The sequence below is a fragment of the Mesorhizobium sp. WSM4822 genome, assembly GCF_055811155.1.
The window spans coordinates 172,089-229,300 of the sequence record NZ_JBVVQM010000013.1; the positions used below are offsets into that span (position 1 = coordinate 172,089).

General features: G+C 63.3%; 52 protein-coding genes and 1 riboswitch (1 of these 53 only partly in view). Of the genes, 34 read left to right on the forward strand and 18 right to left on the reverse strand.

Annotated features, from left to right (window positions below; genetic code table 11):
* Positions 1–842: the 3' portion of an LLM class flavin-dependent oxidoreductase gene (locus tag AC0L3E_RS26955; protein ID WP_473606015.1), read on the forward strand. Its footprint begins 424 nt before the window's first position; the window shows 842 of its 1,266 coding nt (coding positions 425–1,266); the start codon falls outside the window, past its left edge; the stop codon is at positions 840–842.
* Between the two features lie 12 nt (positions 843–854).
* Here AC0L3E_RS26955 and xdhC read toward each other — a convergent pair whose 3' ends face one another.
* From xdhC to uraH, 4 genes are all read right to left on the reverse strand, one after another.
* Positions 855–1,865, reverse strand: coding sequence for a xanthine dehydrogenase accessory protein XdhC (gene xdhC, locus AC0L3E_RS26960; protein ID WP_473606041.1), 1,011 nt, complete (start codon positions 1,863–1,865; stop codon positions 855–857).
* 73 nt (positions 1,866–1,938) lie between these two features.
* Entirely contained in the window at positions 1,939–4,299 is a 2,361-nt protein-coding gene (gene xdhB, locus AC0L3E_RS26965; protein WP_473606042.1) for a xanthine dehydrogenase molybdopterin binding subunit, read from the reverse strand.
* 208 nt (positions 4,300–4,507) lie between these two features.
* Entirely contained in the window at positions 4,508–5,989 is a 1,482-nt protein-coding gene (xdhA, locus tag AC0L3E_RS26970) for a xanthine dehydrogenase small subunit (protein ID WP_473606016.1), read from the reverse strand.
* Positions 5,990–5,992: 3 nt separating this feature from the next.
* Positions 5,993–6,367 carry a hydroxyisourate hydrolase gene (gene uraH / locus AC0L3E_RS26975; protein ID WP_127321370.1) on the reverse strand — a complete coding sequence of 125 codons (375 nt, stop codon included), beginning with the start codon at positions 6,365–6,367 and terminating at the stop codon, positions 5,993–5,995.
* A 203-nt stretch (positions 6,368–6,570) separates the two neighbouring features.
* Between uraH and puuE the strand changes: the two genes are divergently transcribed.
* The 14 genes from puuE (at position 6,571) to AC0L3E_RS27045 (ending at position 22,809) form a co-directional block, all read left to right on the forward strand.
* On the forward strand, positions 6,571–7,989 hold the full coding sequence (gene puuE / locus AC0L3E_RS26980; protein ID WP_473606017.1) for an allantoinase PuuE: 1,419 nt from the start codon (positions 6,571–6,573) through the stop codon (positions 7,987–7,989).
* A 10-nt stretch (positions 7,990–7,999) separates the two neighbouring features.
* A complete protein-coding gene (locus AC0L3E_RS26985) occupies positions 8,000–8,863 on the forward strand; it encodes a bifunctional allantoicase/(S)-ureidoglycine aminohydrolase (RefSeq protein WP_473606018.1) in 864 nt (287 codons plus the stop codon).
* The gene (locus tag AC0L3E_RS26990; protein ID WP_473606019.1) at positions 8,860–9,351 is read left to right on the forward strand and encodes an ureidoglycolate lyase; all 492 of its coding nucleotides are present in this window, start codon (positions 8,860–8,862) and stop codon (positions 9,349–9,351) included. Before AC0L3E_RS26985 ends, AC0L3E_RS26990 begins: the two co-directional genes overlap by 4 nt.
* 67 nt (positions 9,352–9,418) lie before the next feature.
* The gene (locus AC0L3E_RS26995) at positions 9,419–10,012 is read left to right on the forward strand and encodes a nucleoside deaminase (RefSeq protein WP_473606020.1); all 594 of its coding nucleotides are present in this window, start codon (positions 9,419–9,421) and stop codon (positions 10,010–10,012) included.
* Positions 10,013–10,094: 82 nt separating this feature from the next.
* Positions 10,095–12,080 carry a CocE/NonD family hydrolase gene (locus tag AC0L3E_RS27000; protein WP_473606022.1) on the forward strand — a complete coding sequence of 662 codons (1,986 nt, stop codon included), beginning with the start codon at positions 10,095–10,097 and terminating at the stop codon, positions 12,078–12,080.
* Positions 12,081–12,234: 154 nt separating this feature from the next.
* Positions 12,235–13,821: an ABC transporter substrate-binding protein gene (locus AC0L3E_RS27005; protein ID WP_128307293.1), complete on the forward strand. Its 1,587-nt coding sequence runs from the start codon at positions 12,235–12,237 to the stop codon at positions 13,819–13,821.
* Positions 13,822–13,837: 16 nt separating this feature from the next.
* Complete coding sequence (locus AC0L3E_RS27010) at positions 13,838–14,797, forward strand: ABC transporter permease (protein WP_127289704.1); 960 nt, start codon at positions 13,838–13,840, stop codon at positions 14,795–14,797.
* A 9-nt stretch (positions 14,798–14,806) separates the two neighbouring features.
* Entirely contained in the window at positions 14,807–15,631 is an 825-nt protein-coding gene (locus tag AC0L3E_RS27015) for an ABC transporter permease (protein WP_127268157.1), read from the forward strand.
* Positions 15,631–17,286 carry an ABC transporter ATP-binding protein gene (locus AC0L3E_RS27020; protein WP_127268158.1) on the forward strand — a complete coding sequence of 552 codons (1,656 nt, stop codon included), beginning with the start codon at positions 15,631–15,633 and terminating at the stop codon, positions 17,284–17,286. The genes AC0L3E_RS27015 and AC0L3E_RS27020 overlap by 1 nt, the downstream gene beginning before the upstream one ends.
* A gap of 181 nt (positions 17,287–17,467) precedes the next feature.
* The gene (locus AC0L3E_RS27025) at positions 17,468–19,057 is read left to right on the forward strand and encodes an ABC transporter substrate-binding protein (protein ID WP_128307294.1); all 1,590 of its coding nucleotides are present in this window, start codon (positions 17,468–17,470) and stop codon (positions 19,055–19,057) included.
* An 86-nt stretch (positions 19,058–19,143) separates the two neighbouring features.
* Complete coding sequence (locus AC0L3E_RS27030) at positions 19,144–19,995, forward strand: alkaline phosphatase family protein (RefSeq protein WP_164898478.1); 852 nt, start codon at positions 19,144–19,146, stop codon at positions 19,993–19,995.
* A gap of 159 nt (positions 19,996–20,154) precedes the next feature.
* A complete protein-coding gene (locus AC0L3E_RS27035) occupies positions 20,155–20,721 on the forward strand; it encodes a sigma-70 family RNA polymerase sigma factor (RefSeq protein ID WP_128307295.1) in 567 nt (188 codons plus the stop codon).
* Complete coding sequence (locus tag AC0L3E_RS27040; protein WP_127302105.1) at positions 20,718–21,386, forward strand: anti-sigma factor; 669 nt, start codon at positions 20,718–20,720, stop codon at positions 21,384–21,386. Before AC0L3E_RS27035 ends, AC0L3E_RS27040 begins: the two co-directional genes overlap by 4 nt.
* A complete protein-coding gene (locus AC0L3E_RS27045; RefSeq protein WP_473606024.1) occupies positions 21,376–22,809 on the forward strand; it encodes a S8 family serine peptidase in 1,434 nt (477 codons plus the stop codon). The genes AC0L3E_RS27040 and AC0L3E_RS27045 overlap by 11 nt, the downstream gene beginning before the upstream one ends.
* Before the next feature lie 11 nt (positions 22,810–22,820).
* On the opposite strand, the gene AC0L3E_RS27050 is transcribed toward AC0L3E_RS27045, so the two are convergent.
* Positions 22,821–23,315 (reverse strand): hypothetical protein, encoded by a 495-nt coding sequence (locus tag AC0L3E_RS27050; RefSeq protein ID WP_127271222.1) that lies wholly within the window; start codon positions 23,313–23,315, stop codon positions 22,821–22,823.
* Between the two features lie 134 nt (positions 23,316–23,449).
* Here AC0L3E_RS27050 and AC0L3E_RS27055 point away from each other — a divergent pair, with 134 nt between their 5' ends.
* Positions 23,450–24,358: a LysR family transcriptional regulator gene (locus AC0L3E_RS27055; RefSeq protein WP_127328572.1), complete on the forward strand. Its 909-nt coding sequence runs from the start codon at positions 23,450–23,452 to the stop codon at positions 24,356–24,358.
* A gap of 165 nt (positions 24,359–24,523) precedes the next feature.
* Positions 24,524–25,768 (forward strand): flavin-containing monooxygenase, encoded by a 1,245-nt coding sequence (locus AC0L3E_RS27060; protein ID WP_473606025.1) that lies wholly within the window; start codon positions 24,524–24,526, stop codon positions 25,766–25,768.
* 86 nt (positions 25,769–25,854) lie between these two features.
* On the opposite strand, the gene AC0L3E_RS27065 is transcribed toward AC0L3E_RS27060, so the two are convergent.
* Positions 25,855–26,877 (reverse strand): LacI family DNA-binding transcriptional regulator, encoded by a 1,023-nt coding sequence (locus AC0L3E_RS27065; RefSeq protein ID WP_473606026.1) that lies wholly within the window; start codon positions 26,875–26,877, stop codon positions 25,855–25,857.
* A 363-nt stretch (positions 26,878–27,240) separates the two neighbouring features.
* Here AC0L3E_RS27065 and AC0L3E_RS27070 point away from each other — a divergent pair, with 363 nt between their 5' ends.
* The 5 genes from AC0L3E_RS27070 to AC0L3E_RS27090 all read left to right on the forward strand — a co-directional run bounded on the left by AC0L3E_RS27070 (position 27,241) and on the right by AC0L3E_RS27090 (position 33,800).
* The gene (locus tag AC0L3E_RS27070) at positions 27,241–28,596 is read left to right on the forward strand and encodes an ABC transporter substrate-binding protein (protein WP_473606027.1); all 1,356 of its coding nucleotides are present in this window, start codon (positions 27,241–27,243) and stop codon (positions 28,594–28,596) included.
* 228 nt (positions 28,597–28,824) lie between these two features.
* Complete coding sequence (locus AC0L3E_RS27075; RefSeq protein ID WP_128307299.1) at positions 28,825–29,838, forward strand: carbohydrate ABC transporter permease; 1,014 nt, start codon at positions 28,825–28,827, stop codon at positions 29,836–29,838.
* Between the two features lies 1 nt (position 29,839).
* Positions 29,840–30,994 carry a carbohydrate ABC transporter permease gene (locus AC0L3E_RS27080; RefSeq protein WP_473606028.1) on the forward strand — a complete coding sequence of 385 codons (1,155 nt, stop codon included), beginning with the start codon at positions 29,840–29,842 and terminating at the stop codon, positions 30,992–30,994.
* A gap of 4 nt (positions 30,995–30,998) precedes the next feature.
* A complete protein-coding gene (gene bglA, locus AC0L3E_RS27085; RefSeq protein ID WP_473606029.1) occupies positions 30,999–32,663 on the forward strand; it encodes a beta-galactosidase BglA in 1,665 nt (554 codons plus the stop codon).
* Between the two features lie 24 nt (positions 32,664–32,687).
* Positions 32,688–33,800 (forward strand): ABC transporter ATP-binding protein, encoded by a 1,113-nt coding sequence (locus tag AC0L3E_RS27090; RefSeq protein ID WP_127267787.1) that lies wholly within the window; start codon positions 32,688–32,690, stop codon positions 33,798–33,800.
* A gap of 76 nt (positions 33,801–33,876) precedes the next feature.
* Here AC0L3E_RS27090 and AC0L3E_RS27095 read toward each other — a convergent pair whose 3' ends face one another.
* The 3 genes from AC0L3E_RS27095 to AC0L3E_RS27105 form a co-directional block, all read right to left on the reverse strand.
* Entirely contained in the window at positions 33,877–34,113 is a 237-nt protein-coding gene (locus AC0L3E_RS27095) for a DUF680 domain-containing protein (RefSeq protein ID WP_128307301.1), read from the reverse strand.
* A 67-nt stretch (positions 34,114–34,180) separates the two neighbouring features.
* Positions 34,181–34,381 carry a DUF680 domain-containing protein gene (locus AC0L3E_RS27100; protein ID WP_128307302.1) on the reverse strand — a complete coding sequence of 67 codons (201 nt, stop codon included), beginning with the start codon at positions 34,379–34,381 and terminating at the stop codon, positions 34,181–34,183.
* Positions 34,382–34,467: 86 nt separating this feature from the next.
* Complete coding sequence (locus AC0L3E_RS27105; protein ID WP_013528268.1) at positions 34,468–34,665, reverse strand: DUF680 domain-containing protein; 198 nt, start codon at positions 34,663–34,665, stop codon at positions 34,468–34,470.
* Between the two features lie 508 nt (positions 34,666–35,173).
* A riboswitch (cobalamin riboswitch) is annotated at positions 35,174–35,375 on the forward strand.
* A 115-nt stretch (positions 35,376–35,490) separates the two neighbouring features.
* Between AC0L3E_RS27105 and AC0L3E_RS27110 the strand changes: the two genes are divergently transcribed.
* The 8 genes from AC0L3E_RS27110 (at position 35,491) to AC0L3E_RS27145 (ending at position 43,230) form a co-directional block, all read left to right on the forward strand.
* Complete coding sequence (locus AC0L3E_RS27110) at positions 35,491–36,738, forward strand: aromatic ring-hydroxylating oxygenase subunit alpha (RefSeq protein ID WP_128307303.1); 1,248 nt, start codon at positions 35,491–35,493, stop codon at positions 36,736–36,738.
* 25 nt (positions 36,739–36,763) lie between these two features.
* Positions 36,764–37,864: an FAD-binding oxidoreductase gene (locus AC0L3E_RS27115; protein WP_127808237.1), complete on the forward strand. Its 1,101-nt coding sequence runs from the start codon at positions 36,764–36,766 to the stop codon at positions 37,862–37,864.
* 129 nt (positions 37,865–37,993) lie between these two features.
* On the forward strand, positions 37,994–38,425 hold the full coding sequence (locus AC0L3E_RS27120; RefSeq protein ID WP_128307304.1) for a PqqD family protein: 432 nt from the start codon (positions 37,994–37,996) through the stop codon (positions 38,423–38,425).
* Positions 38,426–38,474: 49 nt separating this feature from the next.
* A complete protein-coding gene (locus AC0L3E_RS27125) occupies positions 38,475–39,524 on the forward strand; it encodes a serine kinase (protein WP_473606030.1) in 1,050 nt (349 codons plus the stop codon).
* A gap of 14 nt (positions 39,525–39,538) precedes the next feature.
* Positions 39,539–40,273, forward strand: coding sequence for a glycosyltransferase family 2 protein (locus tag AC0L3E_RS27130; protein WP_128307309.1), 735 nt, complete (start codon positions 39,539–39,541; stop codon positions 40,271–40,273).
* 55 nt (positions 40,274–40,328) lie between these two features.
* On the forward strand, positions 40,329–41,081 hold the full coding sequence (locus tag AC0L3E_RS27135; protein ID WP_128307305.1) for a glycosyltransferase family 2 protein: 753 nt from the start codon (positions 40,329–40,331) through the stop codon (positions 41,079–41,081).
* Positions 41,081–41,758 carry a glycosyltransferase family 2 protein gene (locus AC0L3E_RS27140; RefSeq protein ID WP_128307306.1) on the forward strand — a complete coding sequence of 226 codons (678 nt, stop codon included), beginning with the start codon at positions 41,081–41,083 and terminating at the stop codon, positions 41,756–41,758. Before AC0L3E_RS27135 ends, AC0L3E_RS27140 begins: the two co-directional genes overlap by 1 nt.
* On the forward strand, positions 41,755–43,230 hold the full coding sequence (locus tag AC0L3E_RS27145; RefSeq protein WP_473606031.1) for a nucleotidyltransferase family protein: 1,476 nt from the start codon (positions 41,755–41,757) through the stop codon (positions 43,228–43,230). Before AC0L3E_RS27140 ends, AC0L3E_RS27145 begins: the two co-directional genes overlap by 4 nt.
* 22 nt (positions 43,231–43,252) lie before the next feature.
* On the opposite strand, the gene AC0L3E_RS27150 is transcribed toward AC0L3E_RS27145, so the two are convergent.
* From AC0L3E_RS27150 to AC0L3E_RS27185, 8 genes are all read right to left on the reverse strand, one after another.
* A complete protein-coding gene (locus AC0L3E_RS27150; RefSeq protein WP_473606033.1) occupies positions 43,253–43,657 on the reverse strand; it encodes a type II toxin-antitoxin system VapC family toxin in 405 nt (134 codons plus the stop codon).
* The gene (locus AC0L3E_RS27155; protein WP_473606034.1) at positions 43,654–43,887 is read right to left on the reverse strand and encodes an AbrB/MazE/SpoVT family DNA-binding domain-containing protein; all 234 of its coding nucleotides are present in this window, start codon (positions 43,885–43,887) and stop codon (positions 43,654–43,656) included. Before AC0L3E_RS27155 ends, AC0L3E_RS27150 begins: the two co-directional genes overlap by 4 nt.
* Positions 43,888–43,987: 100 nt before the next feature.
* Positions 43,988–44,734, reverse strand: a complete 747-nt coding sequence (locus AC0L3E_RS27160; RefSeq protein ID WP_127320468.1) for an FAD-binding oxidoreductase — start codon at positions 44,732–44,734, stop codon at positions 43,988–43,990.
* Entirely contained in the window at positions 44,731–45,342 is a 612-nt protein-coding gene (locus AC0L3E_RS27165; protein WP_128308447.1) for a sulfite oxidase-like oxidoreductase, read from the reverse strand. Before AC0L3E_RS27165 ends, AC0L3E_RS27160 begins: the two co-directional genes overlap by 4 nt.
* A 150-nt stretch (positions 45,343–45,492) precedes the next feature.
* A complete protein-coding gene (locus AC0L3E_RS27170) occupies positions 45,493–47,013 on the reverse strand; it encodes a DegQ family serine endoprotease (RefSeq protein WP_128308446.1) in 1,521 nt (506 codons plus the stop codon).
* Between the two features lie 248 nt (positions 47,014–47,261).
* A complete protein-coding gene (locus AC0L3E_RS27175) occupies positions 47,262–47,981 on the reverse strand; it encodes an MBL fold metallo-hydrolase (RefSeq protein ID WP_473606035.1) in 720 nt (239 codons plus the stop codon).
* A gap of 52 nt (positions 47,982–48,033) precedes the next feature.
* The gene (locus AC0L3E_RS27180) at positions 48,034–49,200 is read right to left on the reverse strand and encodes a diphosphate--fructose-6-phosphate 1-phosphotransferase (protein ID WP_256746624.1); all 1,167 of its coding nucleotides are present in this window, start codon (positions 49,198–49,200) and stop codon (positions 48,034–48,036) included.
* A 100-nt stretch (positions 49,201–49,300) separates the two neighbouring features.
* Positions 49,301–50,068 (reverse strand): L,D-transpeptidase, encoded by a 768-nt coding sequence (locus AC0L3E_RS27185; RefSeq protein WP_127322091.1) that lies wholly within the window; start codon positions 50,066–50,068, stop codon positions 49,301–49,303.
* 238 nt (positions 50,069–50,306) lie between these two features.
* Here AC0L3E_RS27185 and AC0L3E_RS27190 point away from each other — a divergent pair, with 238 nt between their 5' ends.
* Positions 50,307–50,429, forward strand: coding sequence for a hypothetical protein (locus tag AC0L3E_RS27190; protein WP_127270199.1), 123 nt, complete (start codon positions 50,307–50,309; stop codon positions 50,427–50,429).
* A gap of 96 nt (positions 50,430–50,525) precedes the next feature.
* Complete coding sequence (locus tag AC0L3E_RS27195; RefSeq protein ID WP_023813669.1) at positions 50,526–51,149, forward strand: LysE family translocator; 624 nt, start codon at positions 50,526–50,528, stop codon at positions 51,147–51,149.
* Positions 51,150–51,201: 52 nt separating this feature from the next.
* On the opposite strand, the gene AC0L3E_RS27200 is transcribed toward AC0L3E_RS27195, so the two are convergent.
* Positions 51,202–53,991, reverse strand: coding sequence for an autotransporter family protein (locus tag AC0L3E_RS27200; protein WP_473606036.1), 2,790 nt, complete (start codon positions 53,989–53,991; stop codon positions 51,202–51,204).
* A gap of 226 nt (positions 53,992–54,217) precedes the next feature.
* Here AC0L3E_RS27200 and AC0L3E_RS27205 point away from each other — a divergent pair, with 226 nt between their 5' ends.
* On the forward strand, positions 54,218–55,540 hold the full coding sequence (locus AC0L3E_RS27205; protein ID WP_473606037.1) for a tetratricopeptide repeat protein: 1,323 nt from the start codon (positions 54,218–54,220) through the stop codon (positions 55,538–55,540).
* Positions 55,541–55,622: 82 nt separating this feature from the next.
* The gene (gene xylB, locus AC0L3E_RS27210) at positions 55,623–57,077 is read left to right on the forward strand and encodes a xylulokinase (protein WP_128308442.1); all 1,455 of its coding nucleotides are present in this window, start codon (positions 55,623–55,625) and stop codon (positions 57,075–57,077) included.
* Positions 57,078–57,212 lie beyond the last annotated feature (135 nt).

Consider the following 57,212-nt stretch of genomic DNA (forward strand, 5'->3'; position numbering starts at 1 on the left):
GCTCGACCGGCCTCAAGCCCCATGCCGATCGCTATGAGCGCGCGCGCGAGTTCGCCGAGGTGGTCACCGGGCTCTGGAACGGCAAGCTCGATGGCGCTTCTGGATCCGGACATGACGGCCAGAGCTTTTCGGTTCGCGACCCGCTCGATCTGCCGCGTTCGCCGCAGGGCGCGCCGGTGATGGTCCAGGCCGGCGCCTCGGATGTCGGCCGCGACCTTGCCGCCCGCACCGCCGATGTGGTGTTCACCGCGGCGCAGACCTTCGAGGAAGCGAAGGCCTTCTACGACGATCTCAAGGGGCGTCTGGCGGCCTACGGGCGCGAGCCTGACGACATCAAGATCATGCCGGGCGTCGCGCCAGTGGTGGCGGAGACCGAAGCGGAGGCCCGTGAAAAATATGAGGAATTACAGGCGCTGATCCCCGACGACGTCGGCGTTGCGCTTCTGTCCAGCTATCTCAGCATCTCCGATCTGTGGCGCTATCCGATCGACGGGCCGCTGCCGGACCTGCCGGAAAGCGAGGGGATGAAAAGTCGGCAGGCGCTCGTCATCGAGCAATCGCGCCGCGACAACCTTTCCATTCGCCAGCTTGCCCGCCATTTCGCCGGCGCGCGTGGACATTGGCGCATCGTCGGTACGGCGGCCCAGGTCGCCGACGAGTTGCAGGCGCGGTTCGAGGGCGGTGCGGCTGACGGCTTCAACGTCATGCCCTCATATTTCCCTGGTGAGCTGGATGCCTTTGCCACGCTCGTCGTGCCGGAACTGCAGCGGCGCGGCCTGTTCCGCACGGAGTACGAGGGCCGCACATTGCGCGACCATCTGGGGCTGAAGCGGCCGGTTTAGCTGTGGCGCAGCTTAGCCTGCCATCACCCTGCCATGCGGAACTTGATGGTCGGCACTTGAGGTTGCGTTGTGACTGACCAGCGCCGTCATGATCTCGGCTGCCGCCAGCGCCGCGATGACCTGCGGGCGCTTGTCCTTGACCGTATCGCCGCCGATCGGCGAGACGAGGCGGGCAAACTCGGCCTCGCTGCCTGCCGCTGATTTCAGGAACCAGTTCCTGAACGTCGCTTTCTTGGTCTTCGAGCCGATCATGCCGACATAGGCGGTGTCGCCGCGCTTCAGCGCCTCGGCGACGATCAGGAAATCCAGCGCATGATCGTGGGTGAGGATGGCAAAGGCGGCGCCGGCAGGGGCATTTCGCACCATCGCTTCCGGCATAGCTGTCAGCCTGGTCTCGACGGTTTCCGGCATGCCTTCCAGTGCCTCGGCCCGCGTCTCGATGACGACGCAATGCACGGGGAGAAGTGCTATCGTCGACGCCAACGCCTGGCCGACATGGCCGCCGCCGAAGACGTAGACACGCGGCAAGTGAGCCTCCTCAGCTTCCGCAACCGCAACCAGTTCGGCGGCAAGCGCGGCATCGACGAGCCGGATCAGCACTTCGACGCGCCCGCCGCAGCATTGGCCGATTTCCGGGCCTAGCGGGACGTCCAGGGTAGCGCAGACTTTGTCAACCTCGATGCGGGTTCCCCTCCCCCTCGAGGGGAGGGTGGCGGCGAAGCTGCCGGGTGGGGTCGGATCGACCGGGCTCAACGCCCTGGCGGTGCCTTCTGATAGGACCCCCTCTGTCGGCTTCGCCGACATCTCCCCCTCAAGGGGGGAGAAGAGCATCTGCCTGGCCTTGTCGATTGCCATGTATTCGAGCTGACCGCCGCCGATCGTGCCAAAGATCGCCGCCCGCGAGACGAGCATAAATGCGCCCTTCTCGCGTGGCGTCGAACCTTTTGTGCCAGCCACTTCGACCAGGGCAATCCGGTCGGCGCTGGCAAGGAAGTCTCTCAGGCTTTGCACTTTCGAATTCATCATTCGCATTCCCGTGCGGGAAATATAGGTTTTTTCGGCCCGGATTGCACGCATTGCCGACCTTGCGCCAGACTCAGGCGACGGCCTCTTTCTTCAGCCTCTCGATCGCCATCAGCACGCGCTCCGGTGTGGCGGGGGCATCGAGGCGCGGGCAAATCTTGTTGTCGGCGACACTGGCCACCGCATCCGACAGCGCATGCAGCACCGACATGCCGAGCGGGAACGGCGGCTCGCCGACCGCCTTGGAGCGGTGGATGGTCGGCTCGCCCGCTTCCGGCCAGTCGGCCAAGGTGACGTTGAAGATCTTCGGCCGATCGGAGGCGAGCGGGATCTTGTAGGTCGACGGCGCATGCGTGCGCAGCCGGCCCTTGGCGTCCCACCACAGTTCTTCCGTCGTCAGCCAGCCCATGCCCTGGATGAAGCCGCCCTCGATCTGGCCGATGTCTATAGCTCGGTTCAGCGAGCGCCCGCAGTCATGGAGAATATCGGTGCGCTCGACCATGTATTCTCCGGTCAGCGTGTCGACCGAGACTTCCGAACACGAGGCGCCATAAGCGAAATAATAGAAGGGGCGGCCCTCGCCCTTGTCGCGGTTCCAGTGGATTTTCGGCGTCTTGTAGAAACCCGCCGCCGACAGCTGGACACGGGCCATATAGGCCTGCTTGACGAGGTCGGCGAAGGCGATTTCCTGGTTGCCGATGCGCACCCGGTTGGGCAGGAACAGCACCTGATCGCGCGGCACCTGGTATTTTTCGGCGGCGAAATCGATCAGCCTATCCTTGATCTGACGAGCGCCATTCTGCGCCGCCATGCCGTTGAGATCGGTGCCAGACGATGCTGCCGTGGCCGAGGTGTTCGGCACCTTGCCGGTCGTGGTCGCGGTGATCTTGACCTGGTCGAGGTCGATCTGGAATTCTTCCGCCACCACTTGTGCAACCTTGACATAGAGGCCCTGCCCCATCTCGGTGCCACCATGGTTCAGATGCACCGAACCGTCGGTGTAGACATGCACCAGCGCGCCGGCCTGGTTGTAGTGGGTGGCGGTGAACGAGATGCCGAACTTGACCGGTGTCAGCGCCAGGCCGCGCTTGATGAAACGGCTGTTGGCGTTGAAGGCCGATATCTCACGCCGCCGCCGCGCATAGCTGGCGCTTTCCTCCAACTCGGCGACGATGCGCTGGATGATGTTGTCCTCGACCGTCTGGTGGTAGGGCGTGATGTTGCGGCCCCCCTCGCTATCACCACTGGTGCCGTAGAAATTCTTTTTGCGGATTTCGAGTGGATCCTTGCCGACGGCAAAGGCCACCTCGTCGATGACGCGCTCGGCGCCAACCATGCCTTGCGGGCCACCGAAACCCCGAAACGCGGTGTTCGACACGGTGTTGGTGTAGAGCGGCGCCGACTGGGCATGCACCGCTGGCCAGAAATAGCTGTTGTCGCAGTGGAACAGCGCGCGATCGGTCACCGGGCCGGAAAGGTCCGACGAAAAACCGCAGCGCGCCGCGAACATGAAATCGACGCCGAGGATATTGCCCTCGTCATCGAAGCCGACCTCGTAGTCGACGAGGAAATCATGACGCTTGCCGGTGGCGATCATGTCGTCGTCGCGGTCGGGCCGGATTTTCACGGCGCGATGGTGTTTCTTCGCGGCGATCGCGGCCAATGCGGCAAACTGGTTGCCCTGCGTCTCCTTGCCGCCGAAGCCGCCGCCCATGCGGCGGATTTCCACCGTGATGGCGTTGCTCGGCACGCCGAGCGCGTGGCTGACCATATGCTGGACTTCGCTCGGATGCTGGGTCGAGGAATAGATGGTGACGTCCTGGTCCTCGCCGGGCACTGCCATGGCGATATGGCCTTCAAGGTAGAAGTGTTCCTGGCCGCCGATGCGCATTTTTCCCTTCAACCGGCGCGGCGCCTGACGGATCGCTGTAGCGGCATCGCCGCGCTTCAGCGTCAGTGGCGGCGTGACGAGCTTGTCCTTCCTAGGATCGAGCGCACCAATGTCGGTGACGAAGGGCAATTCCTTGTATTCGACCTTGGCCAACCTGGTGGCGCGGCGCGCCTGCTCGCGGGTCTGCGCAATGACGCAGAAGATTGGCTGGCCGTAGAATTGCACCTTGCCGTCGGCCAGCACCGGCTCGTCGTGACGGCCAGTCGGCGAAATATCGTTCTCGCCCGGCACGTCCTTGGCCGTCAGCACGTCGACAACGCCGGGCGCTGTGCGCACCGCAGAAAGATCCATGCTGGTAATCGTGGCATGCGTGGCGGTGGAAAGCCCGAGGCAGCCATGCAGCGTGCCGGCCGGTTCCGGCATGTCGTCGATATAGACGGCGGTGCCACTGACATGCTTGTGGGCGGAGTCATGCCGTTGATCGGTGGCAACGCCGCCGGCGATCTTTTCAGCCTTGAGGTTAGGGGCAGCGTGCTTGTTCATCATGCGCGCCCTTTCCCTTCTCCCCGTTCACGGGGAGAAGGTGGCCCGAAGGGTCGGATGAGGGGCAGCGCCGACGTCGACAGCCTTGCAGACAAAGATCGACGACGGCGCCGCCCCTCATCTGCCTGCCGGCATCTTCTCCCCGTGAACGGGGAGAAGGACGCTACTCGCGACCGTTCGGCTGTTTGTTCACTGGCATTGGTGCTCATCATGCCGCCTCGTTGCGTGACACTTGGAATGGTCCCCGGGTATCCGTGGTCTCGGCGAAGAAGCGCAGCAACAGGTTCTTTGCCGCTAGCGCCCGGTATTCGGCCGAGGCTCGCATGTCGGTCAGAGGGGTGAAATCCCTTGCATATTCGCCCATCGCCGCTTCAACCGTCTGTTCGGTCCACGGCTTGCCGAGCAGCGCTTTTTCGACAGAAGACGCCCGCTTCGGCGTCGCCGCCATGCCGCCATAGGCAATGCGCACCTCCGCGACCGTGCCATCGCTGGCCAGCGTCAAGAAGAAGGCGCCGAGGGCCGCGGTAATGTCCTCATCGCGGCGCTTGGTGATTTTGTGGACCGCGAATTTTGTGCCCTTGGCGGGAACAGGAACGTGCACCGCCTCCACGAATTCGCCCGGCTGCCGGTCCTGCTTGCCATAGGCGATGAAGAAATCCTCCAGCGCGATCGTGCGCTGCTTCTTGCCACGGCGCAGCGTCAGTTGCGCGCCGAGCGCTATCAAGGGCGGCGGCGTGTCGCCGATCGGCGAGCCGTTGGCGATGTTGCCGCCGATGGTGCCCATGTTGCGCACCTGTTCGCCGCCGATACGATCGAACAACGGCCCCAGCGCCGGGATACGCTTCGCCAATGTCGCGAAGGCGTCAGTGTAGGTGACGCCGGCGCCGATCGAAATGACGCCCTTGTCTTCCGAGATGGTGCAAAGTCCGTCGAGATTGCCTATGAAAATGGCCGGCGAAATATCGCGCATATGCTTGGTCACCCATAGGCCGACATCAGTCGAGCCGGCAACGATGGTGGCGCCGGGTTCCTTGTCCAGCACGGCGGCGAAATCATCGACGTTGGCCGGCACGACCAGCCGCGCCTTGGCCGAACCGATCTCGACCCGGGCGCCGTCATGCAGGGCCTCGAGCCTCTCGGTGATCGCCTTGCGCTCCGCGGCCAGCGGATCCTCCGCCGCCTTACCGTAGCTGGAAATGGCATGCGCGGCGCGGATGATCGCCTCGTAGCCGGTGCAGCGGCAGAGATTGCCTTGCAAGGCCTTTTCGATATCCGCGTTCGACGGATTCGATGACTTCATCCACAGGCCATAGAGCGACATGACGAAGCCCGGCGTGCAGAAGCCGCATTGCGAGCCGTGGAAATCGACCATCGCCTGCTGCACCGGATGCAGTTGGCCTGATACGCCGCGCAGATGCTCGACGGTCACGACGTGTGTGGCGTCCAACGAGCCGAGGAAGCGGATGCAGGCATTGACGCTTTCATAGACCAGCCCGTCCGCCGAGAGCTTGCCGACCAACACGGTGCAGGCGCCGCAATCGCCCTCGGCGCAGCCTTCCTTGGTGCCGCGCAGCGAACGGTCGAGCCGCAGCCAGTCGAGCAGGGTCGCGTCTGACGCCACCGACGAAAGCGCGACGTCCCTGCCGTTGAGGATGAAGCGGATTTCTTTGCGGATGCTGATTTTGGCCATGCCTCAGCTCCCCCTGTATGTCGAGTAGCCGTAGGGCGAGACCAGCAGTGGCACATGATAGTGCACGGGCTCGGCCATGCCGAAGCGGATCGGTATTACATCGAGAAAGGCCGGTTTCGGCAGGCTCAACCCCTGCTGGCGCAAATAGTCGCCGGCGGCGAAGACCAGTTCGTATTCGCCGGTGCGGAACTCCGCGCCGGCGAGCAGCGGCTTGTCGCAACGGCCGTCGGCATTGGTGACAACGGTCTTCAAATGTGTCCGTGCCTTGCCGTCGAGGTGATAAAGCGCGATCGACAGTCCCGCCGCCGGCTTGCCGGTCGCCGTGTCGAGGACATGGGTCGTCAGACGCCCGCCATCGGCATTCGACGTTTCTGCCATTGGCCGCCTCCCATTTCCGGTACGAGCGAATTGGCCCGGTACGATCAAGTATCAACAGTGAATTGTGCGCCAATTAAAGGCGATGCATAAGTCCCGGTCGAGCGGAGTGCGACAAAAACACTTTCAAAAATTTTCGGGGGAATGCGAGAAGCACCCTTTCGATATTCTGATCATACTTCGGGCCGTGCCCGGCGGGAGGGACGATGCGTTACTGCAGAGACATGCGCGGCTATGGAGCCAATCCGCCGGACCCGAAATGGCCTGGCGGCGCACATGTCGCCGTGCAGTTCGTCGTCAACTACGAGGAAGGCGGCGAGAACTGCGTGCTGCATGGCGACAAGGCGTCCGAAGCCTTCCTGTCGGAAATCGTCGGCGCGGCGCCGTGGGTGGGCCAGCGTCACTGGAACATGGAATCCATCTACGAATACGGTGCCCGCGCCGGCTTTTGGCGGCTGCTGCGGCTGTTCACCGAGTCGCAAGTGCCGATCACCTGCTACGGCGTCGCCACCGCACTCGCCCGTTCGCCGGATCAGGTGGCGGCCATGCAGGAAGCCGGCTGGGAGATCGCCTCGCACGGACTGAGATGGATCGACTACCGCGACCACAGCGCCGAAGATGAGCGCCGCGACCTCGAGGCGGCGATCAAGCTGCACTACGAAGTGACCGGCGCGCGCCCGACCGGCTGGTATACGGGTCGCACATCGATCAACACAGTGCGGATTGTGGCGGAAGAAGGTGGTTTCGACTATGTGTCGGACACCTATGACGACGAGCTGCCCTACTGGTTCGAGCATGAGGGCGGCGCGCAGCTCATCATTCCCTATACGCTCGACGCCAACGACATGCGCTTCGCCACGCCGCAGGGCTTCAACTCGGGCGACCAGTTCTTTGCTTATTTGAAGGACAGCTTCGACACGCTCTATGCCGAGGGCAAGGCCGGCCGGCCACGCATGATGAACATCGGCCTGCATTGCCGCCTCGTCGGGCGGCCGGGCCGGGTGGCGGCGCTGAAGCGCTTCGTCGACTATGTGAAGTCGCACGACAAGGTCTGGCTGGCGAGGCGCATCGACATCGCCAAACACTGGCAGGAGGTCAATCCTTATCAGCCGGCGGCACTCAGACCATCGAAGATGGAATTCGAGACCTTCGTCCACACTTTCGGCGGCGTGTTCGAGCATTCGCCCTGGATCGCCGAACGCGCCTACGAACTGGAACTGGGGCCGGCGCATGACACTTCAGGCGGCCTGCACAATGCGCTTTGCCGTATCTTCCGCTCCGCCAGCGAAACCGAGCGGCTTTCGGTGCTCAACGCCCATCCCGACCTTGCCGGCAAGCTGGCCAAGGCCAAACGGCTGACGGCGGAATCGACCAGGGAACAGGCCTCGGCCGGCCTCGACGCGCTGACCGACAAAGAGCGCGAACTGTTTTCCAAGCTCAACGCCGCCTACGTCACCACCTTCGGCTTCCCCTTCATCATCGCGGTGAAGGGCAAGACGAAGGAGGAAATCCTGGCGGAGTTCGAGGCGCGCATCGGCAACAGCCGCGGCGTCGAATTCGAGACCGCCTGCAAACAGGTCGAGCGCATCGCACTGCTCCGCCTCAAGGACATGCTTCCGCAATAGGTTTGAACCCATGGATACGATCAGGATGCCCGAGCGAACCTATTACGCACCACATGGCGGCCTCCCCGGCCAGAGCGAGCTTCTGACCGGCCGCGCCGTCTTCACCGAGGCCTATGCCGTCATTCCTCGGGGTGTGATGCAGGATATCGTCACCAGTGCCTTGCCGTTCTGGGACGAGACCCGCGTCTGGATATTGTCGCGACCGCTGTCGGGTTTTGCCGAGACGTTCTCGCAATACATAGTCGAGGTTGCGCCAGGCGGGGGCAGCGACCGGCCGGAACCCGATGCCGGTGCCGAAGGCGCGCTGTTCGTGGTCGAAGGCGAGCTGACGGTTCTGCTTGAGGGCAAAAAGCATAGTTTAAGACCCGGCGGCTTTGCCTTCCTGCCGCCGGCCAGCGGCTGGAAGGTTCGCAACGAAGGCAAAGCCGATGTTCGCTTCCACTGGATTCGCAAGGCTTACGAGGCGGTCGACGGTCTCGATGTGCCGGAGGCCTTCTTCGCCAACGAACAGGAGATCGCGCCGACGCCGATGCCCGGCACCGAGGGCCGCTGGGCGACGACGCGTTTCGTCGATCCAGCCGATTTGCGCCACGACATGCACATGACCATCGTCACGCTTGAACCGGGTGCGGTCATTCCCTTCGCCGAGACCCATGTCATGGAGCACGGGCTCTATGTGCTGGAAGGCAAGGCGGTCTATCGCCTCAACCAGGACTGGGTCGAGGTCGAGGCCGGCGACTATATGTGGCTGCGCGCCTTCTGCCCGCAGGCCTGCTATGCGGGCGGCCCGGGCAAATTCCGCTATCTGCTCTACAAGGACGTCAACCGGCACGCCAAGCTCGGCGGCGCCGGTTTCCCTGGGCGGACGCCGTGACGCGGATCATTGCGCGGCCACTGACCCGCGAGAGCTTTGCTCCGTTCGGCGACGTCATCGATATGGGCGGCGACAACCACTACCCGATCAATGGCGGCAGGGCCGAACGCTATCACGATCTGGCTGCCGCTGAGGCGACCGGACTGAACGCCCGCGTGCTGATCTCGATGGTGCGCGGCACGCCTTACGAACTGCCGTTGAAGCTGAGCATGGTCGAGCGCCACCCGTTTGGCAGCCAGGCCTTCATTCCGCTGTCGCCGCGTCCATTCCTGGTCGTCGTCTGCCATGATGGCGAGCAAGGGCCTGATGAGCCGCAGGCCTTCATCACCGCACCCGGCCAAGGCATCAATTACCGGCGCAATCTCTGGCATGGCGTGCTGACGCCGCTCGGCGAGCCTCAGGATTTCCTGATCGTCGACCGTGGCGGCGACGGCTCCAATCTCGAAGAGTTCCATTTCTCGCACGCCTACGAGATCCATCTCCCTTAATTTTTTGTGCGTGTCGTTACCCCAAACCCGGGGGCACTTTGGGCGACATGCGGCAGGAGACCCCCTGATGACGGATATTTCGCTGATCGACCGCCTGCTCGACGTTATCGAGCACGACATCGTGCCGAAGACGGCCTACGGCGTCACCCATGGCAACAAGCTGTTCGGCGCCGCGATCCTGCGCAAGGACGACCGGTCGCTGGTGCTGGCCGAAACCAACAACGAGATGGAAAACCCGCTCTGGCACGGCGAGGTGCACTGCCTGAAGCGCTTCTACGAAATGCCCAGGGCTGAACGCGTCGATACGAAAGACGCCATCTTCATCGCCACGCACGAACCCTGCTCGCTCTGCCTGTCGGCGATCACCTGGACCGGCTTCGACAATTTCTACTATCTGTTCAGCCACGAGGATTCGCGCGACAGCTTTGCCATCCCGCACGACCTGAAAATCCTGAAAGAGGTCTTCACCCTCGATCCCGGCGGCTACAATGCCGAGAATGCCTACTGGAAGAGCTTTTCCATACGTCGGTTGGTGCGAACTTTGCCCGAAGCCGAGCGGCAACGGCTGCAAACACGTATCGGCGCGATTTCGGCGCGCTACGATGAGTTGTCCGGCGTCTATCAGGCGAATAAGGACGATAACGACATTCCGCTGAATTGACGCGGATTGACCAGCCGAATTCGTTGGCTGGCCCACGACGCGATCCCACCGGCTCCATCATCTGGCGATCCTGGAGCATGCCATGAAAACAGTCACCGAATTTTCCCGCAAGGTCGTCGAATTCCCGGACATGGGGATCGTCATGCCGGACGGCTGCCGGCTCTCGGCGCGGGTGTGGATGCCGGAAGATGCCGGCGATGATCCGGTGCCAGCGATCCTGGAGCATCTGCCTTACCGCAAGCGCGACGGCACCATCTTTCGCGATCAGCTGACGCATCCCTATTTCGCCGGCCACGGCTATGCCTCGATCCGCGTCGACATGCGCGGCAATGGCGATTCCGAAGGGCTGATGGACGACGAGTATTCCGAGCAGGAATTGCAGGACGCCTGCGACGTCATCGCCTGGGCGGGAAGCCAGCCCTGGTGCAACGGCAATGTCGGCATGATGGGCATTTCCTGGGGCGGCTTCAACTGCCTGCAGGTGGCGGCCAAGCAGCCGCCGGCGCTGAAAGCCGTGATCAGCCTATGCTCGACCGTCGACCGCTATGCCGACGACATCCACTACAAGGGCGGCTGCCTGCTGATCGAGAACTTCGGCTGGGCCTCGACCATGCTGTCCTACTCGTCGCGGCCACCGGACCCGCTGCTGGCCGGCGACAACAGATGGCGCGATCTGTGGCTGACCCGGCTGGAGAACCAATCCTTCCTGGCGCCGCTGTGGCTGAAACACCAGCACCGTGATGCCTACTGGAAGCGCGGCTCGATCTGCGAGGATTTCTCCGCCGTCAAAGCCGCGGTGCTGTCGATCGGCGGCTGGCATGACGGCTACCGCAACACGGTCTCGCATCTGGCCAGCAACATCGAAGCCCCGGTCAAGGGCATTATCGGGCCATGGATCCACAAATACCCGCACTACGCAGGACCAAAACCCGCCATCGGCTTCCTGCAGGAGGCTCTGCGCTGGTGGGACCGCTGGCTGAAGGGTGTCGACACCGGTGTCGAGTCCGACCCGGCCTACCGCGCCTATGTCATGGACAGCGTGCGCCCAGCGCGCTGGCACCCCGAGCGGCCTGGCCGCTGGGTGGCGGAGCAGGAATGGCCATCGTCCAACATCAAGACGCAGACGGTCGATCTGATCCCCGCAACGGAAAAACCCGCCATCGTGGCCTCGCCGCAAAGCTGCGGCCTGGCCGGCGGCGAGTATTTTCCTTTCACCTTCGGCCCCGAACTGCCTGGCGATCAGCGCCCCGACGATGCCCTGTCGGCGTGTTTCGACCAGCCGGAACTCAGCGAGCCGATCGACATCGTCGGCGCCCCGGAGGTCGAGCTGCAGCTATCCTCTGATCGTCCGCAGGCCAACATCGCGGTCCGGCTTTGCGATGTGCATCCCGACGGCGCCTCGGAGTTGATCTCCTATGGCGTACTCAATCTGACGCACCGCAATTCGCACGAATTTCCGGAGGCGCTGGTGCCGGGTGAAACCGTGTCTGCGCGCGTAGTGCTCGATCAATGCGCCTACCGCGTGCCTGCCGGCCACCACCTGCGCGTTGCCGTTTCGAACGCCTATTGGCCTGCCATCTGGCCGTCGCCGGAGCCGGTCCGGCTGACCTTGTCGGCGGCGACGCTCCGCTTGCCGCTGCGGCCGCTGGCGACAGACGACGAAGCGGCGTTCGCCGAGCCGGAAGGTGCCACTCCCTGGGCAACGGAGACGATCCGCGCCAGCAATTCCGAGCGCCATATCGATCGTGACGAAAAGACGGGAATCGTGACGCTTTCCATCGTTGATGATTTCGGCGAGGTGCGCGATCTCGCTCATGGCCTGGCCAATGGCAGCACCGCCCGCGAGACCTGGACGATCCACCCCGATGATCCGCTGTCGGCCTCGGGGAAGACGCACTGGACGCAGACCCTGTCGCGAAACGGATGGTCGGTACGCACCGAAACGACAGCCGAAATGCGGTCGGACGCGCAAAACTTCATCGTCAGCGCCAGAATCGAGGCCTATGAGGACGAAACGCTCGTCTTCGAGCGCAATTTCGAGGAGAAGGTGCCGCGCGCGCTTCTTTGAGCACCGAGTTCATTGGTCCAATTGCGACGTACGATTTACGCCACGGCATGTCGCATTCGGTCTTGCTTACCGCTTTCCCTTGCGGTCATTATTCTCCTCACAAGAAACAAGAAAAACGACCGCAGAGTCGAACCAACAGAGTGAGGAACTCAAAATGTCGAACGAACTGGAATTTCTTAGCCGGCGTGTCGCGTCGGGCAAACTGAGCCGTCGTGATTTTCTCGGCCGGGCGGCGGCGCTCGGTATCTCCGCACCCTTCGCCAACTCGCTGCTTTCAAGCGCTGCACGCGCGGCAGGTCCGGTCAAGGGCGGTACACTGAAGGCCGGACTTGTCGGCGGCGAGTCCACCAACAGCCTTGATCCGGCACTGTTCATGACTCAGGTGCCGTTCGCCTTCGGCAAGATGTGGGGCGAATTGATCGTCGAGCTTTCGCCGGAAGGCAAGCTCGAGAACCGCATCGCCGAGGAGATCGGCTCGTCGGACGACGCCAAGGTGTGGACGCTGAAGATCCGAGACGGCGTCGAATTCCACAACGGCAAGACGGTGACCGCCGAGGATGTGGCCGCCACACTTGAGCGCCATTCCGACGAGAAGTCGAAATCCGGCGCGCTCGGCTACATGAAGGGCATCGAGACCATCAAGGCCAGCGGCAAGGAAGTCGTGCTGACCCTGAAGGAAGCCAATGCCGATCTGCCCTATTTGCTCAGCGACTATCACCTGATCGTCCAACCGAATGGCGGCAAGGACAAGGCCGACGCAGGCATCTCGGCCGGTCCTTACAAGATCACGACCAATGAGCCCGGCGTGCGCCATGGCGGCGAGCGTTTCGCCAATTACTGGCAGGGCGACAAGATGGGCCACGCCGACCAGATCGAGATCATCGTCATCAACGATGCGACGGCGCGCACGGCCGCCCTGCAGGGCGGCCAGGTCAATATGATCAACCGCGTCGAGCCAAAGATCGTCGATCTGATCAAGCGCCTGCCGGGCGTCACCATCCGCAACCACGCGGGTCCCGGCCACTACGTGTTCATCATGCATTGCAACACGGCGCCGTTCGACAACGCCGATTTGCGCATGGCACTGAAGCTGGCCATCGACCGCGAGGAAATGCTGGACAAGATCCTGCGCGGCTACGGCTCGCTCGGCAACGACTTCCCGATCAATGCGTCCTATCCGCTGTTTACCGAGATCGAGCAGCGCAAGTACGATCCCGACAAGGCCAAGTTCCACTTCAAGAAGTCGGGCTATGATGGCGCCGTCCTGCTGCGCACCTCGGACGTCGCTTTCCCGGGCGCCGTCGATGCTTCCCAGCTCTTCCAGCAGAGCGCTGCCAAGGCCGGCATCAAGATCGAGCTGAAGCGTGAGCCCGGCGACGGCTATTGGAACGAAGTCTGGAACAAGCAGCCCTTCTGCGCTTCCTACTGGGGCGGCCGCTCGACCCAGGACCAGATGTACTCCACCGCTTATCTGTCGACCGCCGACTGGAACGACACGCGTTTCAAGCGCCCGGACTTCGACAAAATGGTGCTGGCGGCGCGCGCCGAGCTCGACGAGACCAAGCGCAAGCAGATGTACCATGACATGGCTGTCCTGGTACGAGACGAGGGCGGCTTGATCCTGCCGATGTTCAACCAGTTCATCGACGCTACCGGCGCCAAGGTCGGTGGCTGGGTCGATGATCCGCATCAGGAGCTGATGAACGGCTACGCGCTGGCGAAGTGCTGGCTCGAAGCCTGAGCTTGGCCTTGCGGACATGTCCTCACCCATCTTGAAACTGGTGGCCCAGCGCGTTGCGCTGGGCATTCTCCTCTTGTTGGCCGTTTCGGTCCTGATCTTCGCTGGCACCCAGATCCTGCCCGGCGATGTCGCGCAAGCCATTCTCGGACAATCGGCGACACCGGAGTCGCTCGCCAATCTGCGCGAGCAGCTCGGCCTCAACGATCCGGCCTATATCAGGTATTTCCGCTGGCTCGGCGGTGTGCTGACCGGCGATCTCGGCACGGCCATGTCGAGCGGGCAGGATATCGCCACGTCGATCAAGGGACGGCTGTGGAACACGCTGTTTCTCGCCTTCTGGGCGGCGATCGTCGCCGTGCCGCTGGCGATCATTCTCGGCCTGATCGCGGTGCGCTACCGCAATGGCTGGGTCGACAAGCTGATCTCCGGGCTGGCGCTGGCCTCGACCTCCTTTCCCGAGTTCTTCATCGGCTATGTGCTGGTCTATTTCTTCGCCGTGAAATGGCAAATCTTCCCGGGCATCTCGACCGTCTATGACGGCATGCCTTTTGGCGAGCGCATGCAGGCGATCGCTCTGCCGGCGGCCGCGCTGACGCTGGTCGTGCTCGCCCACATGATGCGCATGACACGCGCGGCGATCCTCAATGTCATGCAGTCGGCCTATGTCGAGACGGCGGAACTGAAGGGCCTGTCGGCCTTCAACGTCATCCGCAAGCACGCCTTCCCCAATGCCATCGCGCCGATCATCAACGTCGTCATGCTCAACCTCGCCTACCTGATCGTCGGCGTCGTCGTGGTCGAGGTGATTTTCGTCTATCCGGGCATGGGGCAGTATCTGGTCGACCACGTCACCAAACGCGACGTGCCGGTGGTGCAGGCGGTCGGCCTGATCTTCGCCGCCGTTTATATCAGCCTGAATATCATTGCGGACATAGCGGCGATCGTCGCCAATCCGCGTCTCAGACATCCGAAATAGGGGGCGGATATGCTCGATATCAAACGCATCCCCCTCCCCGCGCTGATCGGGATCGTGCTGACGGCATTGTTCGTGCTGGCGGCGATCTTCGCCCCCTGGATCGCGCCGCACGGCAATGGCGAAATCGTCGGCGACGTCTGGGAACCGATGTCGGCTGCCCATTTGCTGGGCACCGACAATCTCGGCCGCGATCTTCTGTCTCGCATGATCTACGGCGCCCGCATCACTTTGTTCATCGCGGTGCTGGCCACCGCACTGTCATTCTCGCTCGGCGCCATCCTCGGCTTCTCGGCGGCCGTCTTCGGCGGCTGGTTCGACACGCTGCTGTCGCGCCTCGTCGATCTCTTGATGTCGATCCCGACGCTGATCATGGGTCTCGTCGTGCTGTCAGTGCTGCCGACCAATCTGGTGACGCTGATCCTGGTGATGGGCATTCTGGATTCGACCCGCGTCTATCGCCTGTCGCGCGCGGTCGCCGTCGACATCAACGTCATGGACTATGTCGAGGCGGCGAAACTGCGTGGTGAGGGCAGCGGCTGGATCATCTTCCGCGAGATCCTTCCCAACGCATTGTCGCCGCTGGTTTCGGAACTCGGCCTGCGCTTCATCTATGCCGTGCTGTTCCTGTCGACGCTGTCGTTCCTCGGCCTTGGCGTGCAGCCACCGGACGCCGACTGGGGCGGCATGGTCAAGGAAAACAAGGATGGCATCGTCTTCGGCATCGCGGCCGCGCTTATCCCGGCGGCGGCGATCGCCCTGTTGGCGATTTCCGTCAACCTGGTTGCCGACTGGGTGCTCAACCGGACGACCAGCCTCAAGGGAGGACGCGGGTGATGGCCGACACCAAAGCGAAATCAGGCCTGCTGCTCGACATCCGCAACCTGCGCATCGAAGCCACCGTCTTCCCGCCCGGCGAGCCGCCAAAGAACATCGTGCTGGTGCACGATGTCTCGCTGACGCTTGAAAAAGGCAAGGTGCTCGGCCTGATCGGCGAGTCCGGCGCCGGCAAGTCGACCATCGGCCTGTCGTCGATGGGCTATGGCCGCGGCGGCGTGCGCATCACCGGCGGCGAGGTGATCCTGAACGGCCGCGACATCCTCAAGGGCGGCAAGGACGGCTTCCGCAAATTACGCGGCCGCGAGGTCTGCTATGTCGCGCAATCGGCGGCAGCCGCCTTCAACCCGGCGCACCGGCTGATGGACCAGGTGGTGGAAGCCACGCTGCTGCACGGTACGGCAACGCGGGCCGAGGCCGAGAAGCGCGCGGTTGCGCTGTTCAAGAAGCTCAGCCTGCCAAACCCTGAAACCATCGGCGAGCGCTTTCCGCACCAGGTTTCGGGTGGCCAGTTGCAGCGCGTGATGACGGCGATGGCGCTGTGCTCCGAGCCGGACCTGATCGTCTTCGACGAGCCGACAACGGCGCTCGACGTGACGACGCAGATCGACGTGCTGGCGGCGATCAAGGATGCCATCCGCGACACCCATGTCGCTGCGCTCTACATCACCCACGACCTTGCCGTCGTCGCCCAGGTCTCAGACGAGATCATGGTGCTGCGCCATGGAAGGCTGGTCGAATGGGGCGGCACAAGGCAGATCATCAAGGAGCCGCGCCAGGAATACACCAATGCGCTGGTCTCGGTGCATGAGATCGAACACCAGGAGCAGAAGCCCGGCACGTCGCCTTTCCTGTCGGTGAAGAACGTCACCGCCGCCTATGGCCGCAGCGACATCAAGGTGCTGAAGAACGTCTCGGTCGACATCTATCCGGGTCAGACGCTGGCCGTGGTCGGCGAGTCCGGCTCCGGCAAGTCGACGCTGGCACGCGCCATCACTGGCCTGCTGCCGCCCGAACAGGGCACCGTCACCTTCGACGGACGTCCGCTGGCCAACAGGCTGGCCGACCGGCCGAAGGAGGATTTGCGCCAGTTGCAGATGATCTACCAGATGGCCGACGTGGCGATGAACCCGCGCCAGACCGTCGGCACCATCATCGGCCGGCCGCTCGAATTCTATTTCGGCATACGCGGCCGCGAGCGCGACAGGCGCGTCGCCGAACTGCTCGACAAGATCGAGATGGGCAAGGGCTTTTCCGACCGCTATCCGGCCGAACTTTCCGGCGGCCAGAAACAGCGTGTCTGCATCGCCCGATCGCTTGCCGCCAAGCCGAAGCTGATCATCTGCGACGAGGTGACCTCTGCGCTCGATCCGCTGGTCGCCAACGGCATCCTCAAGCTGCTGCTGGAGTTGCAGAAGGAGGAGAACGTCGCCTATCTGTTCATCACGCACGACCTCGCCACTGTGAAGTCGATCGCCGATTCGATCGCGGTTATGTATCGCGGCGAGGTGGTGCGCTACGGCCCCAAGAGCCAGGTGCTAAGCCCGCCCTTCGACGCCTACACCGACCTGCTGCTCTCCTCGGTTCCAGAGATGGAAATCGGCTGGCTGGAAAAGGCAATCAAGGGACGGCGCATGGCCAGCGCGGGCAACTAAAGCAATTCGGGGAAACTGGAACCGGTTCTCCCAGAAGAAACGCATGGCGCTTCCCCTGGGAATTGCACCAGACCAAGCCGCCACATGGGGCGCCGGCGACCGTCATCCGGATGCAACACTAGAACGCCAAACGTCCTTCGGGACGAGCGCCGCTCGCACGACTTTAAAACAGGGGTAGGACATGAAGACTGAACTCGATTATCTCGCCGAACTCGCCGGTCAAGGCCGGATATCGCGCCGCGCCTTTCTTGGGCGCGCCGCCGCGCTCGGCGTATCGGCGGCCCTGATGCCGGCGCTGACCGGCAAGGCATTTGCCCAGACGGCGGTGAAGGGCGGTATCATCAAGGCCGGTCTGCAGGGCGGTGAATCCACCAACAGCCTCGATCCGGCGCTGAACCTCAGCCAGGTTACCTTCAGCTTCGGCAAGCTTTGGGGCGAGTATCTCGTGCGCCTCACCCCGGACAACAAGCTGGTCAACCTGATTGCCGAGGAGATTGGCGCCTCGGCCGACGCCAAGACATGGACAATCAAGATCCGCGACGGCATCGAGTTCCACAATGGCAAGACGGTCGGCGCGGAGGATGTTGCTGCCACCATTGAGCGCCATGCGGACGAGAAGTCCAAGTCCGGAGCACTCGGCATCCTCAAGAACATCAAGGGGATCAAGGCGAGCGGCAAGGAGGTCATCGTCACGCTCGGCGACGCCGATGCCGACTTCCCCTATCTGATGGCCGACTACCATCTCACCATCCAGCCGAATGGCGGCAAGGACGATCCGAACGCCGGCATCAGCGCCGGTCCCTATAAGGTTAGCGTCAACCAGCCCGGCGTGCGCCATGGCGGCGAGCGCTTTGCCAATTACTGGCTGGGCGACAAGGCCGGCCATGCCGACCAGGTCGAAATCATCGTCATCAATGACGCGACCGCACGGCTTGCCGCCCTGCAGGGCGGCCAGGTGCACATGATCAACCGCGTCGAGCCGAAGGTCGTCGATCTGGTCAAGCGCATCGCGGGCGTCTCCATCGAGAACGTCTCGGGCAAGGGCTACTATCCGTTCAACATGTTCTGCGACACCGCCCCCTTCGACAGCAACGATCTGCGGATGGCGCTGAAGCTTGCCATGGACCGCGACGAGATGCTGGAAAAGATCCTGCGCGGCTATGGCTCGGTGGGTAACGACTTCCCGATCAACGAGGCCTATCCGCTGTTTTCCGCCGACATCGAGCAGCGCAAGTTCGATCCGGACAAGGCGGCGGCAGCCTATAAGAAATCGGGCCACAGCGGCTCGATCGTGCTGCGCACCTCGGACGTCGCCTTCCCGGGCGCCGTCGATGCCGCACAACTCTATCAGCAGTCCTGCGCCAAAGCCGGCATCAAGATCGAGATCAAGCGCGAGCCCGGCGACGGCTACTGGTCGGAGGTCTGGAACAAGCAGCCTTTCTCGCTCTCCTACTGGGGCGGACGCGCGACGCAGGACCAGATGTATTCCACCGGCTATGTCTCGACCGCCGACTGGAACGACACGCGCTTCAAGCGGCCGGAATTCGACAAGATGCTGTTTACCGCGCGAGGCGAGCTCGACCAGGCCAAGCGCCAGGCAATCTACCACGACATGGCAGTGATGATGCGTGACGAAGGCGGGCTGATCGTGCCCTTCTTCAACCAGTTCATCGACGCGGCCGCCACCAGCAAGATCGGCGGCTATGCCAAGAGCCCTATCGGCGAAATGATGGACGGCTACGCGCTTGCCGAGTGCTGGCTCAACGCTTGAGCGGACTCTGATCGTCCGATTTCATCTATCAAGAACGCCGTGTGCCCAAGACGGCACACGGCGTTCCCGTTTCAACCGCCAACCGCATGGAGCAGCCCGTGGCGCTCAAGTCCAAGCTTCTGCTGATCATCCTCGACGGCGTGCCTTACCGGAACTGGCGCCGGCTGATGGGCAATCTCGAAGGCTGGGTGCAATCGGGCGAGGCGCGCGTCTGGAAGATGCGCTCGGTGCTGCCGTCGACCTCGGCCTGCTGCTATGCGTCGATCCACACCGGGGTCTCACCGCAGGTGCACGGGATTCTCTCCAACGAGACCCGGTTCCGCGTCGAGCAGCCCGATATCTTCTCCGAAGTCAGCAAGGCAGGCGGCAAGACGGGGGCGGTGACGCATTCCTACTGGTCGGAATTCTTCCGCGGCTATCCGTTCGACGTGGTCGAGGACATGGAGTTCGACGAGCCAGGCGGGCCGATCACGCATGGCCGCTTCCACACCATGACCGGTTACAATCTTCGCAACCAGATGACGCCGAGCGATGTCGACCTGTTCGCGACGCTGACGATGCTGACGAAACGCCATGGCATCGACTACGGCATCCTGCACACCTGCACGCTGGACTCGATGGGACACCGCTTCGGCCACGACTGCCACGAGATGGACCATGCCGTCTATGCGATGGACGGGATGCTGGCCGCCTTCCTGCCGCGCTGGATCGAAGCCGGCTATGAGGTGATCGTCACCGCCGATCACGGCCAGACCGATCGTGGCCATCATGGCGGCCATGACGACGAGATGCAGGATTTCGCGCTGTACTATTTTGGACAAGGTAAGGGTCCGCAGGCCGACACGCTGCTCGACCAGCTGCAGCTGGCGCCGACAGTGCTGAGCCGGCTGGGTGTGGCAATACCGGAGACGATGAAGGCGAAGCCGTTTTTGGGGTGAGCGCGACTCTCCCTTCCCCCCTTGTGGGGGAAGGGAAGACCCTGCCTCTGGCAACACTTCCTTACTTCGGTTAGCCTCCCAAAAATTCCTTGGCGGAGGATGAACCTTTTTGGACCGATCAGCGACAGAGCAGACAGGAGCCAGGCGGCTCGACCGGCCATGACGGCAGCGACGGAGACCGATCGCGCTCTCGTCGACCGGGTCGCGAAGGGCGACCGTGCCGCCGTGCGGCTCCTGTTCATGCGTCACCACGCGCGGGTCTACCGCTTCGTGGCGCGCCAGACGGGATCGGAAATGATGGCCGACGATATCGCCAACGAAGTCTTCCTCGAGCTATGGCGCCAGGCGCCAGGCTTCGAAGGGCGTTCCGAAGTCTCGACATGGCTGCTCGGCATCGCTCGTTTCAAGGCGCTGTCCTTTCTGCGCAAGAAGAAGGAAGACTGGATCGACGACGAGGCCGCCGCCGCGGTGCCCGACGGCGCCGACACGCCGGAAGTCGTCACCATGAAGGAAGACAAGGCCGCCGCCCTGCGGCGCTTCGTCGACACCTTGCCCGAAGAGCATCGCGTGGTCATCGATCTTGCCTATTATCACGGACAATCGGTGAGCGAGATCGGCGAGGTGCTCGACATTCCGGTCGCCACCATCAAGACCCGGATGTTCTACGCCCGCAAGAAACTCGGAGAGGCCCTCAAGGCCGCCGGTTACGACAGGGGGTGGCCATGAGCGCCGCTGAAAAGATGTCGCGCCGCGACGAAATGGAAACGCTGCTGCCGTTCTACCTGAACGGCTCGCTGGAAGGTTCCGACCTGGAAGCGGTCGAGGAATGGCTGGCCAGCGATCCGGCCGCACTTGCCGCCCTTGGCGAGGCTGAAGCCGAATTCTCCGGCGCCACGGCCGCCAACGAAGCAATCCGGCCGCCGGCCGATGCGCTCAGCCGCTTTGCCAAGGCACTCGACGCCGAGGCCGGGCCTGCGCGCAAGCCGGCAGGATCGTCCTGGCTGGCGCAGGCCTGGGGCCGCTTCATGGCGGTGCCGGTCGGTGTCGCCTGGGCGGCAGCCGCGGTTCTGCTGGCCCTGGTCATGGTGCAGTCGTTTGTCGAACCCGGCGGCAAGGGCAATGATTTCGAGATTGCCGGCGCGGAAAACGATCCGGCGAAAATGCCGTTCGCGCTGGTCAAGTTCAAGCCGGATGCCAGGATGTCGGACATATCCGCCTTCCTCGGCAGCAACGGCATGAAGATCGTCGGCGGACCGACCGCCGACGGCGTGTTCCGGCTTGGCATCCCGGCTGCCAACGCAGCCGACTACACCAAGCAAATCGGCCTCATTGCCGCCCAGCCCTTCGCGGAAACTGTGATCGAGGGAAGGAAACCGGTTGATGGCGGCTGAGGCAGTCATTCGATTTGCGGCAGTGCTTGCGACGGCGATGGCGATCGCCGTGCCCGCGTCGGCGCAGACCAGCAGCGCCAATCCTGATCGGACGCAAATCGACTGCGGCGATGGGACCCATGCGGCGGGAGCCGACTGCGCCAAGGATGGCAGCGACACAAAGGGCGGATCGGACGCAGGCCAATCCGGCGCCGTCTTCCTGCCGGCGCTGATCGTCGACCTGTTTCCTAACCCGGCGGCGCCTCCGACCCCTGTGCCGACGCCACGGCCGGCACCCGCGACGCCGCCTGCCGATAACCAAGCCGGCCCCCCGCCTGGCGGCCCGATCGTCTCGCCGACCGATCTCATTGCCGTTCAGCCGCCGCGCGCGGTGGTCGGCGATTTCGTGCCCGACGAGGTGCTGGTGACCGTCGACGGCGATGCCGGCGCCGTCCAGCAGATCGCCGCTTCTTTCGGCCTGCAGGTGCGCTCGCAGCGCCAGTCGCTTCTGCTTGGCACCACGCTGGTGCGCTTCGGCATTCCCGACGGCCGGCCCGTCGGCGTCGTGCTGGCGCAACTGGCCGCCGACGGCCGCACCCAGCGGCGCGAGCCCAACCATGTCTATTCGCTGCAGCAGGCCGCCGGCATCGTCAACTATGCGTTCGATCGTATCGCGCTCGATGCCAAGCAGGCCAGCGGCGAAAACGTCCGCATCGCGGTGATCGACACTGGCATCGACGACACCAACCCGGCGCTGTCGGGCGTCATTGCCGGGCAGTTCGACGCCATGCCCGACGTGCCGATCGAAAAGCGCGATCACGGCACGTCGATCGACGGGCTGATCGCCGGCGTCGGCGTGCTGGAAGGCATGGCGCCGGGCGCAAAGATCTATCACGCCCGCGCCTTCGAGGGCGGCAAGTCGACCATGGACGTCATCCTGTCGGCGCTCGACTGGGCGGCGGAACAGGACGTGCGCATCATCAATATGAGCTTCGTCGGGCCGAAGAACGATTTGCTCGGCGTCGCCTGCCGCAATGCCCGCGCACTCGGCATGGTGCTGGTCGCTGCCGCCGGCAACAACGGGCCGAAAGCGCCTTATGGCTATCCGGCCGCCTTCGACGGCGTCATCGCGGTGACCGCAACCGACGCCAAGGACGGGCTGATGCCGCAGGCCAATCGCGGCGCCTATGTCTTCATCTCGGCGCCCGGCGTCGAGATGGTGGCGCCGAGCGGCGGCGGTTCGGACGTGGTCACCGGCACCTCGTTTGCGGCGGCGATCGTGAGCGGCGCCATCGCCAATCTCATCCATGCCGCGCCCGATCGCTCGGCCGACGACATCGAGAAGGCGCTCGCGGCGACGGCCAGGGATCTCGGCCCCAAGGGACGCGACGATGATTTCGGCCACGGCCTGCTGGACATCAAGGCGGCGGCGGCAAAGGATTAGTCTGCGACAGGTCAAGTCGCGGCTTGCGGAGGACGCACCAGAAAATAGAGCGCGACGGTGTGCGTGATCATCAGCAGCGGCACGTAGATGATCGGGATCGCGTAGGTGGCGCCCAGTTCGCCCGCACGCTGGGGAAGGCCGACCTGGATGGCGTGGTAATAGTCTACGACGAGGTCGACAGTCCCGACCAGATTGAAGGCAACGACGAGCGCCCAGAAGATCCGAGGTATCCTTGCCGTGACCAGCGCCAGCATGGCCAGCACTCCTGTTATGAGGTCGCCGTAGGCAGCAAACACGGCAAAGCCGGCAGGCAAATCGGGGCCGACGACACCCGGAACGAGGAAGACCAGCCCGAAGAAGCGGAAGCTGTGCAGAGTGGCGACAGCGCGTTGCGTCGCGACCCGGTCCATAGACCTGAGCCACGGCAAACCGTATACGGCGAAGCAAAGCAGCCACGCGACATAGCCCAGAACAAGATGGATTTGGAACACGACCTCGGTTGACATCTGGCCTCTCTCGAAACTGGTTCATGCGACCTCCGACACCGCGTGAGACGCAGGGCAGCCCTTGGCGGACGACCTTGGCCAACCTACTAAGCCCGCTTCCATAATTCGACCATCCGCTGTAATCACAACAACCCATGAAGCAGAACTACACAGTCCGGCACGGAGCGCTGGAGGGCGTCGAGGCATTCCTGGCCGTCGCCAGGCACCGCAACTTCCGCCGCGCCGCAGCGGAACTCGGCGTGACACCGTCCGCCGTGAGCCAGGCGGTGCGCGCGCTGGAAACACGCATGGGTGCGGCGTTGTTCGTTCGCACAACGCGGAGTGTCGGCTTGAGCGAGCCTGGCCAACGGTTCCTCGACCGTGCCGGCCCTGCTTTCGAAGAACTTGTGGCGGCCGGCGAGGCGGTGCGTGACATCGGCCGGCGGCCGACCGGTCTGCTGCGCCTGTCCGTACCCCGCGCCGTCGTGCCCTTGATCCTGGAGCCGATGATCGCGTCGTTCTGCCGGGCCTATCCCGAGATCGAACTGGAGATCGCCGCGAGCGACGAGATGGTCGATCTCGCGGCCGGCGGGTTCGATGCCGGTATCCGTCTTGGCCAGTTCATCGCGGTCGACATGGTCGCGGTGCGGCTAACCCCGTCATTTTCCTTCGTGGTCGTCGGCAGCCCTGACTATCTCAAACGCCATGGCCGCCCCGAATGCGTCGATGATTTGCGCAACCACGCCTGCCTGCGCTTGCGCCGTTCGAACGGCGCCATTGCTCCCTGGGCTTTCGTCGACGGCAACGAGGCGATCGAGGCGATGCTCTCAGGCCCGCTGATTGCGCACGATTATCCGACATTGCTCGGGGCCGCGATGCGGGGCGTCGGGCTGGCGCAGACGCCTCGACCAATCGCTGAAGGTCCGATAGCCGAAGGTAAACTCGAACCGGTGCTGGACGGCATCGCCGCCACGACGCCGGGCGTCTTCCTGTATCATCCCGGCAAGCGCCAAGTCCTGCCGAAGCTGCGCGCCTTCATCGACCACCTCAAATCCGCGGCGTGAGATATCGGAATCCAGCCCCTTGCGGTGGCCTCCCCACTGCTGGCGTCGGGCGAGATTTTGATCGTGGCGTGAGCCGACAGAACTGCTATCTTGCCCTCGCCCCTTGGGGGAGACTATGCGGACGCCATTTTTGGGCGACATGCACTAGCATCGGGGACTGCGGCAATGACGAGTAACGCCAATGTCCTTGATGCGGTGGTCGTCGGGGCCGGCTGGGCCGGCCTGGGCATCAGCCATTCGCTGGCACGGCGGGGCCTAAGCCACAGGATACTGGAGAGAGGCCGCATCGGAGAGACCTGGCGCACACAGCGGTGGGACTCTTTCCGGATGAATACCCCCAACGTGCAGACCGTGATGCCAGGCGACTGCTATGACGGTTCGGATCCGTCCGGTACCCTGACGCGCGACGAATTCGTCGCACTCCTCGAAGATTTCGCCAAGCGGCACAGCCTCCCTGTCGAACAGGATACTGCCGTGACCGAACTCGCCAGTGGACACAATAATGGCGAATATAGGCTAACCACTTCACGCGGCACAGTTTTGGCGCGGAACGTGGTGATCGCAAGCGGCGACCTGAATTGTCCGGTGCGCCCAATTTGGGCCGGTTCGCTGCCGCCCGGCCTCTGCCAGATCGATGCTTCCGATTACCGCAGCGCCGCCGATCTCGCTGATGGAGCGGTGCTGGTTGTCGGAGGCGGCCAGTCGGGTGGCCAGATCGCAGAGGACTTGGCAGAAGCAGGCCGAACGGTCTTCCTTGCCACAAGCCGGGTTGGAAGACTCTCTCGGAGCTACCGAGGTCGCCACATTATGATGTGGCTGGTCGAGAGCGGGTTTCTCGACGTGCGTCGAGAGGAGATAATCCGTCTTGCGGAACGCATACCGGCTCGTGGTCTGCTTGGGGCAGAACGCACCATTAGCCTCCAAGCGCTCAGCGCCCGAGGTGTCGTGCTGCTTGGCGGGTTCGCAGGCGTCGGGGAAGGCGGCCGCCTCTCGTTCGCCGACGATCTCGAAGCCCATATTCGTTTTGCGGATGAAGCCTCCGCCAACGTCAAACGCTATATCGACGAATATATCAGTCGCTCCGGAATCGATGCTCCCGTTTCGGAACCCGATCCTGCGGAGACTGTCGCGGCATATCTGCCGGACCCGACTATTCGTTCTCTTGATGTTGCCGTGTCCGGCATAACGACCGTGGTGTGGTGTACTGGCTTCCGGGGTGATTTCAGTTGGGTGAACCTCCCTGGGGTGCTCGACTCGCAGGGACGGCCCGTTCATGAGGATGGCGTGGCTGCGCAGCCAGGTATCTACTTCGCCGGCTTAGATTTCGCCTCCACGCGCAAATCGGGCATAATATTAGCGATTGCCGAGGAGGCGCACCGCCTTGTCGAACACATCGTCGGGCGTTCGTGACGGACTGGACACAGCCGATCCATGATTGGGTAAACCGGGTGTCGCGTCTCAACTCGGTTCCCGCAGAGCATGGGTTTGATCTCCAGCTACGCAGGCGCCCCCGCTACCGATCCCCTAACCACCAGGTCGACCGGCCAGACCTCGCCTCGCGCGCCCTCCTCCAGTCCTGAAATCCGCGCCGCCAGCCGCTCGGCGACACGGGCGCCGGCCAGACGAATCGATGAACGCGTCGTCGACAACGGCACCGAGAAATTCTCCGGCCTCAGCCAGGGGAAGACATCGTCATGGGCGATCAGCGAGACGTCGCTCGGAATGCTCAGGCCGAGGTCGCGTACGGCGCGCACGACGCCCAGCGCCATGATCAGGCTGGAGCAGGCGATCGCCGTCGGCGCGTCGTCCTCTTCCAGCAAACGCCTGGTGGCGCGATAGCCGTTCTCTTCGGTCATATCGACCGAGCAGACATGGCGTTCGCTCAATGGCAGCCCGCTCGCGGCGAGCGCCCGGCGCACGCCGCGTTCGCGATGGATGGCGAAGGTCTCGCGGTCGTCACCGTTGATCAACGCCAGCCGCCGATGACCTAGTTGGATCAGCAGCCTGGCCGCCTCGTGGAAGGCGCCCTCATTGTCGATGTCGGTAAAAGCATAGTCGAAGTCGAAGCCCTCACTGCGGCCATGGACGATGAAGGGAATGCCGAGCGTGTTGACCAGCGCCACGCGCCGGTCCGCGGGCCTTGGAGAGGAGATATAAACAGCGTCGACCTGCCGGTTGGCGACGATGCGCCGGTAGGTCGTCTCCTGGTCGTCGGCGTCGGCCGGCGACAGCACAAGGTCAAGCTCGTGCGAGCGGGCATAGTCACCAAGACCGGACAGGAACTCGACGAAATGCGGATCGATGTCGACCGACGCACCGGTCGGCAGGACATAGCCGATCATACCGGTCTTGCCGGTCGCCAGCCGGCGCGCGCTCGGATTGGGACGATAGCCATGGCGCTTGGCTGCATCCATGACACGCCTGCGCGTCTCCTCGTTGACCTCGGGATAGCCGTTCAGCGCACGGCTTACCGTGGTTTGCGAAAGTGCCAGCATATGGGCGAGCTGCTTGAGGTTCACGAAAGGTCTCCATTCCCTCAAAGCGCTTTTAAATTGAATCGACCCAAGTGCCACCGGGGCCGAGCCATACCAAGCCGAACCATAGACGCGGTCCGGGCGTGTTTGAAACAAAAATTGCTGCTGCATCGCCATAATAGTATGTTGCAGCGCACTTTTAGGGGTGCAAATGCGCGAACCTAAATCGATTAACTCGCCAGCCTCTTGACTTCCCAGCGATTCAATGGCGTGATCGAAAAAGCCAAAGCGCTTTGGAAGACTCTTCGAAAGGTTGCGGTTCCTTTCCGACTGAGTCACAGTCCTGCGGCGTCGGCGGGCGGAATGGAGGTTCCGTCCGGTGTGTGACACCCACTGGGAGGAATACCGATGAAGAAAATGCTTTTGCTGGGTGCTGCGTTTGCCACGTTCGCCCTGAACGCGCCCGCGCAGGCCGAACTGAAGTTCAAGCCCGGCGAAGACAAGCGCTTCAACTGGGCGAACTACGAAGAGCTCAAGAAAGTCGACCTCAAGGGTGAAACGCTGTCGATCTTCGGACCGTGGCGCGGTGAGGACGAAGGCCTGGTGCGCGGCGTTCTCGACTATTTCGCGGAAGCCACCGGCGTCGAGATCAAATACTCCTCCTCGGAAAATTGCGAACAGCAGATCGTCATCGACACGCAGGCCGGCAGCCCGCCGAACATCGCCGTGCTGCCGCAGCCGGGCCTCATCCAGGACCTGGCGTCGAAGGGCCTTTTGACGCCGCTCGGTGACGACACCGCCAAATGGGTCAAGGACAATTACGGTGCCGGCCAGTCATGGGTCGATCTCGGCACCTTCAAGGACAAGGACGGCAAGCCGGGCTTCTTCGCCTTCCCTTACAAGGCCGACGTGAAGTCGCTGGTCTGGTACTCGCCGGATAATTTCGAGGAAGCCGGCTACAAGGTGCCGAAGACCCAGGAAGAACTCGCCGATCTCGAAAAGAAGATCATCGCCGATGGCGGCAAGCCGTGGTGCATCGGCCTCGGCTCCGGCGGCGCCACCGGCTGGCCGGCGACCGACTGGGTCGAAGACCTGATGCTGCGTACCCAGCCTCCGGAGGTCTACGACAAATGGGTCAAGAACGAGATCCCGTTCAACGACCCCGCAGTGGTCAACGCCATCGACATTTTCGGCAAGATCGCGACCGACGACAAGATGGTCGATGGCGGCGCCAAGGCGGTTGCGGCGACCGATTTCCGCGACAGCCCGAAGGGACTCTTTTCGGTACCGCCGAAATGCTACCTGCACCACCAGGCATCGTTCATCCCGACCTTCTTCCCGGAAGGCACCAAGGTCGGCCAGGACGCGGACTTCTTCTACTTCCCGCCCTATGCCTCCAAGCCTGAACTGGGCACGCCCGTGCTCGGCGCCGGTACGCTGGCGATGATCACCAAGGACTCCAAGGCCGCGCGCGCGTTCATCGAATTCCTGAAGATGCCGCTCGCCCACGAGATCTGGATGGCCGAGGGCGGTTTCGTGACGCCGCTCAAGTCGGTCAACAAGGATGCCTATGCCAGCGACGCGCTGAAGAAGCAGGGCGAAATCCTCGCCAATGCCTCGACTTTCCGCTTCGACGGTTCCGATCTGATGCCGGGCAAGATCGGCGCCGGCGCCTTCTGGACCGGCATGATCGACCTGGTCGGCGGCAAGTCGGCACAGGACGTCGCCACCGACATCCAGAAGAGCTGGGACGCCATCAAGTAGACGGCTGGCACGTAGACGACCAACCATTCTCACACTGGATCCGGACCGTACTGGCCCGGATCCGACGGCGGCCCGTGCCGCAGCCTTTCGTCATGAGCGCATTGACATGAAGCGCGATCGGCAATGTGCGCAAGCCGCCGATGACGCGCTCCAAACAACTGAATCGGCGCCTGGTCCCCGTCACCAAGGTCATTCCTTGTCGGGTCATGCGCAGGGGGAGAGGGACCCATGGCGGCTCAGATTTTCTCGGCCATAACAGTCATCATCGTCGGCGTCGGCGGTTGCGTCGCCTATTTCTGGGGCGCCAACAAACTGGTCGACCTGATATTCCCGTCACGCGGCGTCGCCGGTGCCGCGGCCATCGACAATCTGCGCCGGCAAGGGCTGGTCAGGCCATGGCTGTTCGTCGGTCCGGCGATGATCATCCTCACCATCTACCTGATCTATCCGGTGGTCGAGACGCTGCGGCTGTCGTTCCTCGATCGCGGCGGCATCAATTTCGTCGGCTTGGCGAACTATGAATGGGCGTTCGGCGACCGCGAGTTCCGCAACTCGATCCTCAACAACATCATCTGGCTGGCGGTGGTGCCGGCCGCCTGCACCTTCCTCGGGCTGATCATCGCCGTGCTTACGGACAAGATCTGGTGGGGCACGATCGCCAAGAGCCTGATCTTCCTGCCGTTGGCGATCTCCTTCGTCGGCGCCAGCGTGATCTGGAAATTCATCTACGAGTATCGGGGCGACGGCCAGACGCAGATCGGCATCCTCAACGCCATCATCCAGCATTTCGGCGGCCAGCCGCAGGTCTGGATATCGCTGCCGTTCTGGAACAATTTCTTCCTGATGATCATCCTGATCTGGATCCAGACCGGCTTTGCCATGGTCATCCTGTCTTCCGCCCTGCGCGGCATTCCCGAAGAAACGCTGGAAGCCGCCGTCATCGACGGCGCCAATCCGTTCCAGATCTTCTGGAAGATCATGGTGCCGCAGATTTGGGGCACCATCGCCGTGGTCTGGACCACGATCACCATCCTGGTGCTCAAAGTGTTCGACATCGTGCTGACCATGACCAACGGCCAGTGGAACAGCCAGGTGCTGGCCAATCTGATGTTCGACTGGATGTTCCGCGGCGGCGGCGATTTCGGCCGCGGCGCCACCATCGCCATCATCATCATGATTGCCGTCATTCCGATCATGGTCTGGAACATCCGCCAGGCGAACAAAGAGACGGGAGGACATTGAGATGGCCGTCGCGACCGGAAATTCCTTCGCCAGCCGTTTTGGCGTCCACATCGCCGTGCTCATCTTCGTCGCGATCTGGACCATACCGACGCTCGGCATCCTGGTCTCGTCGCTGCGCGACAAGAACCAGATCATCGCCTCGGGCTGGTGGAACTCGTTCGCCAGTTCCACCCAGACGGAAGCAGGCCGGCTCCCGCCCGCCTCGGCGCAAGTCGAGAAGGACGGCAAGTTCGTCCTCGAGGGCAATATCTTCGGCGACGGCGCCAAGCGCGACATCAGCGCCTTCGGGGTCAAATCGGCGACACCGACGCAATATCCCGCCGGCACGACAGCCGATGTCGGCGACGGCGTGACCTTGCAGCTCAATGCCGACGGCAGCTTCATCATGCATTCCCCGAAAGCGTTCGAAGGCGATCGCGGCCAGCGCGTCTATTATGCTTCGTCGGCGCCGCCGAAATTCACCACCGACAATTACAAAACCGTGCTGTTCTCCGAAGGCATCGGACGGTCATTCATGAATTCCCTGACCGTCACCATTCCGGCTACCGTCATCCCGATCCTGATCGCCGCCTTTGCCGCCTATGCGCTGGCCTGGATGCGGTTTCCCGGCCGGGCGCTGCTGATCGCCGTCATCATCGGCCTGCTGGTGGTGCCATTGCAGATGTCGCTGATCCCGCTGTTGAAGCTCTACAACGGCGTCGGCGCTTTCTTCGGCATGCCGTCGAAGACCTATCTCGGCATCTGGCTGGCGCATACCGGCTTCGGCCTGCCCTTCGCCATCTACCTGCTGCGCAGCTACATTGCCGGCCTGCCGCGCGAAATCATGGAATCGGCGCGCATCGATGGCGCCAGCGATTTCGAGATCTTCGTCAAGATCGTCTTGCCGCTGTCGTTCCCGGTGCTGGCTTCGTTTGCCATCTTCCAGTTCCTGTGGGTATGGAACGATCTGCTGGTGGCGATGGTTTTCCTCGGTACAGAGGCAGACCAGATCGTGCTGACCGCCAAGCTCAACGCGCTGTTGGGCTCGCGCGGCGGCGACTGGGAGATTCTGACGACATCGGCTTTCGTGACCATCATCGTACCGCTGATCGTGTTCTTCTCGCTGCAGCGCTATTTTGTCCGCGGGCTGCTTGCCGGCTCGGTGAAAGGAGGCTGAGACGATGCAATCCGCTTTGAAGGCCAGCTCGAAGCCTGACCTCGCCATCGATCGCGACTGGTGGCGGGGCGCGGTGATCTACCAGATCTATCCGCGCAGCTATCAGGACTCGAATGGCGACGGCATCGGCGATCTCAAGGGCATCATAGGCCGCCTCTCCTACATCGCCGCACTCGGCGCGGATGCCATCTGGATCTCGCCGTTCTTCAAGTCGCCGATGAAGGATTTCGGCTATGACGTGACGGATTACTGCGATGTCGATCCGATGTTCGGCACGCTGGCCGATTTCGACGCGCTGACCGCCGAGGCACACAGGCTGGGCTTGAAGGTGATGATCGACGAGGTGCTGTCGCACACTGCCGACAATCATCCCTGGTTCAAGGAAAGCCGGTCGAGCCGCAGCAACCCGAAAGCCGATTGGTACGTCTGGGCAGACGCCAGGCCGGACGGCACGCCGCCCAACAACTGGCTGTCGATCTTCGGCGGCTCGGCGTGGCAATGGGACACCAGCCGCCAGCAATATTACATGCACAATTTCCTGGCCGAACAGCCCGACCTCAACTTTCACAACCACGAAGTCCAGGACGCATTGCTCGACGTCACCCGCTTCTGGCTGGAGCGCGGCGTCGACGGTTTCCGGCTCGATACCATCAATTTCTACTTCCACAGCCAGAGCCTGGAAAACAATCCGCCGCTGCCGCCGGAAGAGCGCAACGACCAGACCGCGCCGGCGGTCAACCCCTACAACTACCAGGACCATCTCTACGACAAGAGCCGGCCCGAGAACCTCGGCTTCCTCGAACGGTTCCGTGCCCTGCTCGATGAGTATCCGGCAACCGCAGCGGTCGGCGAGGTCGGCGATTCGCAGCGCGGGCTTGAAGTGGTTGCCGCCTACACCGCAGGCGGCAAGCGCGTGCACATGTGCTACTCCTTCGATTTCCTGGCGCCGGAAAAGATCAGCGCGGGCAAGGTCCGCTCGGTGCTGGAATCCTTCGGCAAAGTCGCCAGCGACGGCTGGTCGTGCTGGGCCTTCTCCAACCACGACGTGATGCGCCCGGCCTCGCGCTGGGCCGCCAATGAGGCCGACCCGACCGCCTACCTCAAGGTCATCTCGGCGCTGCTGATGTCGTTGCGCGGTTCGGTCTGCATCTACCAGGGCGAGGAGCTTGGGCTCGGTGAGGCAGAGCTGCGGTTCGAGGATCTGCAGGATCCCTATGGCATCCGCTTCTGGCCGGAATTCAAGGGCCGCGACGGCTGCCGCACGCCAATGGTGTGGGATGGCAGCGCCAAGAATGGCGGCTTCTCCCAGGCAAAGCCCTGGCTGCCGGTGCCGGCCAAGCATCTGGCGCAAGCGGTCAATGTCCAGCAGGGCGACGAGGCTTCGCTGCTCGAGCACTACCGGCGCTTTCTCACCTTCCGGCGTGCCCATCCGGCGCTCGCCAAGGGCGACATCACCTTCATCGAAAGTGAGGGCGACACCGTCGCCTTCACGCGCCGCGCAGGCAACGAGCAGATCGTCTGCGTCTTCAATCTGGGAGCCGGGCCGGCTAAGGTTGACCTTGGCGGCCGATCGCTGCAACCTCTGCCCGGGCACGGATTTTCGGGGCAGGCGAACAGCGGTTCCATCGAGCTTGGCGGCTACGGCGCCTGGTTCGGGCGTCTCGACTGAATTCCAATCACTGGAGGAAACCAAATGGCCGATGTCACGCTAAGACAAGTGAAGAAGTCCTACGGCAATCTGAACATTCTCCACGGTATCGACCTCGATATTAAATCGGGCGAGTTCATCGTCTTCGTCGGCCCGTCGGGCTGCGGCAAGTCGACATTGCTGAGATCGATCGCCGGGCTCGAGGAAATCACCTCCGGCGAGCTCAGAATAGCCGGCGAAGTGGTGAACGACGTGCCGCCGTCGAAACGGGGCATCGCCATGGTGTTCCAGTCCTACGCGCTCTACCCGCACATGACCGTCTACGACAACATGGCGTTCTCGATGAAGATCGGCAAAGAGAACAAGGCCGAGATCGACCGCCGCGTGCGTCAGGCCGCCGAGATCCTGCAGCTGACCAAATATCTCGACCGCCTGCCCAAGGCGATGTCGGGCGGCCAGCGCCAGCGCGTCGCCATCGGCCGGGCCATCGTGCGCAATCCGAAGGTGTTCCTGTTCGACGAGCCGCTTTCGAACCTTGATGCGGCGCTGCGAGTCGCCACCCGCATCGAAATCGCCAAGCTCAAGGAATCGATGCCCAACACGACCATGATCTACGTCACCCACGACCAAGTCGAGGCAATGACGCTCGCCGACCGCATCGTGGTGCTCAAGGACGGCCATATCGAGCAGGTCGGCACGCCGATGGACCTCTACAAGAAGCCCGGCAATCTGTTCGTTGCGCAATTCATCGGCTCGCCGGCCATGAATATCCTGCCCGCAACCATCGACAAATCAGGCAATCCGACCGTCGTCAGCCATGTCGGCGGACGCAAGGCAACCGTGCCGATCGCGACGCCGGCTTCGGCAAAGGGCGCTGCGGTGAGTTTTGGCGTGCGGCCGGAGGACCTGATCATCGCCAGCGGCGCGGACTATCTGTTCGAGGGGACGGTCGACTATGTCGAGCAGCTCGGCGAGGTGCAGCTGGTCTATGTCGACATCGGTCGCGCCGACCTGCCGCTGGTGACCAAGCTGCCCGGCAATGTCGAGGTCAAGCGCGGTTCGACATTGCGGCTGAGCGCCAATGGCGAGGACCTGCATCTCTTCGACGCTGACGGACGGTCGTTTGCCCTTCATGAGGCCGAAGCGAAGGCGGCCTGAGGCAGAACCGCGTCTTGGACAAAAAAGAGCAGCGGGCCAGGCCCGCCGCTCTTTTTTTGAAGATCAGCTTCGACTGTTAACGGCCGAAGAGATTCCGGTCGCTGCCCTGAGGGGCGGACTTCTCTACGTCGCCCGACGAATTGAGCAGCTTCTCGACGAGGCCACCGCTGTTGCGGACCGAGCTCGTATGCGCGTTGTCAACCGAAGTAACCGCAGGCTGATTGGCGCCGTTGGAGCCAAAGTTGTCGCTGCCGGCGAAGGCGCTGCCGGTGATGGCCAGAACGGCGGCGGCAGCAATAAGGATCTTGTTCATTTTAGTCTCCTGAATTCTGGATTTCGCCAGACGGCAGACACAGCTGCCGTCGCTTGCGAAACTGGTTTTAGCGACCGAAGAGGTTACGGTCGCTGCCCTGAGCGGGTGTCTGGGCAGCCGGTTCCGAGGTCTTGGTGGAAGCCGTGTACGACTGGTCCACAGCGGCGGCAGGCTGGTTGGCGCCGTTCGAACCGTAGTTGTCGCTGCCCGCGAAAGCGCTGCCGGAGATGGCCAGAACGGCGGCGGCAGCAATGAGGATCTTGTTCATCTTAAATACTCCTGAATGTCTGAACTTCGAATGTCTGAATTTCGCCAGGGCAGCGGGCGAGCCCGCCGTCGACTGGGAATCGGCTGTTAGTTGTTGCCGAAGAGGTTGCGGTCAGCACCCTGGGCAGGCGCCTGAGCAGCCGGTTCCGACTTCTTGGTCGAAGCGGTGTACGAGCTGTCGACAGCAGTGGCTGCCGCGGCGTTCGAACCGTAGTGGTCGCTACCAGCGAAGGCGCTGCCGGAAATGGCCAGAAGGGCTGCGGCAGTGAGAATGATCTTTTTCATTTTTGTACTCCAGTATCGTCTTTTTCCGTCCGTCTAGCGGCGTGTCTTGGAAATGAAATCGCGTCGTTCGGACAACACCGATGTGGGAGGGCAACCCCGCCTTTTCCAATCACGAAGTTGTTCCGTGTGGACCATGAATCCACACCTTGAAATTGTGCCAGGGGAATCTAGAGAGGCGTTTTTCCTCTCTATATCAGCATGTTAAGTTTAACCATCCGATGGATCACTGACTGTTTCAAAGGCCCGGCGTTCACACCATCCTGCACGCACCGTCAACAGAAACGAACCGTTCGGTTCGATTTTAGGTCAAGCTAATAGTCACTTTTCGAAACCGTTAACTTTTTTTGACCCCCGCCAAGGGTCGGATTCGGGAAGATCGCAGCCGGCAAATGGCCGCCCGGGACGCGGGATTTCGGCCCCAGACGATCTGCGGTGACGTTTCGCATGCCGTGTCGCGCCGCATGGATACGATGTCGTTTTCATGCCGACGGCGCGCCCCCGATCGTGGTTAGATCATACCATCTCAGGTGCCGCTTCGTGACGACGAGACGGAGAATTGGGAAGCCGGTCAGAATCCGGCGCTGCCCCCGCAACGGTGGTGGAGTTCAAGTCGCAACGGGAGACCACTGGGCAACTGCCTGGGAAGGTGTCGCGATGGTCCGCAAGGACAACTCCAGAGCCCGGAAACCAGCCCGAGATTTTTAGACTCGACTGATCGCGGTGGGCGGTCAAGAGGTGGATAGCGCATGTCCGGCACCTAGCCGGCCTGCGTTTCAATCCTTCCTCCATCACCACCAGTTCAGTCCTTAGAAACGAGGACAGGACATGGATATCCGCAACGACATGCTGAGGCTCCTGAAGGGGCGCCGGCAAGGCTTTTCACTGGAGCAGCCCTTCTACACCGATCCAGACTACTTCAAGCTCGACATGGAGCTGATCTGGTATCGCGACTGGCTGTTCATCGGCCATGATTGCGAACTGCCGAAGCCGGGCAGCTACATCACCGTGCAGATCGGCGACTATCCGGTCGTCCTTGTCCGCGACCAGCAAGGCAAGATCAACGCCTTCCACAATTCCTGCCGCCATCGCGGCAGCCGCGTGTGCAACGCGGAAAAGGGTACGGCGGCAAAGCTCGTCTGCCCCTATCATCAGTGGACCTATGAGCTGGACGGCCGCCTGCTGTTTGCCCGCCAGATGGCCGACGGTTTCGACAAGAGTGATTTCGGCCTGAAGCCGGTCGCCTGCGAGAGCGTCGGCGGCTACATCTTCATCTGCCTGGCCAGGGAGCCGGCGGATTTCGCGCCGATGCGGGCGATGATCGAACCTTATCTTTTGCCGCACCGTTTGCGTGAGGCAAAGATCGCCTTTGAGAGCACGATCATCGAGAAGGGCAACTGGAAGCTGGTCTGGGAAAACAACCGCGAGTGCTACCACTGCGTCGCCAATCACCCCGAACTGTGCAAGACCTTCCCCGAGGCTCCGACCGTGACCGGCGTCCAAGGCGCCGACAGCGACCCTGAAATGGTCGCGCACTGGGCCAGATGCGAGGCATCAGGCTTGCCGAGCAAATTCCGCATCGATCCGGCAGGGCAGTACCGCGCCACCCGCGCGCCGCTGCTGCGCGATGCCGTCAGCTACACCATGACGGGAAAACGGGCGGTCCAGAAGAACCTGTCCGACAGCGTTTCAACCGACCGCATCGGTTCCTTGCTGCTTTATCATTATCCGACAACCTGGAACCATATCCTCGGCGACCACGCCGTCACCTTCCGCGTGCTGCCGATCAGTGCCACGGAAACCGCGGTGACGACGAAATGGCTCGTCCACAAGGATGCGGTCGAAGGCATCGACTACGACCTCGCTGAGCTCACCCATGTCTGGACCGAGACCAACGACCAGGACCGCCGCATCGTCGAGGAAAACGCCTTCGGCATCCTGTCGCCGGCCTACGAACCAGGCCCCTATTCGGAGCTGCATGAGGGCGGCGTGATCCAGTTCGTCGAGTGGTACGCGTCGTTCATCGGGCCGCGCCTTGCCGAAGGCGGCCGGCCGGCCCTGCGCAGCGTCGCCTAGCTCAGGGGACAAGAGGATGAATGCGATGACGGACCTTGGCCTCTATCGCCATCTCGACCAGATGACGCCCTGGAACGACCGGCTGCAGGTGCTGGAAGTGATCGGCGTCAGCGACGAAGCGCCGGACGTGAAGACCTTCACCTTCCGCTCCGACAACCAGACCTGGTTCCGCTACAAGCCGGGCCAGTTCGTGACGCTGGAACTGCCGACATCGGAGGGGCCGCTGATGCGCACCTACACGCTGTCGTCCTCGCCGTCGCGGCCGTTCTCGATCGCGGTGACGGTCAAGGCGCAGGCAGGCAGCACCGGCACGCGCTGGATGTTCGACCATCTGACGCCGGGCTCGCACGTCAAGGCCTATGGGCCGACCGGTGATTTTTCGCTGCACAGCCACCCGGCGGCCAAATATCTGTTCATTTCGGCGGGCTCCGGCGTGACGCCGATGATGTCGATGCTGCGTTGGTTGAACGACTGTGCGCCATGGACAGATGTCGGCTTCGTCAACTGTGCGCGCCGCCCGGAAGAGATCATTTTCCGCAAGGAACTCGAGCTGCTCGGCAGCCGCATGCCCGGCCTGTCGCTCGGCTTCATGATCGAGGAGCGGTCGAGCCGCGAGGGCTGGTTCGGCCATATGGGCCGCATCGACGCGATCCGGCTGCCATTGCTGGCACCCGATTTCCGCGAGCGCGAGATTTTCTGCTGCGGCCCCGATCCCTTCATGCGCGCCGTGCGCGGCATGCTGGACGCCGCCGGCTTCGACATGGCGAAATACCATCAGGAAAGCTTTGCCGCGCCTGCCGTGGAGGAGATCCCGGCGCCGTTCTCGCCGCCGGCGGAAGACGGCGCCGCTGCTGCCGTCGAGGCCGTGACACCAATCCGGTTCTCGCTTTCCGATGTCGACGCCGAATGCGTCGCCGGCCAGACCGTGCTGCAGACGGCACGCGCCTCTGGGGTGCGGATTCCCGCCGCCTGCGAGTTCGGCCTGTGCGGCACCTGCAAGGTGAGGAAGGTCGCGGGCGATGTCGAGATGAGTCACAATGGCGGCATCCTCGATCACGAAATCGAGGACGGCTTTATCCTCGCCTGTTGCTCGAAGCCGCTTTCGGCGCTTGAAATCGAAGCGTGACCGGCTGCGCTCGCCCCGAGCCTGCGCCATCTTGCCAAAAACCCTGCAAATGGTTAGACGCCTGCAACGGTGGGGTTGACCGTAAGGCCCGAAGATCATCTCCGCGGCCTGCTCGGCGGGGGAGCAAACATGCGACAATCCGGCATCTATGCCATTGCCAGCAAGGATATCGTCTTTGAATCCTTCGACGGCGAAGCCGTCGTTCTTGACCTGACCACGGGTAAATATTTCGGCTTCTCTGATTCAGGCAGCAGACTTTGGGATGCACTGTCGTCCGGCGTGCCTGCCTCCGAACTGGCCGGCGCCGCGACCGGCATTGGCGCCCTCGATGCCGCCGCGATTGACGACTTTGTTTCACAATTGCTCGAATTCGGTTTGCTGGCGGCCGTAACCGATGGCGTGGCAAGACCGGCTCCAAGCGAATTGCTGGCTCAGCTCGCCGCTGCCAGAGAGCCCCTGAAGGTCGACATCCATGACGATCTCGCCGATCTCATTGTCGTCGATCCCATCCACGAGGTCGAGGAGCCCCTCGGCTGGCCCGCGGTGAAGCAGGCCAACTGAAGCGCCCATCAGGTTCTCGTTGCCGGGCAGCTCCGGAACAGGCAGACCCATGCCGAACGTCACTCTCGAAAACTTGGTTGACTACGCACGCCATGTCCTGGCGCAAGCAGAAAGCAGCGCCGCGCATTATCCGCTGACCTGCAAGGTGGGCTTGCCGCATCTGGATCTGACCGCGCATGTCAGCCCCGGCGCGTTGGCGGATGCCGTCGCTCATGGCTTTGTCAGTGCTCCGGGCAGCCGAACGCCTGCCGATATCTGCCGCGTCTTCGTCGCACATCCCGGCATAGACGGCATCGCGGCACCGGTCAGTTGGGGCCAGGGGCCCTTCACGCAGCATGGCTTCGCCACCCGGCTGGCGGAGGCCGGATTGCGCGGCAACCATTTTCACGACCTGGATTTCTGGCAGTTCTATGATCCGCAACGTCGCGTTGGCGTGCAATTGATGGCTTCGGCCGATGCCTTTCCACCGTGGGAGCCGGGAGCGCCGCTGCGGGCTTTCCTGCATTGGGAATATGCGGCACGCGGCATGCGGCTGGCCCATGCGGGGACGCTCGGCATCGAGGGCAAGGGCGTGCTGCTGGCCGGCGCGGGCGGCGCCGGGAAATCCGGAACCGTCGCAGCCGGCCTTCTCCACGGGCTGGACAGCGTCGGCGACGACTATGTGCTGGTCGACCTCTCCAACGGCGTGACTGCCCGCCCACTGTTTTCAACACTCAAACAGGATCCCCAGGGATTCGTTCGGCTTGGGCTGAAGCATCGGCTGAAAGCGCATGGTCCGCTCAACTGGCAAGGCAAATATGCGTTTCACATTGATGACATCGCGCCCCGGCCGGTGCCCAAAACTCTGGACATCATCGCGCTGCTGGTGCCACATATCGGCGGAGGCGAGGCAAGTTCGATCGTGCCGGTGTCGCGCAGGGATGCCATGATCGCCTTGGCGCCGTCGGGCATAGCGCAGATGCCGGGCGAGCGGGAGAGCGGCTTTCGCTTCTTCAGCGACCTGACCCGCCTGCTGCCGTGCTATCGTCTGTCGCTGGGGACGCAGCCACAGGAGATAGCCGGCGCGATTGCGGACTTTCTCACGCGGGGCACTTCGTGAAACTGAGCGTGATAATGCCCGTCTACAACCGTGAGCGCTATGTCGTTTCGGCATTGCGCTCGCTGGTGCGGCAGCGGGACGCCGCCGATCTCGACATCATCGTCATCGACGACGGCTCGACCGACGGCTCTGCTGAGGCCGTGCGCTCGATGATGCGCGAAAACGCCTGCATCCGACTGTTCCAGCAATCCAACATGGGCGTAGCCAGGGCGCGCAACGCCGGGCTGCGGCAACTGCCGCCGGATGCGGAGTTCGTTTCGTTTCTGGATTCTGACGACATCTCGCTGGCCGGACGGTTCAAGAAGGACCTTGCACGCTTCAGAGCAGACCCCGGACTCGAGCTGACCTATTCGCTGATGACGCTGGTCGAGCGGATTGACGATGAGCGGCTGAAACCGGCAGCCGACAGCCGCACGATGACGCTTCGGGGAATTTCGCTGAGCGCCGCCGTGTTCAGCAGAGGGCTTGTCGACCGGACGGGCGAGTTCGATGAGGATTTCGAGCAGGCTGAGGATACCGACTATCTGCTGCGCGTTTTCGAGGCGGGACCGAACTACGAATTGTTGGACGCCGTCGCGATCTACTACCGACGCCATGCCGGAAATGTCACCAAGGAACATAGCGGCAGGGTCCGCAACCACTTGCGTGCAATCCACAAGTCGATGCGGCGGCGCAAGGCCGATCCGGCACGGCGAGAGGTCCAGGGAATCTTCGAATTGAAGAGTCCCACCGATTGGCGGATGCTATGATGCTCGACACAATCAAGTCGGATCAGCCAAGCCCGGAATGCTGCCGGAGACGCCCATGAAGCTGAGCGTCATCATGCCGGTCTACAATCGCGAACAATTCGTTGGCCTCGCGCTGCGCTCGCTGCTCAGGCAGCGCGAAGACATCGATCTCGACATCATCGTCATCGACGATGGGTCGACCGATGGTTCGGCAGCCGTCGTACGGTCGTTGATCGACGAGGCCCCGTGCATTCGTCTTTTCCAGCAGAGCAATGGCGGCGTCACAAAGGCGCGCAATGCCGGGCTGAAGCAGTTGCTGCCGCAGACCGGCCTGGTGTCGTTTCTCGATTCGGACGACATCTCCCCGACAGGGCGCTTCAAGGCGGATCTCGCCTGCTTCGGAGAAGATCCTGGCCTGGACCTGACCTATTCGCGCATGACGTTGGTCGACAAGATAGATGGCGAGACGCTGGAACCGGCCGCCGACAGCCACTCCATCACCGTGCGAGGGATCCACCTGTCCGCCGGGATCTTTGCGCGAAACCTCATCGAGCGCACCGGAGGTTTCGACGAGGATTTCAAACAGGCCGAGGACACCGACTATCTTTTGCGTATCTTTGAGAGCCAGACAAAATACGTTATGCCCGATACGGTGGCTCTCTACTACAGACGTCATCCCGGCAACATGACCAAGGAAGCCGATGTGCCCTTTCGCGAGTTCATGCGCGCCATTCACAAGTCGATGAAGCGTCGCAGGGCCGACCCCAACTTGCGCCGGGTGGAGGGGATCTTCGACTTCAAGGATCTCGCGCAGTGGCGATTCCTTTGATGGCAGCCTACGGCGTCGTCATTCCGGCTTTCAACGCGGCCGCCACCATCGGCGCGGCCCTGAACTCCGTCCTGGCCCAGACGGCAAGGGCGGACGCCATCGTCGTGGTCGATGACGGTTCGACCGACGATACGGTTGCGGTGATCGATGCGATGAACCTGCCGGTGACTGTGCTGCGACAGGACAATGCCGGACCTGGCAGCGCAACGACCCGTGGCATTGCGGCACTCTCGACGCCGCTCATCGCGACGCTCGATGCCGACGATTTGTGGTTGGCGGACAAGATCGAAAAGCAGCTGGTCCATCTCGACCGTCATCCCGGGACAACGGGCGTCTTTACGCATTGGCGGACGTTTCGCGGCGACAGCCCCGATTTGCCCGATGCGACCAGTGGAGCTGGCTGGTCGCGCACGACGATGATGATCCGCCAAGAGGTGGTGCAGAGCGTCGGTCCCATCATCGACCCACCAGGCGGTCGCGGCGAGATGATCGACTGGATCGCCCGGGTTCGTGAGGCAGGCTTTGCCCTTGCCATGCTCGACGACGTGCTTGCATTGCGCCGCATCCGTCCGGGCAGCCTTTCCTACGGCCGCGATCCGGCACGCGACCGGGGCTACCTCCAGGTCGCAAGGCTCGCCATGCAGCGGCGAGCCCAGAACAAGGCAGGTTCCAGTTGAACGCCACGCCCGTTCGCCGCATCGGCCGCCGCTTCCCGGACTATGGCTGGTCGTGGCCCACCGGCCAGCTGGACCTGTTGCTGAAGGCGGCGCTGCTCTCCGATGAGGACGCAGCCGCTGCCTGTGCCGCGCGCTGGCTGGACGAGAACGACATCGATCTCGTCTCGTTTCGAGAACATCGCCTGCTCGCCGCCATCTCCGACAGGTTCGGCAGGAAGCTGGCCGGGCATGCCGCCCATCCGCGCCTCGTCGGCCTGCAGAAGATGCTGTGGACGAAGTCGCGCATGGCGATGCGCGAGGCCGAGCCGGCGCTGAAGGCGATGGCCGACGGCGGCGCCGACATCATGCTGATAAAGGGCGCCAGCCGCATTGCCTTGAACGCGTCGGCGCAGCGTGGCCGGGTGGCGCATGATATCGACATATTGGTGCGCCCGCGCGACATGGCTGCTGTCTTCGACATCTTGCGCGATCGCGACTGGCAGATCGCCTCGGGCGTCAGCGCGCAATATCTGCGAACCCGGTTGGCGTCGCTGCGGTCGATGAACTTCTTCAAGGGCCGTTTCGGTGACATCGACCTGCACCAGCTCGGCTATGACGGGTCGCAGACGAGCGCGGAAGACGACCTGGCGATCTGGCAACGGGCGGTCCCGGCACAATTCAGCGGCGTCGCGGTCTTCGTGCCGTCGCCGTCCGATCGCATGGCCCTGGCCATCGCCCATGGCGGCCTCGACGCCCACACCCACAGCGACTGGCTTGTCGACTGCGCGGTCGCCATCCATGGCGAAGACGTCGATTGGGACACGTTCCTCGACATCGTCGGCAGACGCGGCCTGGCGGTTCCAGCGGCGGTGGCGTTATCCTATCTAACGTTCGAGATCGGCATTCCGGTGCCGGAACCGACAATGGCCAGAATCTTGGACATGGCCGACGGGGTTGGCCTGTCGCGTTGGTCGTCGGTTCTGCAAGCCAAGCCGCGCACGGATTTCGGCGGCCTGGTCTGGCTATCGCGCGGGCTTGCCAAGCAGTTGCGCCTGAAGCGGAAGAAGGGCCGGTTGCAGCAGGAGCCGCCCGCCACACCTTGGCGCGGCAGATCGGCCGCGCGCAAGCCTCAAGCAGCATCGGCGCCTTTGGTGTTTTCGCAGGCCATCGCCTGTCCGCAAACGACCGGCGACATGATGCTCGAAATCACCGTCAGGATCGGCGTTCCGCCGGTCCGGCGCCGCATCGAGATGGAGATCAATGACGGTGGCGAGCATATTGCCCGCCTGCGCGCCATGGCTATCAGCCGATCCGGCAGGGAACGCGTGCTGCACTTTCGCGGCAAGGTGACGCTCGACGGCGCGCGAGTTGCCTTGACGCTCGAGGCGCGACCATCGCGACAGTTTCGCGAGTGGAACGACGCGGCCACGGTGGCCGCCTATGGCGCCTTGCCTTTCCAGTTGCTGTCGGCGGATTTCTCACCGGTCGGCTGAAGGAAGGTCCATCCGGCAGCTATCAGGGGTCCGGAGTGATCAGCCTCAAGGATGGAAAATAGGTCTGGTAGCGACCGACATCACGGGTCAGAAGCGGAAGCCTGGCGACGGCGGCATGGGCGCCGATGAAGAAGTCAGGCATGACGCCGGTCCTCGATCCTCCCGATCGGCGGTATTGCGTAAATACCTTTCCAGCTAGGAAAAGCGCAGCTCTTGGCATCGGAGTCATTTCGAGACCGGCCGCATCCAGAAATGCGTCGAGATCCTCGATGCCGATGTAGCGAACGGCAAGTTCGGCATAGACCGCATCATTGATCAACAATGGACCATCGAGGCTCGCCGCCTCGAGTTGCGCGATCGACCAGTCCGCCCAGTTGGGGTCGTCCGTGACAAGGTCGAGCAGAACGTTGGTGTCGACGAACGTCATGCTTCGCCACGCGTCAGCGCCATGATCGCCTCGGTCGTGAGCCCCTCGCCGGCATGGCCGCGCAGATTGGCGAAGCGGCTCGCAGGCGGCTTTCTGTCAACCCGAGCCAACACCACGCTGCCATCGGCGGCGCGCCGGAAATCGACTCTGCTGCCCGGGACGATCCCCAGGAGGTCGCGGACGGGTTTGGGAATGGTCACTTGTCCCTTTGCCGTGACGGTGGTGGCCATCTTCACTCCTTGGTAATACCATATTCCGACAAGGTATTACCTCATCGGTCGATTTTCAAGGCTTGAAGCATCGTGTCTCGACCGAACCGCCAGAGTCCGTTCAAACTCCGTAGCGTTCGGTGCGAATGATTTCCGCTGCAACGCCGGCATCGATCAGCGCTTGGGCGGCCGCGGAAACGAAGGCGTTGGAGCCGCAGACGAAGGCGATGCCAGGCGGCTCCGGCAGCCGCGTCATGGCTTGAACCATCATCGCGACGTCTACCCGCCGCGCATAGTCGGCTGGACGGCGTGCGGCTTCGCGCGTCAGTGTCAGCATCAGGTCGAAGCCGTCCTGGCGTTCGTCGAGGGCGATCAACTCGTGACGAAAGATCACTTCGTCCCAGACCCGGACCGAAAAGACCAGGACGACGGGCACCGCTGAATTGCGCGCGGCGCGGTGGCGGAGCATCGACATCAAGGGCACGACGCCCGAACCGCCGCCGACCAGAACAAGCGGTCCACTCTCATCCTCCGGCCAGACGAAATGCCCGCCAAGCGGCCCGCGCAGTTCGATTTCATCGCCCACTGCCGCGACCTCGTGGAAGAAGGGCGAGACCTCGCCATCGTCGAGTTTTTCGATCGCCAGTTCGATTGCGCCGCTCGTTTCGGGCGCGGAGGCGATGGAATAGGAGCGGCGCGCCTGATAGCCGTCCGGCGCCGTCAGCCTGACGTCGACATGCTGCCCGGCGCGATAGGCGAAGGGCCGAGAAGGCTGGAAAAAGAAGCTGGTGACACGCGGCGTGCGCTTTTCGATGCGGACGATGCCGGCTGTTTGCCAGGGCGACTGCACTGCCGCCGCATCGCTCATGGATCGTCCGTGTAGCGCTGCTCGCGCCATGGGTCGCCATAGATATGGTAGCCGCGCAATTCCCAGAAACCGGGCTCGTCTCGCGTGGTGAATTGCAGGCCGTTCAACCATTTGGCCGACTTCCAGAAATAAAGATGCGGCACCAGCAGCCTTGCCGGGCCGCCATGGTCCGGTGTGATCGGCTTGCCTTCGTAGAGCAGCGCCACCATGGCCTTGCCGGCGGTGAGGTCCTTGACCGGCACGTTGGTGGTGTAGCCGTCGAACGCGTGCGCCAGCATGAAGCCGGTCGGCGGCTCCACACCCGCATCGGCAAGGATATCGTCGACCAGCACGCCCTGCCACGGCGTGTCGAACTTGGTCCATGCTGTCACGCAATGGATATCGCGTGTCATCTTGGTCATCGGCAGCGCGTTGAACTCGGTCCAGTTCCATTTCTTGATCGGGCGTGGCCCATGTTTCAGCGTGAAAGACCAATCCTCGGTACGCACGCGCGGCGTCGGACCGGCCGACAGCACCGGGAAACCCTGTTCCAGATATTGGCCTGGCGGGATGCGGGCATCGCCATCGTCTGGCGGGCGCCGTCCTGAAGAGAAACCTCGGGTGACCATAGCGGCAATCCCCATGCAATCAGGCCACTATCGGCCTGACGCAATGTTCTCGAAGATGTCGTGACGGGCAACCTAAATCTTGCGGGGCGGAGACCGGCGGGACCGTCACCGATGGACCTGCCGGTCCCATGTTCACGTCAACGCCAGTTCTCAGCCACTGGCAAAAGGCACCGCGATGTACATTTGAGCGTCGCCACGCTCGACCAGCAAGAGCACCGATTTCCTGCCGGACTTGCCGGCCAAGGCGATCGCCTGCGTTACCTGCCTGGCATTCTTGACCGGCACCTGATTGACGGCAACGATGATGTCGCCGGCCTGAATTCCGGAAGCGGCGGCCGCTTTGTCGGGGTTGACGCTGGCAACCACCGCGCCGTGCTGCTTGCCGGCTAGGTTCATCTGCTGGCGAATGTCGGGCGTTATATCCATCAAACCGAGTCCTATCGCGGGAGCGCGCCCGGCGCTCGGCGCGTCGGACCCGTCGTCCAGCGACGCGGTCTTCGCATCGGCGCTGTTTTGGCCGACATCGACGGAAATCCGCATCGGCTTGCCCTTGCGCCAGACATCGACCGTTTCCCTGGCGCCCGGCGCGACATCGGCGACCGCCCGCGACAGGTCCTTGGGATCCTTCACGTCCTGCCCGGCAAAGCTGGTGATGACGTCACCCGTCTCGATGCCGGCCCTTGCCGCCGGCGAACCGTCGTTGACCTCTGAAACCAGCGCGCCGCCGGAATGGTCGAGCCCGATGGCGCTCGCGACATCCGGTGTCACCTCCTGGATCTGAACGCCGAGATAGCCGTACTGGATGGAGCCGCCCTTCATCAACTTGGCGACCACCTTCTGGGCCTGATCCGATGGAATGGCAAAGCCGACGCCGACGCTGCCGCCATTGGGTGAATAGATTGCCGTGTTGATGCCGACGACATTGCCGGCGATATCCACCAGCGGGCCGCCGGAATTGCCGTGGTTGATCGGCGCGTCGATCTGGATGAAATCGTCGAACGGGCCGCTATGCAGGTCACGGCCGCGCGCCGAGACGATACCTGCCGTGACGGTGGTGCCGATGCCGAACGGGTTGCCGAAGGCCAGCACCTGGTCGCCTGGCATGAGCTTGTCGGAATCACCCCATTTGACGGTCGGCAGGGGTTTGTCCGACTTAATCTTGAGTACGGCGAGATCGTTCTTGGCATCGCGGCCGACAAGCTTGGCCGGAAGTTCGGTGCCGTCGTCGAGCGTCACCTTGATCGAAGAGGCACCATCGATGACGTGATTGTTGGTGACGACGGTGCCATCCGCGCCGACGATGAAGCCGGAACCCAGCGCCTCGGCGCGCTGCGGTTGCTGTTGTGGCGGCGTCTTGGGCGTCGGCATGCCCTGGTCACCGAAGAACTGGCGGAAATAGTCATCGAAGGGCGAGCCGCCGTCGAAAGGAGATGCATCGCTCATCGTTTCAGGTTGTGCCTTCATGACGGTGGTGACCGTCACCACCGCCGGCTTGTCGGCGGCAACGATGGGTGCGAACGAGCCATTGGGCGCGGTGATGCCGGCGACAGGCGTCTGGGTTGTCGGAATGGTGTTGCCCTCGCCTTGGGCGAAAGACATGACGAAGGGGGATATGATCAGCGCAGCGCCCAGCAAGGCCGCGACGCGATGCCTACGAAGGATATCTGACATGGTCGTTTGTCCGGGCGAGAGTTGATCCAGCGCCGTGGCCTCTCCCGTGCGGGGAAATCGGTCATCGGCGTGTCGAGGTCGCAATTGCCCGTCTCGCCTACATGGCAGCCAACCGGATCGACGGCCTTGCATCTAGGGCGCGGATTGGCCCGATTTAGGGTTTTAGGGCGACCTTACGAAGATTTAATATCCGCACGGCGGCAGGGCCGCAAAGTCGTCGGGCGGCACCTTGCTGTCTCGCTGGAGCCTCAGCCACCGGCGCTTCGCTCGAGATAGGCCGTGGCAATCTCGCGCATGCGCTTGCCGTCGAAGCTCGGTCCGTGTCCACCATGACCGATGCGGATCGGCAGGTCGAGCAGGCGCCGCATCGTGCTGACATAGGCGGCTCGGTCGGAATCCGGCAGGTCGTCGATCAGCATGGCGTCGTAGATGGCATCGCCGCTGAAGAACAGGCCGTCGACCTCGTCGAACAGCGCGATCGAATCCGGTGAATGGCCCGGCAAATGCAGCACGCGAAATTGCCGGTCGCTAAGATCGACGACATCGCCCTCGTCCAGGGTTCGCGTCAACGGCGCGGGCGGGATCCTGTAGTCGGCCGACTTCCATCCGGGCGCCGGCAGTTTCGAGACGGCACCGTCGAGGTCATGGAACATGTAGGCGTAGGTCGCGGCCTCATCCATGGTCTCGAACCGGGCCGCGCTCATCCTTGGCCCGGCCCGCAACGGGAATTCATGCAGCGAGCCGACATGGTCGAGATGGATGTGGGTGGCAACGACCAGCAGCGGCTTGCCCTCCGCCGTCTCGATCTGCGGCGCCAGCGGACAGATGCCCATGCCGGTGTCGACCAGCAAATCGGCATCGCGACCGCGCAGATGCCAGATATTGGCCCGAACATAGGCATGGACGAAGGGCTCGGTCAGCATCGTCGTCTTGTCGTCGACGACGCTCCTGCTGAACCAGTCGGGCATCACCTGTGAGCCGGCATCAAGTGTGAGCCCGGCATGAGAAGCGAGCCGGGCATCAGACGAAGGGCTTCCCGACCTTGTACTTTTCCGGCACCAGCCGCTTGAGATAGGCCATGCCGGCATCCGACAGCTGATTGACATCGGGCTTCATGAAATCGTCCGGCATGTGGCGTGTCTTGCCGGCGACGTTCTTGAGCGGCACTTTCTTCAGCACCGTTCTGGTGCCGTCATATTGCAAAGCCACCGAGCCGCCGCCCTGTTCGGCGACGGTGACGGCGAAAGCGCCGGCATCGAACGCCTCCTGCGCGTCGACCGCGCTGATGGCGCCGATATAGCCGCGCGGCATGTAGCCGAGCGCATCGACGCGGGCCCGCTTGCCCGGCAGGCCTTCCGCCAACGCGCGCTCGAGTGCGGCCGGCAGGTCGCTGCCCGACAGCTTGACGTTGCCGTGCGCGTCGCGCTCGAGCTTGTCCGGCGGCACCAGGCTTTCGACCAACGCCTTGCCGTCGGCGGTGCTGACCCCTTCCGAAACGGCGACGATGCAGCGCTTGTGGCGATCGAGCGTGGCACGCACGTCGTCGATGAAGCCGGCGGCTGAGAATGGGCGCTCGGGCACGTAGACGAGGTGTGGGCCGCTGTCGGGGTCGAGCTGCCAGGCGGCCGCGGCCGCGGTCAGGAAGCCCGCATGCCGGCCCATGACGATGCCGACATAGATGCCGGGCAGCGCACGAAAATCGAGATCGACGGACAGGAAGGCGCCGGCGACGAACTCGGCCGCCGAAATGAAGCCCGGCGTGTGATCGTTTTCCTCGAGATCATTGTCGATGGTTTTTGGCGCATGGACGAAGGCAATTGAGCCGCCGGCGGCATCGGTCAGAATCTGCTGGGTACCCGACGTGTCGTTGCCGCCGATATAGATGAAGGCGTCGGCGCCGGACTTCTTCAGGCCGTTGAGGATGACATCGCAATAGGCGGCGTCGGGCTTGTCGCGGGTCGAGCCGAGGGCGGCGCTCGGCGTGCCGGCAATCAGCCGCAGCCGGTCCTCGGGGATGGCGGAAAGGTCGACATAATTGCCGTCACGGATGCCGCGCACACCATGGATGGAGCCCAGCACCTTGGCACCTGGATGCCGCTTGCGGATCTCCAGTGTCGCCCCGACAACCGTCTGGTTGATGACGGCGGTTGGGCCGCCGCCCTGCGCGATGACAAACGTTCCAGCCATGCTTGATTTCTCCCGGCGCGATGGTTTTCAAGGCACCTTGGCCTGTCTTGCTGCATCGCGCAACGGGAGTTTCGAGCGGCGCCAACACGCCGCATAAGCGTCAGACGACGACGACCGGATTTTTTTTGGAGACGCGGCTGTAGAGGTCGATGATGTCCTGGTTGATCAGGCGCACGCAGCCCGACGACATCGCCTGGCCGATGCTCCACCATTCGGGCGAGCCGTGGATGCGATAGCCGGTGTCCTTGCCGTCCTGGTAGATGTAGAGGGCACGCGCGCCGAGCGGATTGGTGAGGCCGCCGGGCTGTCCGGCTTGCCATTTCACCAGTTCAGGCTTGCGGGCAATCATCTCCGGCGGAGGCGTCCAGGTCGGCCATTCCCTGCCGTACTGGATGTTGGCGCGACCCGACCAGCGGAAGCCATCCTTGCCGATGCCGACGCCGTAGCGAATGGCGTCGCCACCCGGCTGGACGAGATAGAGCATGCGCTCCTTGAGATGGACGACGATGGTGCCGGGCGCCTCGCCTGTCGTGTCGACGACGATCTGGCGGCGGAATTCCGGCTTGACCTTCAGATATGGCACTTCCGGCACGTTGAAGCCGCCGTCGGTCAGCCCGGCATACATGACGCCGGGGCTGGTGATGTTCTTGTCGACGCTGATGCTTGGCCGGATCGGCCGCACGGAACCCGTGGTGACGTCGTCGAGCTCGAGCGCCGGCAGACCCAAGCCCGAGGTCGAGCAACCGGCGGCGCTCAGCAGCGCGAGCGCCCCTGCCCCGGACAGGATGGCGCGGCGGGAAAGATGATGATCGGTTTCGATTGCGTCGCCATTTCGCGGCGGCGTCAGACCTTGCGGCAACTCACGCATATACCCAGACCCTACGCTGTCGGCGGGAAGCACGGTCCGGCCGGATAGCGGGCATTTTCATCATTCATGGTTGATAAAGCGTGAAGACCTTGCATAGCCTGCATTTGCGCATGGCCTTGACGATGTCCGACCTTCTTGCCTGGGCTTGAACGAAGGCTGCTGCACAAAAAGACCTCGGTCGGGTCATATTCCCGGCGCCGGCGTTTCCTACTCCTCGAACCATCAGCGAGGGGCCTCCATGTGCAAGATCTTAAAAACCGACATCAAGCTTTTTGCCGCTGCCATTGTCGCGGCGGCAACCGTTCTCGGTGCCAATGTCAGCCTGGCCGATATCGTGAGCACGCTGAGCGGCGCGAACTGACACCGATCTGCCGCTGGCGCAGTCAGGGAAATCGCCTCTTTACATTCTCCTGGGCCTAAGGATTTATCCTCTTCTTTAAGCTCAAGGGAGACGAGCATGTCCTTCGAAAACTGGGCCGCCTTCGCCGCCGCGTCGACGATCCTCCTCATCATTCCGGGGCCGACCATCCTTCTCGTCGTGTCCTACGCGCTGGGCCAGGGCTGGCGTACCGCTCTGCCGATGGCCGTCGGCGTGGCGCTGGGGGATTTCACCGCGATGACCTTGTCGATGCTGGGCATCGGCGCACTGCTGGCCGCGTCGGCGACCGTCTTCACCATCCTGAAGCTGATCGGCGCCGGCTATCTGATCTATCTCGGCGTGAAACTGTTTCGCGCCGGCGGCGCGCTGAAAGCCGAACCGCGCACCGACGCGGTCTCCTCGGCCAAGATGATGGCGCACGCCTGGCTGGTCACCGCGCTCAACCCGAAAAGCATCACCTTCTTCGTCGCCTTCCTGCCGCAGTTCCTCGACCGGCACGCCGATTTCTGGACGCAGATGCTGATCTTCGAGACGACCTTCCTGGCGCTCGCCTTCGCCAATGCCTTCGGCTATGCGCTGATCGCCTCACGCGCACGCAACGTGGTGCGCAATCCCAAGGCGATCCGCATCTTCAACCGCACCGGCGGCACGCTGCTGGTCGGCGCCGGCATCGCCACGGTGGCGATGCGCTCCAGCAATTAGGCTCTCTGTCTGACCATGACTCCGAAACTGTTTTTCGGGATCATGGCCAGCCTTACCATTTGACGCTGAACCCAAGATTGCCTTCGAGGATCCGACGCTCGTCGCCGCCGAGATTGGTGGTGTAGTCGCCGGTGGCGAAGATGCTGACCTTGTCCGTCACCTTGGCGATCACACCGCCACCGAACTCGAACGAGGTCGATCTGCCCTCGGTGGAGATATCGGTGGTGTCGAAATTGACATGGCTCGTGCCGCCGAAATCGTGCCAGATGTTGGCCTTGAGGTACGGCTGCAGCGCCATGCCATTGATCGTTGTTTCGCCTTGCAGCCGTGCGCCGAGCCGGCCGGTCACGTTGCCGTCGGTATCAAAGGAAACCGAAGCAAAGCGGTCCGATGCATCGTCGAGCGACAGTTGCTGCCAGACCAGTTGCGCCTGCGGTTCAAGCGTCCAGCCTTGCCCCAGCGCGATGGGATAGCCGCCTTCCAGCGAAGCGGTGACACCGGTCCCACCGACGTCGATGCCGATGCCGCGCGATGATGTTGCGTCTCCGCCGAAGAAGGTGGCCATGAGGACGCCGTCCAGGTACCAGCCACCCTGACCGATCCGGGTCCAGTAGCCGCCGACGCTGGTGCCGTTGATATCCATGCTGCCGACGGACAGATTGTCCCAGCCCAGCGCCTGGCCGCGCACGTCGCCATTCATGCTGGCATAGGCGACGAACAGGCCGGCGCGATCGGTCTGGCCCGACGCGGTTTCGCGGCCGAACAGATCGAAGCCCGCCTGGAGGCCGAACAGGGTGCCGTCGAAGGACGGCGATACCGTTCCTGAATACGCCATCTTGCTGTCCTGGCCGAAGATGCGGCCCCAGACCGGCGACAGCTCGGTGTTCGACAACAGGCTCTGCTCGCCGCGCCGTTCGTGGAAGGTGCCGAGCGTCGTCATCGCCAGATGTTCGGCGACCGGGGGCAAGGCGGAATAGACCGGAACCTCGATGCGATAGAGCAGGATCTCCTCGCCCGCCGCCGGTGTCGGCAGGTCAGGCACATCCGTTGGCACAACCGGCGGCGGAGGGGGCGGATCCGCAACTGGTGCCGGCGGTGGTGCCGGCGGCGGCTCGGGCTCCGGATCGGCGGCCTGCACCGGCGGTGTCGGATCGACCGGCGGGTTGTTGATGTCGCCCTCGGTCGGAGGCGGCGTCGGCGGCAGCTCGGAAGGCGGCGGCGGCGGCGGTTCGGCCGCCGGCGGCTCTGGTTCCGGCGGCGCAGTAGGTTCCAGCGCCGGCGGGGCGGCGGCCGGAGGGGCCGGCGTGTTCAGCGTCGAGCGCAGGTACCAGTTCTCCTCGCTGCCGGCACTGACGCCGCCCTTGAACAGGTAATATTCAAAGGCACCGGCGGCGACCGGGGCGTCGAGCGCGAATGTCGTGGCGCCCGAGGTGGCGCCGTTGATTGCCTGGACGACCATGATGCCGTCCTGCGTGGTCGCAGCCCCCGCGCCGCCGAGATTGACCACGGAGATGCCGGTCGAACCGGAAGCCGTTCCGCTCGACAGGACCAACTTGTCGGATGCGGAGGAATCGTCACCGAGCTCGGTCTGGATAAGCAGCAGGCCCCCCAGCCCGACATAATTGCCCGAAATCGTCAGGCTGTCGGTGGCGCCGGTGCTGCCATTGGTCAGGTCGATGCGGCCGGCATTGGTGACCTGCGCCAACTGGCCTGCCGAAAACGCCTGGATCGCCGCATTGAAGCCGCCGCCATAGAGCGTGCTTGCGGCATCGACACTGAGCGAACCTGTGCCGGTGCCGCTATCGCCGAGCACCAGATTGCTGTCCATCGTCAGTTCGGTGTCGTTGGTGGCGTCGATGCTTTCCCAGTTCTGGAGCCGGCTGACCCCATCCAGTTTGACGTTGTCCAGTGTCAGCGCGTCGGTACCGAGGCCGCCTGATATGGCATCCGTGGCACCGAGATTGGCGTTGGTGAGGTTGCTGAGCCTGGCGGTGTCGTTATCGCCGCCGAGATCGACGGAGCCATAGATGATGCCGCCACTGTCCCAGACGAAATTGTCGGCGCCAAAGCTCATCAGTATATCGCCACCGACCGTGCCCCCGGTAATCGTGACGCTGTCATTGCCGCCGCTGACGCTGATGTTGCCGCCGATGGTGCCGCCCGAGAGGATGATCGTGTCCTTGTCGAAGCCGGTGACGAGGTTGCGGTCGATGGTGCCGCCGGACATGTTGAAGTAATTCTGGTCGAGCTTCATGTTGACGCGGCCGATGCGGCCACCGGTCATCACGGCGCGGTCGCCATCGTCGAAGAAATCGACGATGCGGCCGCCGGTCATGGTGAAGGTGTCGAGGCCGTCGCCCTGGTTGAGCGAGCCGATCTGGCCGCCGCTCATGTTGAAGTCGTCGATGCCGGCGCCCTGCTGGACATTGCCGGCGACGGTCCCCGCGCCAATGGTGAAAAAATCCGTGCCGCCACCCTGATCGACGGTGCCGGTGATGGTGCCGGACTGCATGTCGATGCGGTCCGTGCCGACACCAAAGGTAACGTTGCCTGATATCTGCCCGGTGCCGCCGGCGGGAAAATTCAGCGTGTTATCGCCATCGGCATCGGTGAGGCTGCCGCCCGAGTCGCCGCTATCGCAGGTGTAGACGGTATTTCCGGCGATTGGGCCCAGCACGCATGCGGCAAACGCAGCTGAATTGGGCAGCAACGCAAAGGCCGTAGTTGAGAGGATTCTAATAAGCCAAGGGTGTAGCGGATGCGGCTTTCGCCGTGGCGAAGCAACTGTCACCTGCGCATCCTCCGAACGACTGTTCGGAAGCGAGTTCTTCATATGCCACATCGCGTCCCCTCTCGATTCGCGATTTCCAGCCCCCGCCAGTCGCCGTAATGAAGACACAATTCATTCGATTTTACAAAGCCTAATCTGCCCCGCATGGTTGCTAAACTGCAAAGACTACTGAAATGATCTGGCGTAGCGCGCGGTTGGCGTGTCCGTGGCCCATGCTTTAGGATCGGTTTGGGCCGAAGGATCGAGGCCCTGTCACGGATCGATGAAAGGACATCGCATGGCAACCAGGGACGCATTCGGCCTGACGCTTTCGGGTGCAACGGAGGCGGGGTTCGCCCCCTACAGCCAGGCAGTGCGCGAACTGCAGTGCTTCATCGGCGATCCCGTGGCGTCCATCGACCACGCCATCGCGGAAGATCCCGGCTTCGTCATGGCGCATGTCTTCAAGGGCTATCTGTTCGGCCTCGCCACCGAGCGGGAGGCGACAGCGGTGGCCAAGGCTTGCCATGAGGCGTCACTGCCGCTTGCCGCGACCACGCGCGAGCGGGCGCATGTCACAGCCCTGGGTCATCTCGCCAACGGACGCTGGCATCAAGCCAGCCGCATTCTCGAGGACATCGCCATCGAGACCCCGCGCGACGGGCTGGCGCTGCAGGTCGGCCACCAGATCGATTTCTTCACCGGCAATGCACGCATGCTGCGCGACCGCATCGCACGCGCCCTGCCGTCCTGGCAAAGCGGCATGCCCGGCTACCACGCCATGCTCGGCATGCACGCCTTCGGGCTGGAGGAAATGGGTGACTATGTCAGGGCCGAGCAGCTTGGCCGCGCGGCGGTCGACATCGAGCCGCGCGACGGCTGGGCGCAGCATGCCGTCGCCCATGTTATGGAGATGCAGAGCCGGCAAAGGGATGGCATCGCCTGGATGCAGGCCAACCCGGAAGCGTGGACAAGGGAGAGTTTCCTGCAGGTCCACAATTGGTGGCACCTGGCGCTGTTCCACTATGATCTCGGCGAGACCGACGCGGTGCTGGCCCTCTATGACGGCCCCATCTACAGCGTGCAATCGACGATGGCGCTCAACATGGTCGATGCCTCGGCAGTCCTGTGGCGGCTCGCCCTCGGCGGCGTCGCTGTCGGCGACCGCTGGGCGGCGCTCGCCGCCAATTGGCATAAGGCCGGCGCCGGCAATTATGCCTTCAACGATGCCCACGCGATGATGGCCTTTGTCGGTGCAGGGTTAGATGCGCCGGCCCTCGCTTTGCTTGAGGCTCAGCGCGAGGCCATGCGTGGCAGCGACGACAATGCGGCTTTCACGCGGGATGTCGGCCATCCGCTGACGCTCGCCGTCAAGGCATTCGGTGAGGGCAATTACGCCGAGACCGTGCGCCTGATCCGGCCGATCCGATCGATCTCCCATCGCTTCGGCGGCAGCCACGCCCAGCGCGATGTTATCGACCTGACGCTGATCGAGGCAGCGTTGCGCGCCGGTGACGGTGCGCTGGCCAGGGCGCTCACGGCCGAGCGTTCGATGGCGCGGCCCGACAGTCCGCTGTCAGCGCTGTTTGTGCGACGCGCCGCCGATTTGTCGGAGAATTGACCCGAAGCGGATCTTGTTTTAAAAACTGGCCAAGTCAGATTTTTTCGAGACCCGAAAAAATTAACTGGCGTGGGAGGAAGACATGTATCTGGGCCTCGATCTCGGAACGTCGGGCGTCAAGGCGCTGCTGATCGATGCCGGGCAAACCGTCATCGGTTCCGGCCATGGTTCGCTTGATGTTTCACGGCCGCATCCCGGCTGGTCGGAACAGAATCCCGAGCACTGGATCCGGGCCTGCGAAGACGCAATTGCCGAGCTCAAATCCTCCCATCCGGATGAACTCGCGGCAGTCAAGGGCATTGGCCTGTCCGGGCAGATGCATGGCGCCACGCTGCTCGACGCCGCCGACAAGGTGCTGCGTCCCTGCATCCTGTGGAACGACACGCGCAGCCATGCCGAGGCGGCTGTCCTCGATGCCGATCCGCGCTTCCGCGCTCTGACCGGCAACATCGTCTTTCCCGGTTTCACCGCGCCGAAACTTGCCTGGGTGAAAAACAACGAACCCGCTCTCTTCGCCAAGGTCGCAAAAGTGCTGCTGCCCAAGGATTTCCTGCGGCTCTGGCTTTCGGGCGAACACATTTCGGAGATGTCGGATTCTGCCGGTACCTCCTGGCTCGATGTCGGCAACCGGCGCTGGAGTACGGACCTGCTCGCAGCGACGTCGCTCGACGAGGAGCAGATGCCGTCGCTGGTCGAGGGTACGCACAAGGCAGGCGCGCTGCGCAGCGAATTGGCATCGAAGTGGGGCGTCCAGGCCGGCATTCCGATCGCCGGCGGCGCCGGCGACAATGCGGCCTCGGCCTGCGGCATGGGCACGGTCGGCGCCGGCCACGCTTTCGTTTCACTCGGCACATCGGGCGTGCTGTTTGCCGCCAACGCTTCCTACCTGCCCAACCCGGCTAGCGCGGTTCACACCTTCTGCCACGCCCTGCCGAACACCTGGCACCAGATGGGGGTCATCCTGTCGGCGACGGATTCGCTCAACTGGCTGTCCGAAATCACCGGGAAGAGCGCCGGCGAATTGACCACTGAGCTCGGCGATATATTGAAGGCGCCGAGCGGCGTGTCCTTCCTGCCTTATCTCTCGGGCGAGCGCACACCCTACAATGATGCCGCCATTCGCGGCGCGTTCACCGGGCTGGCGCATGAATCGAGCCGTACCGTGCTGACCCAGGCCGTGCTGGAGGGTGTAGCCTTTGCCTTCCGCGACAGCCTCGAAGCCCTGGCCACGGCCGGCACGAGTTTGACGCGGGTGACGGCGATCGGCGGCGGCTCGCGCTCGCACTACTGGTTGAAGGCGATTGCCACCGCGCTTCAACTGCCTGTCGACATTCCCGCCGACGGCGATTTCGGCGCCGCCTTTGGTGCCGCACGGCTCGGCCTGATCGCGGCGACGGGTGCCGATCCGCTTGAAATCTGTACGGCACCGAGGACCGATGCCACGATCGAACCGGACGCGGCGCTCGGCGGCGCCTATGCCGATGCCTATCAGCGCTACCGGGCGCTGTACCCGGCAATCAGGGCTGTAACCGCGTGAGTCAGTGCGAGGCGCCCCCCTCTGCCCTGCCGGGGGGGGGGCCCCCCCGCGGGGGGGGGGGGGGGGGGGGGGGGGGGTGGTTGGGGGGGGGGGGGGGGGTTTTTTTTTGGGGGGGGGGGGAGCCCCCAAAAAACA

Coding starts and splice junctions, on each gene's coding strand:
- AC0L3E_RS27185 (WP_127322091.1), bottom strand. CDS start 50,068: ATGCGTGAGTTGCCGCAAGGTCTGACGCCGCCGCGAAATGGCGACGCA.
- AC0L3E_RS27070 (WP_473606027.1), top strand. CDS start 27,241: ATGAAGAAAATGCTTTTGCTGGGTGCTGCGTTTGCCACGTTCGCCCTG.
- AC0L3E_RS27055 (WP_127328572.1), top strand. CDS start 23,450: ATGAAGCAGAACTACACAGTCCGGCACGGAGCGCTGGAGGGCGTCGAG.
- AC0L3E_RS27200 (WP_473606036.1), bottom strand. CDS start 53,991: ATGTGGCATATGAAGAACTCGCTTCCGAACAGTCGTTCGGAGGATGCG.
- AC0L3E_RS27140 (WP_128307306.1), top strand. CDS start 41,081: ATGGCAGCCTACGGCGTCGTCATTCCGGCTTTCAACGCGGCCGCCACC.
- AC0L3E_RS27130 (WP_128307309.1), top strand. CDS start 39,539: ATGCCCGTCTACAACCGTGAGCGCTATGTCGTTTCGGCATTGCGCTCG.
- AC0L3E_RS27020 (WP_127268158.1), top strand. CDS start 15,631: ATGGCCGACACCAAAGCGAAATCAGGCCTGCTGCTCGACATCCGCAAC.
- AC0L3E_RS27175 (WP_473606035.1), bottom strand. CDS start 47,981: ATGCCCGACTGGTTCAGCAGGAGCGTCGTCGACGACAAGACGACGATG.
- AC0L3E_RS27165 (WP_128308447.1), bottom strand. CDS start 45,342: ATGGTCACCCGAGGTTTCTCTTCAGGACGGCGCCCGCCAGACGATGGC.
- uraH (WP_127321370.1), bottom strand. CDS start 6,367: ATGGCAGAAACGTCGAATGCCGATGGCGGGCGTCTGACGACCCATGTC.
- bglA (WP_473606029.1), top strand. CDS start 30,999: ATGCAATCCGCTTTGAAGGCCAGCTCGAAGCCTGACCTCGCCATCGAT.
- AC0L3E_RS26985 (WP_473606018.1), top strand. CDS start 8,000: ATGGATACGATCAGGATGCCCGAGCGAACCTATTACGCACCACATGGC.
- AC0L3E_RS27080 (WP_473606028.1), top strand. CDS start 29,840: ATGGCCGTCGCGACCGGAAATTCCTTCGCCAGCCGTTTTGGCGTCCAC.
- AC0L3E_RS27095 (WP_128307301.1), bottom strand. CDS start 34,113: ATGAACAAGATCCTTATTGCTGCCGCCGCCGTTCTGGCCATCACCGGC.
- AC0L3E_RS27170 (WP_128308446.1), bottom strand. CDS start 47,013: ATGTCAGATATCCTTCGTAGGCATCGCGTCGCGGCCTTGCTGGGCGCT.
- xylB (WP_128308442.1), top strand. CDS start 55,623: ATGTATCTGGGCCTCGATCTCGGAACGTCGGGCGTCAAGGCGCTGCTG.
- AC0L3E_RS27030 (WP_164898478.1), top strand. CDS start 19,144: ATGGAGCAGCCCGTGGCGCTCAAGTCCAAGCTTCTGCTGATCATCCTC.
- puuE (WP_473606017.1), top strand. CDS start 6,571: ATGCGTTACTGCAGAGACATGCGCGGCTATGGAGCCAATCCGCCGGAC.
- AC0L3E_RS27005 (WP_128307293.1), top strand. CDS start 12,235: ATGTCGAACGAACTGGAATTTCTTAGCCGGCGTGTCGCGTCGGGCAAA.
- AC0L3E_RS27180 (WP_256746624.1), bottom strand. CDS start 49,200: ATGGCTGGAACGTTTGTCATCGCGCAGGGCGGCGGCCCAACCGCCGTC.
- AC0L3E_RS27045 (WP_473606024.1), top strand. CDS start 21,376: ATGGCGGCTGAGGCAGTCATTCGATTTGCGGCAGTGCTTGCGACGGCG.
- AC0L3E_RS27090 (WP_127267787.1), top strand. CDS start 32,688: ATGGCCGATGTCACGCTAAGACAAGTGAAGAAGTCCTACGGCAATCTG.
- AC0L3E_RS27035 (WP_128307295.1), top strand. CDS start 20,155: ATGACGGCAGCGACGGAGACCGATCGCGCTCTCGTCGACCGGGTCGCG.
- AC0L3E_RS27155 (WP_473606034.1), bottom strand. CDS start 43,887: ATGGCCACCACCGTCACGGCAAAGGGACAAGTGACCATTCCCAAACCC.
- AC0L3E_RS27110 (WP_128307303.1), top strand. CDS start 35,491: ATGGATATCCGCAACGACATGCTGAGGCTCCTGAAGGGGCGCCGGCAA.
- AC0L3E_RS27015 (WP_127268157.1), top strand. CDS start 14,807: ATGCTCGATATCAAACGCATCCCCCTCCCCGCGCTGATCGGGATCGTG.
- AC0L3E_RS27160 (WP_127320468.1), bottom strand. CDS start 44,734: ATGAGCGATGCGGCGGCAGTGCAGTCGCCCTGGCAAACAGCCGGCATC.
- AC0L3E_RS27105 (WP_013528268.1), bottom strand. CDS start 34,665: ATGAAAAAGATCATTCTCACTGCCGCAGCCCTTCTGGCCATTTCCGGC.
- AC0L3E_RS27040 (WP_127302105.1), top strand. CDS start 20,718: ATGAGCGCCGCTGAAAAGATGTCGCGCCGCGACGAAATGGAAACGCTG.
- AC0L3E_RS26995 (WP_473606020.1), top strand. CDS start 9,419: ATGACGGATATTTCGCTGATCGACCGCCTGCTCGACGTTATCGAGCAC.
- xdhC (WP_473606041.1), bottom strand. CDS start 1,865: ATGAATTCGAAAGTGCAAAGCCTGAGAGACTTCCTTGCCAGCGCCGAC.
- AC0L3E_RS27190 (WP_127270199.1), top strand. CDS start 50,307: ATGTGCAAGATCTTAAAAACCGACATCAAGCTTTTTGCCGCTGCCATT.
- AC0L3E_RS27195 (WP_023813669.1), top strand. CDS start 50,526: ATGTCCTTCGAAAACTGGGCCGCCTTCGCCGCCGCGTCGACGATCCTC.
- AC0L3E_RS27000 (WP_473606022.1), top strand. CDS start 10,095: ATGAAAACAGTCACCGAATTTTCCCGCAAGGTCGTCGAATTCCCGGAC.
- AC0L3E_RS27150 (WP_473606033.1), bottom strand. CDS start 43,657: ATGACGTTCGTCGACACCAACGTTCTGCTCGACCTTGTCACGGACGAC.
- AC0L3E_RS27120 (WP_128307304.1), top strand. CDS start 37,994: ATGCGACAATCCGGCATCTATGCCATTGCCAGCAAGGATATCGTCTTT.
- AC0L3E_RS27060 (WP_473606025.1), top strand. CDS start 24,524: ATGACGAGTAACGCCAATGTCCTTGATGCGGTGGTCGTCGGGGCCGGC.
- AC0L3E_RS27075 (WP_128307299.1), top strand. CDS start 28,825: ATGGCGGCTCAGATTTTCTCGGCCATAACAGTCATCATCGTCGGCGTC.
- AC0L3E_RS27050 (WP_127271222.1), bottom strand. CDS start 23,315: ATGTCAACCGAGGTCGTGTTCCAAATCCATCTTGTTCTGGGCTATGTC.
- AC0L3E_RS27100 (WP_128307302.1), bottom strand. CDS start 34,381: ATGAACAAGATCCTCATTGCTGCCGCCGCCGTTCTGGCCATCTCCGGC.
- AC0L3E_RS27025 (WP_128307294.1), top strand. CDS start 17,468: ATGAAGACTGAACTCGATTATCTCGCCGAACTCGCCGGTCAAGGCCGG.
- xdhB (WP_473606042.1), bottom strand. CDS start 4,299: ATGAACAAGCACGCTGCCCCTAACCTCAAGGCTGAAAAGATCGCCGGC.
- AC0L3E_RS27205 (WP_473606037.1), top strand. CDS start 54,218: ATGGCAACCAGGGACGCATTCGGCCTGACGCTTTCGGGTGCAACGGAG.
- AC0L3E_RS27135 (WP_128307305.1), top strand. CDS start 40,329: ATGAAGCTGAGCGTCATCATGCCGGTCTACAATCGCGAACAATTCGTT.
- xdhA (WP_473606016.1), bottom strand. CDS start 5,989: ATGGCCAAAATCAGCATCCGCAAAGAAATCCGCTTCATCCTCAACGGC.
- AC0L3E_RS27010 (WP_127289704.1), top strand. CDS start 13,838: ATGTCCTCACCCATCTTGAAACTGGTGGCCCAGCGCGTTGCGCTGGGC.
- AC0L3E_RS27115 (WP_127808237.1), top strand. CDS start 36,764: ATGACGGACCTTGGCCTCTATCGCCATCTCGACCAGATGACGCCCTGG.
- AC0L3E_RS27125 (WP_473606030.1), top strand. CDS start 38,475: ATGCCGAACGTCACTCTCGAAAACTTGGTTGACTACGCACGCCATGTC.